The sequence below is a fragment of the Kitasatospora sp. NPDC001660 genome, assembly GCF_053596725.1.
Map to the genome: position 1 here is coordinate 1 of NZ_JBSFGU010000046.1, position 54,716 is coordinate 54,716.

The 54,716-nt window shown below is 74.8% G+C and carries 35 protein-coding genes and 2 pseudogenes; 18 read left to right on the forward strand and 19 right to left on the reverse strand.

What is annotated here, in order from left to right; genetic code table 11:
• Positions 1-254 precede the first annotated feature (254 nt).
• From ACWCXH_RS32280 to ACWCXH_RS32295, 4 genes are read left to right on the forward strand one after another with little or no spacing between them, the layout of a single operon-like run.
• A complete protein-coding gene (locus tag ACWCXH_RS32280; RefSeq protein ID WP_449805046.1) occupies positions 255-1,766 on the forward strand; it encodes an FAD-binding protein in 1,512 nt (503 codons plus the stop codon).
• Positions 1,767-1,789: 23 nt separating this feature from the next.
• Positions 1,790-2,278: an SRPBCC family protein gene (locus ACWCXH_RS32285; RefSeq protein WP_449805047.1), complete on the forward strand. Its 489-nt coding sequence runs from the start codon at positions 1,790-1,792 to the stop codon at positions 2,276-2,278.
• The gene (locus ACWCXH_RS32290; RefSeq protein ID WP_449805048.1) at positions 2,275-3,138 is read left to right on the forward strand and encodes an alpha/beta fold hydrolase; all 864 of its coding nucleotides are present in this window, start codon (positions 2,275-2,277) and stop codon (positions 3,136-3,138) included. The genes ACWCXH_RS32285 and ACWCXH_RS32290 overlap by 4 nt, the downstream gene beginning before the upstream one ends.
• Positions 3,139-3,168: 30 nt before the next feature.
• Complete coding sequence (locus ACWCXH_RS32295) at positions 3,169-3,618, forward strand: helix-turn-helix transcriptional regulator (RefSeq protein WP_449805049.1); 450 nt, start codon at positions 3,169-3,171, stop codon at positions 3,616-3,618.
• A gap of 75 nt (positions 3,619-3,693) precedes the next feature.
• Here ACWCXH_RS32295 and ACWCXH_RS32300 read toward each other — a convergent pair.
• The 4 genes and pseudogenes from ACWCXH_RS32300 to ACWCXH_RS32315 form a co-directional block, all read right to left on the reverse strand.
• Positions 3,694-4,038, reverse strand: a pseudogene (locus tag ACWCXH_RS32300) (sterol carrier protein domain-containing protein); the annotation flags it as partial.
• 100 nt (positions 4,039-4,138) lie between these two features.
• Positions 4,139-5,284, reverse strand: a complete 1,146-nt coding sequence (locus ACWCXH_RS32305) for an RNA polymerase sigma factor (protein WP_449805050.1) — start codon at positions 5,282-5,284, stop codon at positions 4,139-4,141.
• Positions 5,285-5,293: 9 nt separating this feature from the next.
• Positions 5,294-5,701 (reverse strand): YciI family protein, encoded by a 408-nt coding sequence (locus tag ACWCXH_RS32310; protein WP_449805051.1) that lies wholly within the window; start codon positions 5,699-5,701, stop codon positions 5,294-5,296.
• Between the two features lie 134 nt (positions 5,702-5,835).
• Positions 5,836-6,843, reverse strand: coding sequence for an AraC family transcriptional regulator (locus ACWCXH_RS32315; protein WP_449805052.1), 1,008 nt, complete (start codon positions 6,841-6,843; stop codon positions 5,836-5,838).
• 148 nt (positions 6,844-6,991) lie between these two features.
• Here ACWCXH_RS32315 and ACWCXH_RS32320 point away from each other — a divergent pair, with 148 nt between their 5' ends.
• Positions 6,992-7,486: an anthrone oxygenase family protein gene (locus tag ACWCXH_RS32320; protein ID WP_449805053.1), complete on the forward strand. Its 495-nt coding sequence runs from the start codon at positions 6,992-6,994 to the stop codon at positions 7,484-7,486.
• A gap of 174 nt (positions 7,487-7,660) precedes the next feature.
• Complete coding sequence (locus ACWCXH_RS32325; RefSeq protein WP_449805054.1) at positions 7,661-8,008, forward strand: VOC family protein; 348 nt, start codon at positions 7,661-7,663, stop codon at positions 8,006-8,008.
• Positions 8,009-8,039: 31 nt separating this feature from the next.
• On the opposite strand, the gene ACWCXH_RS32330 is transcribed toward ACWCXH_RS32325, so the two are convergent.
• The 6 genes and pseudogenes from ACWCXH_RS32330 to ACWCXH_RS32355 form a co-directional block, all read right to left on the reverse strand.
• Entirely contained in the window at positions 8,040-8,375 is a 336-nt protein-coding gene (locus tag ACWCXH_RS32330) for a putative quinol monooxygenase (RefSeq protein ID WP_449805055.1), read from the reverse strand.
• A 300-nt stretch (positions 8,376-8,675) separates the two neighbouring features.
• A complete protein-coding gene (locus ACWCXH_RS32335; protein ID WP_449805056.1) occupies positions 8,676-8,933 on the reverse strand; it encodes a DUF6213 family protein in 258 nt (85 codons plus the stop codon).
• Positions 8,930-10,780, reverse strand: coding sequence for a molecular chaperone DnaK (dnaK, locus tag ACWCXH_RS32340; protein WP_449805057.1), 1,851 nt, complete (start codon positions 10,778-10,780; stop codon positions 8,930-8,932). The genes ACWCXH_RS32335 and dnaK overlap by 4 nt, the downstream gene beginning before the upstream one ends.
• Positions 10,781-10,941: 161 nt before the next feature.
• A pseudogene (locus ACWCXH_RS32345) lies at positions 10,942-12,141 on the reverse strand (glycoside hydrolase family 27 protein); the annotation flags it as partial.
• Between the two features lie 171 nt (positions 12,142-12,312).
• Positions 12,313-13,458: an ARPP-2 domain-containing protein gene (locus ACWCXH_RS32350; protein ID WP_449805058.1), complete on the reverse strand. Its 1,146-nt coding sequence runs from the start codon at positions 13,456-13,458 to the stop codon at positions 12,313-12,315.
• Complete coding sequence (locus ACWCXH_RS32355) at positions 13,455-14,882, reverse strand: hypothetical protein (protein WP_449805059.1); 1,428 nt, start codon at positions 14,880-14,882, stop codon at positions 13,455-13,457. The genes ACWCXH_RS32350 and ACWCXH_RS32355 overlap by 4 nt, the downstream gene beginning before the upstream one ends.
• Before the next feature lie 265 nt (positions 14,883-15,147).
• Here ACWCXH_RS32355 and ACWCXH_RS32360 point away from each other — a divergent pair, with 265 nt between their 5' ends.
• Positions 15,148-16,059, forward strand: a complete 912-nt coding sequence (locus tag ACWCXH_RS32360) for a glutaminase (protein ID WP_449805080.1) — start codon at positions 15,148-15,150, stop codon at positions 16,057-16,059.
• A gap of 70 nt (positions 16,060-16,129) precedes the next feature.
• Positions 16,130-17,362, forward strand: a complete 1,233-nt coding sequence (locus ACWCXH_RS32365) for a threonine synthase (RefSeq protein ID WP_449805060.1) — start codon at positions 16,130-16,132, stop codon at positions 17,360-17,362.
• 3 nt (positions 17,363-17,365) lie between these two features.
• Here the strand turns inward: ACWCXH_RS32365 and ACWCXH_RS32370 are convergent, their stop codons facing one another.
• The gene (locus tag ACWCXH_RS32370; RefSeq protein ID WP_449805061.1) at positions 17,366-19,834 is read right to left on the reverse strand and encodes a helix-turn-helix domain-containing protein; all 2,469 of its coding nucleotides are present in this window, start codon (positions 19,832-19,834) and stop codon (positions 17,366-17,368) included.
• A 169-nt stretch (positions 19,835-20,003) separates the two neighbouring features.
• On the opposite strand from ACWCXH_RS32370, the gene ACWCXH_RS32375 reads away from it, so the two are divergent.
• On the forward strand, positions 20,004-20,231 hold the full coding sequence (locus ACWCXH_RS32375; protein WP_449805062.1) for a hypothetical protein: 228 nt from the start codon (positions 20,004-20,006) through the stop codon (positions 20,229-20,231).
• A 103-nt stretch (positions 20,232-20,334) separates the two neighbouring features.
• On the opposite strand, the gene ACWCXH_RS32380 is transcribed toward ACWCXH_RS32375, so the two are convergent.
• From ACWCXH_RS32380 to ACWCXH_RS32405, 6 genes are all read right to left on the reverse strand, one after another.
• Positions 20,335-20,937, reverse strand: coding sequence for an anthrone oxygenase family protein (locus ACWCXH_RS32380; protein WP_449805063.1), 603 nt, complete (start codon positions 20,935-20,937; stop codon positions 20,335-20,337).
• 113 nt (positions 20,938-21,050) lie between these two features.
• On the reverse strand, positions 21,051-21,935 hold the full coding sequence (locus ACWCXH_RS32385; protein ID WP_449805064.1) for an NmrA family NAD(P)-binding protein: 885 nt from the start codon (positions 21,933-21,935) through the stop codon (positions 21,051-21,053).
• A 242-nt stretch (positions 21,936-22,177) separates the two neighbouring features.
• Positions 22,178-22,873, reverse strand: coding sequence for a LuxR C-terminal-related transcriptional regulator (locus tag ACWCXH_RS32390; RefSeq protein ID WP_449805065.1), 696 nt, complete (start codon positions 22,871-22,873; stop codon positions 22,178-22,180).
• A gap of 356 nt (positions 22,874-23,229) precedes the next feature.
• A complete protein-coding gene (locus ACWCXH_RS32395; protein ID WP_449805066.1) occupies positions 23,230-26,106 on the reverse strand; it encodes a helix-turn-helix transcriptional regulator in 2,877 nt (958 codons plus the stop codon).
• Positions 26,107-26,109: 3 nt separating this feature from the next.
• Positions 26,110-29,139 (reverse strand): AAA family ATPase, encoded by a 3,030-nt coding sequence (locus ACWCXH_RS32400; protein WP_449805067.1) that lies wholly within the window; start codon positions 29,137-29,139, stop codon positions 26,110-26,112.
• A gap of 326 nt (positions 29,140-29,465) precedes the next feature.
• Positions 29,466-32,282, reverse strand: coding sequence for an AAA family ATPase (locus tag ACWCXH_RS32405; protein ID WP_449805068.1), 2,817 nt, complete (start codon positions 32,280-32,282; stop codon positions 29,466-29,468).
• A gap of 507 nt (positions 32,283-32,789) precedes the next feature.
• On the opposite strand from ACWCXH_RS32405, the gene ACWCXH_RS32410 reads away from it, so the two are divergent.
• The 9 genes from ACWCXH_RS32410 to ACWCXH_RS32450 all read left to right on the forward strand — a co-directional run bounded on the left by ACWCXH_RS32410 (position 32,790) and on the right by ACWCXH_RS32450 (position 46,800).
• Positions 32,790-34,175 (forward strand): glycosyltransferase, encoded by a 1,386-nt coding sequence (locus ACWCXH_RS32410; protein WP_449805069.1) that lies wholly within the window; start codon positions 32,790-32,792, stop codon positions 34,173-34,175.
• Between the two features lie 74 nt (positions 34,176-34,249).
• Positions 34,250-35,308 carry a DegT/DnrJ/EryC1/StrS family aminotransferase gene (locus ACWCXH_RS32415; RefSeq protein WP_449805070.1) on the forward strand — a complete coding sequence of 353 codons (1,059 nt, stop codon included), beginning with the start codon at positions 34,250-34,252 and terminating at the stop codon, positions 35,306-35,308.
• 28 nt (positions 35,309-35,336) lie between these two features.
• Positions 35,337-36,545, forward strand: coding sequence for a cytochrome P450 (locus tag ACWCXH_RS32420; RefSeq protein WP_449805071.1), 1,209 nt, complete (start codon positions 35,337-35,339; stop codon positions 36,543-36,545).
• A 76-nt stretch (positions 36,546-36,621) separates the two neighbouring features.
• Positions 36,622-36,816, forward strand: coding sequence for a ferredoxin (locus ACWCXH_RS32425; RefSeq protein WP_449805072.1), 195 nt, complete (start codon positions 36,622-36,624; stop codon positions 36,814-36,816).
• Between the two features lie 28 nt (positions 36,817-36,844).
• On the forward strand, positions 36,845-37,603 hold the full coding sequence (locus tag ACWCXH_RS32430; RefSeq protein ID WP_449805073.1) for a thioesterase II family protein: 759 nt from the start codon (positions 36,845-36,847) through the stop codon (positions 37,601-37,603).
• A 28-nt stretch (positions 37,604-37,631) separates the two neighbouring features.
• Positions 37,632-39,758 carry an aminodeoxychorismate synthase component I gene (gene pabB / locus ACWCXH_RS32435; protein ID WP_449805074.1) on the forward strand — a complete coding sequence of 709 codons (2,127 nt, stop codon included), beginning with the start codon at positions 37,632-37,634 and terminating at the stop codon, positions 39,756-39,758.
• Positions 39,759-39,801: 43 nt separating this feature from the next.
• The gene (locus tag ACWCXH_RS32440) at positions 39,802-44,877 is read left to right on the forward strand and encodes a type I polyketide synthase (protein WP_449805075.1); all 5,076 of its coding nucleotides are present in this window, start codon (positions 39,802-39,804) and stop codon (positions 44,875-44,877) included.
• Positions 44,878-44,947: 70 nt separating this feature from the next.
• Positions 44,948-45,955, forward strand: a complete 1,008-nt coding sequence (locus ACWCXH_RS32445) for an ATP-binding cassette domain-containing protein (protein ID WP_449805076.1) — start codon at positions 44,948-44,950, stop codon at positions 45,953-45,955.
• Positions 45,952-46,800, forward strand: coding sequence for an ABC transporter permease (locus tag ACWCXH_RS32450; protein ID WP_449805077.1), 849 nt, complete (start codon positions 45,952-45,954; stop codon positions 46,798-46,800). Before ACWCXH_RS32445 ends, ACWCXH_RS32450 begins: the two co-directional genes overlap by 4 nt.
• Positions 46,801-46,986: 186 nt before the next feature.
• Here ACWCXH_RS32450 and ACWCXH_RS32455 read toward each other — a convergent pair whose 3' ends face one another.
• Entirely contained in the window at positions 46,987-47,850 is an 864-nt protein-coding gene (locus ACWCXH_RS32455) for a N5-glutamine methyltransferase family protein (RefSeq protein ID WP_449805078.1), read from the reverse strand.
• A gap of 218 nt (positions 47,851-48,068) precedes the next feature.
• The coding region (locus ACWCXH_RS32460; protein ID WP_449805079.1) for an SDR family NAD(P)-dependent oxidoreductase at positions 48,069-54,716 on the reverse strand (6,648 nt) is incomplete at its 5' end.

Below are 54,716 nucleotides of genomic sequence, written 5' to 3' on the forward strand. Positions count from 1 at the left end.
CGGCAACAACCCCACCATCTGGCCCACCTACACCCGGAAATACCACAACCAAACCCACCACTTCGACCACACCAACTACCAAACCACCACACAGGTCTGACGAGAGCCCGGAAACCTCAGACAACCGAACAGCGCGCCCGCGAAGGCCGGCCCCACCCATCACCACGGCGGAACAGGGGGCCAGGCCCAAGCGGCATCCCCCGGCACACCACACCCGACCGACCCATCACCATCACCGGAATGAGACCACCGACATGCACACACCCGGCCTGTCCCGACGGACGCTGATCGCCGGCGCGGCCTCCGCCGTCATCGGCTGGAACACCGCCACCCGCGCCTGGGCCACCGACACCACCGCCGACGACGAGGGTCCCGGTGCCTACGGGCGCGACGTCGTCCCCGTGCCCGCCCTCGACGGCACCCTCACCACCGACGCCGCCACCCTCGCCGCCTTCTCCGACGACTTCGGGCGCCTCACGCACAACACCCCCCGCGCCGTCCTACGGCCCCGCTCCGCCCGCGACATCGCGGCCATCATCGACTACGCCAACAAGACCGGTCTCACCGTCGCCGTGAACGGGCAGGGCGGCACCGACGGCGAGTACGAGTCCCACTCCAACTACGGCCAGGCGGCCGTCCCCGGCGGGATCGCCATCGACGCCCGCTCGCTCGACACCATCCACGCCATCACCCCCACCCACGCCGTCGTCGACCCCGGCGTCACCTGGGCCCAGCTCACCAACACCGCCCTCGCGCGGGGCCTCACCCCGCCGTGCCTCACCGACTACCTCCACCTGTCCATCGGCGGCACGATCAGCGTCGGCGGCATCGGCAACGCCGTCCAGAAGCACGGCCTGCAGGCCGACACCGTCAGCGAGATCGAGATCGTCACCGGCACCGGCCGCCTCCTGACCGCCTCGCCCACCCGCAACCGCGGCCTGTTCGAGGCCGCCCTCGCGGGCGCCGGCCAGGTCGGCATCATCACCCGGGCCACCGTCGCCCTCACCAAGGCCCCGGAGAACGCGCGCGTCTTCCTGCTCTTCTACGACGACATCGCCGCCTACTGCGCCGACCAGGAGCGCATCATGGCCGACGGCCGCTTCGACGGCCAGGTCGGCGAGATCCTGCTGCCCCGCTCCCCCGCCAACCCCACGCCCCGCGCCCGTTACAAGATCGAGGCCGTCGCGCACTACAACGGCACCACACCCCCCAACGCCGCTCCCCTGCTCGCCGGCCTGTCACCCGTGCCCGGCGACACCCAGATCACCGATACCACTTACCGCGATTACACGTTCCGCGTCGACGCCTTCGCCACCAACCTCAAGACCCTCGGGTACTGGAACGTCCCCAAGCCCTGGCTCAGCCTGTTCCTCCCCGCCGACCGGGCCCAGGAGTTCGCCCAGTACGCCCTCAGCCGGGTCACCCCCACCGACCTCGGCGCGGGCCTCCTCCTCTTCTACCCGTTCCCCACGAACAAGGTCACCCGGCCCCTCGCCATGACCCCCGACCACCCCACCGCCTACCTCTTCGACTTCCTCACCTTCCCCGCGCCGGGCACCGACCCCGCCCCCGCGCTCCAGCGCAACCGCGACCTCTACGAAGCCGCCGTCCGCCTGGGCGCCAAGCGCTACCTCGTCGGTGCCATCCCCAACATGACCACCGCCGACTGGCAGCGCCACTACGGCGCCCGCTGGACCACCCTCACCACCGCCAAGCAGCACCACGACCCCCGCCACACCCTCACCCCCGGCCAGCACATCCTCTGACGAACCCCGAAAGGCCAACCCCCGTGCACACCATCGACGTCATCGACGAAACCATCCTCGACCACCCCACCCACCGCGTCTGGCACGCCCTCGTCACCGAACTCAACGGCGCCGCCAACTGGTGGACCCCCCACAACACCTTCCAGCCCGGAGCCACCGGTCCCCAGCACAAGGGCGGCACCTCCCAGATCACCGTCCACCCCAACGGCGTCGGCAAGCCCGGTCCGAAGCTCCGCTTCACCGCCACCACCACCCACCTCGACGAGGGCCGCCAGCTCACCACCACCCTCACCGGCCACTTCACCGGCCAACTCGCCTACACCCTCACCCCCTTGGACGACAACACCCGCACCCGCCTCACCCTCACCTTCACCAGCACCCCCCACGGCTGGCCCGCCCTCCTCGACAAGCTCGCCCACCTCGGCACCAAGCACTCCCAGCAGACCCAGCGCGCCCTCACCCAGCTCCACACCCACCTCGACACCATCAAGGGCAAGGAGACGAAGGCATGACGACGACCGACCGCACCATCACCACCGACGACGGCGCCCGGCTCGCCGTCACCCTCCACCACCCCGAGACCCCGGCCCCGGACGGCCCGCTCGTCGTGCTGGTCCACGGGTGGGCCGCCTCACGCACGATCTGGCACGCCGTCGCCCAGCAGCTCACCGCCGCCGGACACACCGTGGCCGCGTACGACCAGCGGGGGCACGCGGCGTCCACCACCGGGGAGCAGCCGCTCAGCATCGCCCGGCTCGGGCAGGACCTCGCGACGGTCGTCGACACGCTCTCCCCCGAGCGGCCCGTCGTCGTGGCCGGCCACTCCGGCGGCGGCTACGCGGCCCTCGCCTACGCGGCGCACCTCCACACCACCACGCCGGACGCCGCTCCGCAGCGGCTCGCCGCCCTGCTGCTCGCGTCGACGGCCGCGCACGACCAGGTGACGCCGGCCGGCGAGATTCGGATGATGGGCAGTCAGCTCTTCACGCGAGCGCTCCGAGTGCCGTGGCTCGGGCGCCAGTTGCTCAGCAAGACGCACGCGCCGACCGCGGCCCACGCCACGCGCGAGCAGAACCGGCAGCTGTTCGCGAACACCCCGCCCGCCATCCGGGCCGCCTACTTCGGTGCGACGCACGACATGGACCTGCGGCCGCAGCTCGCCCGCATCACCACGCCCACGGCGGTCCTCACCGGCACCCAGGACAAGATCGTCAACCCGAACCACAGCCACCACCTGACCCAGGCGCTGCCGGACACCCAGTTGCACACGATCCCGCGCAGCGGCCACAACCTGCCGCTGGAGAGCCCGGAGCGGATCACCCACCACATTACGGGGCTCATCGCCCGCACCGCCGGGTACCCTCGGTCGTAACGCAGTGGCCCGACCCGGGAGACGTCATCGATGAGCAGAGCCGCCGGTAACGCGTCCCGCGTACCGCTCGACGACCTCGTCCGGCTCCGCAAGGCCCGGGACATGATGGATCGCGACTACGCGCAGCCACTGGACGTCACGGCGCTGGCGCGCACCGCCCTCATGTCGCCGGGCCACTTCTCGCGCAGCTTCCGCACCGCGTACGGGGAGACGCCGTACAGCTACCTCATGACCCGGCGGATCGAGCGGGCCAAGGCGCTGCTGCGGCGGGGCGACCTCACGGTGACGGAGGTGTGCATGGAGGTGGGCTGTACGTCGCTGGGGTCGTTCAGCTCGCGCTTCACCGAGCTGGTCGGCGAGACCCCGAGCGCGTACCGGGCCCGCGAGCACGAGGACGGTGCCGCGCTGCCGGCCTGCATCGCCAAGATCCACACCCGGCCGGTCAAGAGCGGCGGGGCGAAGCCCGCCACCGGCAGGTAGGTCGGACGCCCCGGCTCCACCGGGACGTCCGACTCCGCGCGTGCGGCCACGGCGGACGCACCGGCCCGCCGGCCGTCAGAACCAGTGCAGGCAGTGCGGTGGGCGCTCGGCGCGGAAGAGGGCGTCGGCGAGGGTGGCCGCGCCCGGGTGGTGGGCCCGGATGTGCCCGGCGCGCACGAGCGTGCTCGGGGCGGTACCGCCGAGGTAGACAGAGCCCAGGTCGCGAACGTCCAGGGACAGGTCGGGGTACCGGTCCGTCGGGACGCAGTCGGCCTTGCCGTCCCGGACGGTCAGCAAGTGGCGGGTGTGCTCGCCGAGGAACGGGTCGTCGACGTCGAGGACGAGCTCGCCGTCCGTGAACCAGCCGCGCGCGGTGAGCGCGCGCGGGACGTCCAGCAGCCGCACCCACAGCCAGTCGGTGCCGCTGCCTCCCCTGGGTGCCGGCACCACGGCTCGTGGTGCCCCGCGCCACAGTGCAGCGTTGCCGCGCCGCCGGGTCAACCGGATTACGGGCGGCGCCTCACCCGCGCAGGCGGGCGTTGAGGCGGGCAGCCTGGCGCGTCAGGTGGTCGCGCTCGGCCAGGTTGGGCGCCTTGTGGGCCGCCTCGGCGTACAGCCGGGCCGCCGTCGCGAGGTCGCCGTCGCGCTCGTGGAGGTATGCGGCCGCGGCGGTGTGGCGGGGCAGCGAGGCGTCCAGCGTCGCGAGCGCCGCCAGCCCGGCGCGCGCGCCGTCGGCCTCGCCCACGGCGACCGCGCGGTTGAGGCGGACGACCGGGCTGTCCGTCAGGCGCGCCAGTTCGTCGTACCACTCGACGATCTGCACCCAGTCGGTCTCCTCGACGGTCCGCGCGTCCGCGTGGAGCGCCGCGACGGCGGCCTGCGCCTGGAACTCGCCCAGGCGGTCGCGGGCGAGGGCCGCCTGGAGGATCCCGACGCCCTCGGCGATCAGCCCGGTGTCCCACCGGGTGCGGTCCTGTTCGGCGAGCGGCACGAGGCCGCCGTCGGGTGCCGTGCGGGAGGCGCGGCGGGCGTGGTGGAGCAGCATGAGGGCGAGCAGCCCCGCGGCCTCGGGGTGGTCGATGGCGGCGGCGAGCTGCCTGGTGAGCCGGATGGCCTCGGCGGCGAGGTCGACGTCTCCGGAGTAGCCCTCGTTGAAGACCAGGTAGAGGACGCGCAGCACGGTGGCGACGTCGCCGGGCTGGTCGAACCGCACGCCGGCGACGGTGCGCTTGGCCCGGCTGATGCGCTGTGCCATGGTCGCCTCGGGCACCAGGTAGGCCTGGGCGATCTGGCGGGTGGTCAGCCCGCCGACGGCGCGCAGCGTGAGTGCGACGGCGGAGGCCGGCGTCAACGACGGATGGGCGCACAGGAAGTAGAGCTGGAGCGTGTCGTCGGCCGCGGGCGCGGGCCCGGGCGCCGGTTCGTCGTCGGCGCGGTCCTCGCGCCGGCGGCGGGCGGTGTCCGCCCGGGCCGCGTCGAGGAACTTGCGCCAGGCCGCGGTGACCAGCCAGCCCTTCGGGTCGCGCGGGGGGTCGGCCGGCCAGACGCGGAGGGCCTCGACCAGGGCGTCCTGGACGGCGTCCTCGGCCGCCGCGAAGTCGGCTCCGCGGCGGACGAGGGCGCCGAGCACGCCCGGGGTGAGGCTCCGGAGCAGTGCTTCATCCATCGGGGCGGGTCACTCCGTGACGGTGGGCGGCATGGCGAGGAACGGGCGGAGCTCCAGCCACTCGTGGATCGGCTCGCCGCCCGCGCCGGGTGCGGCCGAGAGCTCGCCGGCGAGCTCGACGGCGCGCTCGTAGCTGTCGACGTCGATCACCATCCAGCCGGCGATGAGGTCCTTGGTCTCGGGGAACGGGCCGTCGGTGACGGGCGGGCGGCCCTCGCCGTCGTACCGGACCCACGTGCCCTCGGGCGCGAGGGCCTGGCCGTCGACGAACTCGCCGGTCTTCTCCAGCCGGGCCGCGAAGTCCTGCATGTACCGGATGTGCGCCGAGACCTCCTCGGGCGTCCACTGGTCCATCGGCGCGCAGTTGATCGGAGCCGGGGCGCCGCGGTAGTGCTTGAGCAGCAGGTACTTGGCCATGGGTCTCTCTCCTCGGTGCTGTGCGACCCATTGTGGTCGCGTTCACCCCGGGGACGGAGCCGGGCTCGGGTTCTCGACATCGTCGGCGAGGAATTTTTCCGGCGTCCGGACGGCTACGGGGAGTGACCGTCCGATCAGCCGGCGAGGACGACCGTCTCGGCGGGGCCGGAGAAGCCCGGGGTCGGGTTCGGGGTGCCGGTGACGGCGAGCCGGCGGTGCTCCTGGGGGCTGATGCCGCGCACGCGCTTGAAGGCCGCCGAGAGGGCGAAGGCGTTGCTGTAGCCGACCTTGCGCGCCGCGAAGGCGACGGTGCACTCGGGCTCGCGGAGGAGGTCGGCGGCGACGGCGAGGCGCCAGCCGGCGAGGTAGGCCATCGGGGGCTCGCCGACGAGGGCGGTGAAGCGTCGGGCGAGGCCCGCGCGCGAGACGCCGACCTTCTGGGCGAGGTCGGCGACGGTCCACGGGGTGGCCGGGTCGTCGTGCATGAGGCGCAGCACGGGGCCGACGACGGGGTCGTGCTGGGCCCGGTACCAGGCGGGGGCGCCGGAGTCGGGGGCGGCGAGCCAGGCGCGGAGGACGGAGACGACCAGCAGGTCGAGGATGCGGTCCAGGACGAGCTCCTGGCCGGGCTCGTTGCGCCCTATCTCGGCGGCGAGGAGGTGGACGAGGGTGTCGTCCGCGGCGGTGCCGGCCGGGCGGACGAGGAGGGCGGGCAGGCACGCGAGGAGGCGCTGGCCGATCTCGTGCTCGGCCTGGTAGGTGCCGGACAGGACGACGGACGAGGCGCCGTCGCGCTCGTTGCCCTGGCCCCACGTGCGGACGCCGAGCGCCATGGCCTCGGACACGTCGACGCCGCCGCGTGAGCACTGCTGGCCGGGGCCGACGATCACGTCGACGGGCGTGTCGGGGTCGTCGGCGACGGTGTACGGCGCGGGCCCGCGCACGATGGCGACGTCGCCGGGGTGCAGGAGCAGCGGCGTGCCGCGCTCGGGGAGGATCCACGCGTCTCCGCGGACCATGGTGACCACCGACAGCGGCGCGCGGTCCTCGATGCGCAGCGACCACGGCGGGGTGAGGATCGAGCGCAGTAGGAACGCCCCGCGCGCCTTCGGGCCGTCGAGGAGTCCGGTCAGGGTGTCCATGGGCGTCAAGTGTAGACGTGGGAGCATGAGTTGACTGGTCGTCATTTGAGGGGGTCTTGAGCGGTCGGGGTGGCCTTGACACCCGTCCGTGCCGGATGATCGACGCGCACGGGGACGGACCTGGACACACAGTGAGGGGCCCTTCGAGATGGAACTGTCGCGCACACTCGTGCTCGTGGCGGCGACGATCACCTGCGGGCTGGCCGCGGGACTGTTCTACGCCTACTCGTGCTCCGTCATGCCCGCGCTGCGGCGGGTCGACGACCGCACGTTCATCGACGTGATGCAGAGGGTGAACGTCGCGATCCTCAACGGCTGGTTCGTGCTCGGCTACGTCGGCGCGCTGCTGTTCACCGCGGCCGCCGTCGCGCTGCACCTGCCCTCGGAGGGGCACGACGCGCTGCCCGCCACCATCGCGGCGCTGGTGCTGTACCTGGGGAACATCGGTGTCACGCGGTCGGTCAACATCCCCCTCAACGACCGGCTGGAGGCGGCCGGTTCGCCGGCGCGGATCGCGGATCCGGCGGCGGTGCGGCGCGCGTTCGAGGAGCGCTGGGTGCGGTTCAACGTCCTGCGGGCGGTGCTGTGCACGGCGGCGCTGGGCTGCCTGGCGTGGGCGCTCGTGCTCGATGGGAACGCGTAGCGCCACCGGCCCGCAAACCGGGGGCCGCGGCGGTACCGTCCGGCGTGACGTGACGAGTGGGCGGGCGCGGCGGGGGGAGCAACGGCGACCCCGGGGCGGCCGGGCGGCTGGAGCGGCCGACGTCCCAGGCGGTCTCCGGAGGCAGTGAGCCCCGCCACTGGTTACCGTGAGTACATGATCAATGGCGCCCACCTGATCGTTCACAGCCGCGACGCGGAAGCCGACCGCGCCTTCCTCCGCGACGTGCTCGGCTGGCCGCACGTCGACGCGGGCGGCGGCTGGCTGGTCTTCAGGCTGCCCCCGGCCGAGATCGCCGTCCACCCGGCCGGCTCGCCCTCCCACGAGCTGTTCCTGATGTGCGACGACGTCGACGCCACCGTCCGCGACCTCACCGACCGGGGCGTGGAGTTCACCGAGCCCGTCACCTCCGTCGGCTGGGGCCGCAAGACCGCCCTGCGCCTCCCGGGCGGCGGCGAGCTGGGCCTCTACCAGCCCCGGCATGCCACCGCCCACGGGCTCTGACCCGGTCGGGAGCACCCGGTTCGGACCCGGTTCAGGGCGAACCCGAAGCGGCCGCCCGCCGGCCGGCGTTGGTGGCGACCAGGTGGTAGCCGGTGAAGACCACCGGCCCCTCGGCCAGTTCGGGCGAGTAGACCGCCTCGAACCGGCGCACCGCCTCGGAGCTGCCGTGCGCCTGGTGGGCGGCCTCGTCGGCGAAGGTGAAGAGGTGGACGAAGCGGGTCGGGTCGTCCTTCTGCTGCCAAACGGTGTACATCCAGGTGTCGGGCTCGTGCGCGGCGACGTAGCCGACGAACTCCTCGATCGCCGCCAGGACTCGCTCGACGGCCTCGGCGTTCACTCGGTAGTGCGCGGTCTGGTAGATCGGCATGGTGCTCCGCCTGTCGCTCCTCGGGGACGGTCTTCCTGCTTCCACCTTGCGGTCGCCCGCCGGGGCCGCAACAGCGGTGACCACCGAACGAGTGCCCCGGGCTCCTTCGACCGTTGCGGGGGATGATGGGACCGATCGGACGGATCAGACGGAGCGGGAGCACCGACCACCGAGCGGAGCGGGCCATGGCGGACGGGCACTTCGAGGTACGGGCGATCCGCCGGTCTCGAAGCCGTCGACGGCACGCCGGTCCTGGCCCGGATGGACGAACGCTGGGACGTGGCCGGGGAGGCGACCGGGTCAGGGACGGGGGCCCGGGTCGGCCGCGGGGCCGGAGGCGAAGGCGATGCACTCGACGTCGATCTGGTCGGCGATCTTGGCGAGGGCGCCGGCCAGGGCGCGGACGGTGTCCGGGTCGTAGTCGGTCTCGCCGTCCTCGCCGTCGGCGAGACCGACCCAGGCGATCGCGACGCGGCGCAGCATGGTGGTGACCTCGACGGCGGGGATCAGTACGCCGCCGCTGTGCGGGAACAGCACGGGGACGTTCACCTGGATCACGACTGCCTCCCCTTCTCGCCCTTCTCGTCGTCGACGATCTCGGCGTCGACGACCTCGTCGTCGGACGGCGGAGGCGCGGTCGTGCTCCCGCCACCTGCCGGGGCCTGGCCGTAGAGGGCCTGGCCCAGCTTCTGGCTCACCTGCGCGAGGTGCTCGCTCGCGGTGCGGATCGCGACCTCGTCCTCGCCCTTGAGCTTCTCCTTCAGCTCGCCCAGGGCCGTCTCGACCTCGCTCCTCACGTCGCCCGGGATCTTGTCCTGGTTGTCCCGGAGGAACGTCTCCGTCGAGTAGGCGAGCTGCTCCGCGGAGTTGCGGGTCTCGGCGGCCTCCTTGCGGCGGCGGTCCTCCTCGGCGTGCTGTTCGGCCTCGCGGACCATCCGGTCGATGTCGTCCTTGGGCAGCGCCGAGCCGCCGGTGACGGTCATCTTCTGCTCGCGCCCGGTGCCGAGGTCCTTGGCGGCGACGTGCATGATGCCGTTGGCGTCGATGTCGAAGGTGACCTCGATCTGCGGGATCCCGCGCGGGGCGGGGGCGAGGCCGGTGAGCTCGAACATGCCGAGCTTCTTGTTGTACGCGGCGATCTCGCGCTCGCCCTGGAAGACCTGGATCTGCACGGACGGCTGGTTGTCCTCGGCGGTGGTGAAGATCTCCGAGCGCCTCGTGGGGATGGTGGTGTTGCGCTCGATCAGCTTGGTCATGATGCCGCCCTTGGTCTCGATGCCGAGGGACAGCGGGGTGACGTCGAGCAGCAGGACGTCCTTGACCTCGCCCTTCAGTACGCCGGCCTGGAGCGAGGCGCCGATGGCGACGACCTCGTCCGGGTTGACGCCCTTGTGCGGGTCCTTGCCGGTGAGTTCCTTCACGAGGTCGGTCACCGCGGGCATCCGGGTGGAGCCGCCGACCAGGATGACGTGGTCGATGTCGCCGATCTTGATCTTCGCGTCCTTCACCGCCTGCCGGAAGGGCTCCTTGCAGCGCTCCAGGAGGTCGGTGGTGAGCTGCTGGAACTGCGCGCGGGTGAGCTTCTGGTCGAGGTGCAGCGGGCCCTCGGCGGAGGCCGTGATGTAGGGCAGGTTGATCGTCGTCTCGGTCGCCGAGGACAGCTCCACCTTGGCCCGTTCGGCGGCCTCCCGCAGGCGCTGGACGGCCATCTTGTCCTTGGCGAGGTCGATGCCGTAGCCGTTCCTGAACTGCGTGACCAGGTGGTCGACGACCCGCTGGTCCCAGTCGTCGCCGCCGAGGTGGGTGTCGCCGTTGGTGGCCTTCACCTCGACGACGCCCTCGCCGATCTCCAGGAGGGACACGTCGAAGGTGCCGCCGCCCAGGTCGAAGACGAGCACGGTCTGCTCGTTCTCCTTGTCCAGGCCGTAGGCGAGGGCGGCGGCGGTCGGCTCGTTGATGATGCGCAGCACCTTGAGCCCGGCGATCTCGCCGGCCTCCTTGGTCGCGGTGCGCTGGGCGTCGTTGAAGTAGGCGGGGACGGTGATCACGGCGTCCGTGACGGTCTCGCCGAGGTAGGACTCCGCGTCGCGCTTGAGCTTCTGGAGCACCCGGGCGGATACCTCCTGCGCGGTGTAGCGCTTGCCGTCGACGTCGCCGGTCTCGGGGAAGTGCCAGGCGCTCTCGCCCATGTGCCGCTTCACGGACCGGGCGGTGCGGTCGACGTTGGTGACGGCCTGGCGCTTGGCCACCTCCCCGACCAGGACCTCCCCGCCCTTCGCGAAGGCCACCACGGAGGGTGTCGTCCGGGCACCCTCGGTGTTCGCGATGACGGCCGGCTCGCCGCCCTCCAGGACGGAGACCACCGAGTTGGTGGTACCCAGGTCGATCCCGACTGCGCGTGTCATCTCCGGCCTCCTGCATCCTCCCCCACAGGATCCTCCCCGGAGCGTTGTGCCCCACTCTTAAAGGCATAGATCCCGAACGGACCGGGGTCAAGCGGGGGCCGGGCCCGGCGGCGGGGGACGGCCGGCCGACCGGATCCGGGTGCGGACGATCAGGTCCCGGAACTCCCGCCGGCCGAAGCCCCGGTGGCGGTGTGGCCGATCGGGGTGACGCGGAACATCGCGGCGCCGTGCGGGGGCACCGCGGCGCCGATGGCGCCGGCGGACGTGGTGGTGGTGTGCTCCCACAGGTCACGCACCACGTAGCCGGGTGCGGCGCCCAGGCCGACGGCCGCGGCCGTGGTCGAGACACGGGTGCTCTGCCCGGTCTCGTTGAAGAGGGTCACGGCCACGCTGCCGTCGACGAGCGGCTTGGCCAGCACGTCGACACCACCGTCCATGCTCACCGCCCGGCCCTGGCGGCCCAGCGGGTCCTGGTCGACGGCGATGACCTCGGTGTTGCCCAGCAGCGCCAGCGTTCCCGGGCTCGCGGTGCGCAGGTCCGTGCCGGCGAGCAGCGGAGCGGCCATCGCCGCCCACAGTGAGAAGTGGGCCCGCTCCTCGTCCGCCGTCATGCCGTTGCCGACCTCCAGCATGTCGGGGTCGTTCCACGCGCCGGGCCGGGCGGCGTCCGCGAGGGTGACGTTGACGTGGAAGATCTCCAGCACGCTTTCGAACGTGGGGGCGATGTCGCTCGTGGTGCGCCACAGCTGGCCGACGGTGGCACCCCAGCTCGGTACGTCCTCCAGGCCCCAGTTGCACAGGCTGTAGACGATCGGGCGCCCGGTGCGGGCCAGCGCGTCGGCCATCGTCCGGTAGCGCTGCCGGGCGGGGACGCCTTCGCCGTGGCAGTTGTCGTACTTCAGGTAGTCCACGCCCCAGGCGGCGAAGGTGTCGGCGTCCTGCTGTTCGTGACCGAGGCTGCCGGGCAGGTCGGCGCAGGTCAGTGTGCCGGCGCTCTCGTAGATGCCGAGTCTGAGGCCGCGGGAGTGGACGTGGTCGGCCACGGCCTCGATGCCGTGCGGGAACTTCACCGGGTCGGGCACGAGCCGGCCCTCGGCGTCGCGCTGCGGGGCCATCCAGCAGTCGTCGATGTTGACGTACTGATAACCGGCCGCCCGCAGGCCGGTGGCGACGAGCGCGTCGGCGGTCTGCTCGACCAGTTGCTCGTCGACCTTGCAGCCGAAGGCGTTCCAGTCGTTCCAGCCCATCGGCGGTGTCAGGGCCAGGGCCTCGGCGACCGCGGCGGCGGGGGTGGCCGGGGAGCCGGTCAGGAATGCCGCGCTCAGCACGGTGGTGAGCAGCACCGCCCACGTCTTGCGCATTGTCGCTCCAGGGATCGGGAGAGGATCGGGCCGAGGCCGCCGTGCGGACCTGGTCTCCCATGACACCACGCCGTTCCCGCAGGCGAACTGACGGCGCGCCATGTGGTTTCGCGCCGGGGCCCGCCGAGTTGGGGCCTGTCGCTCCGGTTCGTGAACGTCCGCTGCGTCCCGCTAACGGGCTCGGGCCTGCTTGCGGTAGTGGTCGAGGATGTCCTTGCGGAGGATGTGGCCGAAGCCCGCGCCTTCGAGGCGGAGGCCGAACTGGGCTTCCGTGAGGCCGAGGGCGGCGGCGGCCTTCGGGAGGTGCCAGTCGTGGGCGGCGAGGCGGTCGAGGAGGTGCCCGCGGCGGACCTGGGCCTCGGAGAGGCGGAAGGTCTTGAGGTAGGCGAGGCGGCCGGTCTCGTCGGTGATGGCCTCGCCGATGTGGTTCTCCCGCTTGGGACGGAAGTCGGGGAGGAAGCGGGAGAGGGTGAAGCGGGCCATGCGGTGGACGGTGTGGGTCCGGTAGTCGGCGTCGAGGAGGCCGTCGGCCATGGTCGTGGAGTGGAAGCGGGACCAGGCGCGTTCCTGCTCGTCGACGGCGGCGCGCAGGTCGGCGAGGGAGCGTATGGAGGTCGAGCTCAGGTCGGCGCGGAAGTCGGGGACGGGTGCGGCGAAGGTCGCGTAATGGTGGATCAGCTCGCCGTACAGGTCCAGGAGGAGGCTGCGGTGCAGGACGCGGTAGTCGTCGGGGTGCGGCAGCACGAACGCGGCGGCGAGCGCGTCGGCGACGTACACGGCGACGCCGCACTGGCCGGGGTGGATCTCGAACACCCGCAGGGCGTCGGCGAGTCCGCGCACCTGGGCGCCGCTGTAGGCCTCCTCGGCGCGCGGTGACAGGCCGCGGCGCAGGGCCTGCTGGGACCACTCCTCCCACGCGATGGTCGGCCCGCCGAAGTGCAGGGCGAGGTAGCCCTCCATGGCGAGGTGCAGGGGCAGGAAGCGCAGGCGGGTGCGGCCGTCGCGCTTGGCCATCCGGCGGGGAGGCTGCAACCGGACGCGTTCGGGCGCGGTGCCGGTCAGCTGGGTGCCGTACGCGGCGGCGGGGGTGCCGTCGCGGGTCCAGTCGGCGACGAAGCCGTGCGGGACGTACGAGGTGTAGGAGTTGCGCCGGTCGACGCGGATCGAGGCGTACTCGCCGTCGTACAGCTCCTGGTGCAGGCGCAGGTCGGCGATCGGCTCGTCGCGCACGAGCGGGACGAGCCGCACGCCGCCCCACACCTGGGCGGGCCGGGTGTCGAGGCCGGCGAGGTCGAGGCGGAACGCGGTGGGGGTCATCGGGCCTCCCCGGCCGCGAGGAAGCGGGCGGTGCACGCGGCGAGGTGGGCGGTCAACTCGCCGAGGTCGGTGCGGCCTTCGGCGAAGCGGGCGAACTCGACGAGGGCGGGCAGGTCCTCGGCGTCGCGCAGTCCGGCGGTGGGCACGGTCGGGGCGAGGCGGCGGACGTCGAAGCCGTCGGCGTCGTAGACGGGGTTCAGGTGGACGATGCCGGTGTGCCGCTCGGGGTCGAGCCGGGTGCGCCAGACCCGCAGCACCTCGGCGGCCAGGCCGGGCGGGGCGTTGTCCCAGCCGTCGGAGACGATCACGAGGCGCCGCGGGGCGGTGTCGAGCGCGTCGAGGATGCGGCGGCCGAGCGGGGTGGGCCCGTGCGGGTGGGCGAGGAGGGCGTCGGTGCGGCCGGTGGTCCAGTGCGCGGTGTAGTCGGAGGCGAGGGCCTCCAGCAGGAAGTGGCAGGCGAGCGCGACGGCCAGCGGGCGACGGCGCTTGACGCCCGAGCCGTAGGCCGAGAACGAGTCGTCGAGCACCGCCGCGACCCGCCCCCACGTGCCCGCCTGCGCCCCGGCGGCGCGCCGGGCGGCGGCCCGCAGGGCGTCGGTCAGCTCGGTGCGGCGGGCGACGCGGTCGGCGGCCGGCAGGGCGAGGACGTAGGTGGCGAGCCGGGTGAGCGGCATGCGGGCGAGGTCGGTGGCGACGGTGGCGCCGTGACCGCGGGCGGACTCCTGGAGGCGCAGCCGTTCGAGGCTGGTCATGCGGGGTGCGATGCGGTCGAGGAACGCGCCGCGCGGAATGCCGTGGCGCCGGGCGAAGCCCTCGGCGACGGTGTAGGGCAGTTCGTAGAGGGCGCCCTGCTCGTAGTGGGCGCGGCGCCAGGCGTCGAGGAGCGGGGTGCGGTACGGCACGCGGGCGACGCGGGCGAAGAGGAACGCGCCGACCTCGTCGTGGCCGGGGCGCAGGTGGGCGTGGCGCAGGGCGCGCTTGAGGCCGGAGCGGTACTTGACGGCGTCGAGGGCCTGGTCGGGGCGGGCGGCGAGCCAGTCGCGCAGGACGGCGCGGGTGCGGCGGTTGTTGACCTTGCGCCGCCGCAGTTCGCCGATCAGCTTGTAGACGCGCTGCGGGGGCAGGAGGGCGAGGCGGCGGGCGATGAGCCGGCCCTCGGTGCGGCGCTGGTCGGGGGTGGCGTCGCGGGTGGTCTCCAGCAGGTGGCGGATGACGAGCGCGGCGTTGTGGTCGTTGATGTCGAGGGCGAGCGTGGCGGCGTAGGGCTCGCGGTAGTTGACGCGCACGTACTCGTGCAGGAAGTCGAGCGAGAGCTGCTGCTGCTCGGCGGTGGCGTGGAACTCGCGCTGGCCGGTGGCGGTGATCGCGGCGTTGACGAAGAGCAGCACGTCGTCGGCGGCGATCAGGTCGGCGTACGCGTCCATGGCCTTCCGGGCCTTTCAGCGGTCGGGGCGGGGGTGCCGGCCGGGGAATGGGGGCGCGAGCTGCGAATCATTGCGGTAAAGGCACGTTCCGGAAGTCGCACCGGAGTCCCGCGGCCGGCCCGACGACGGTAGCAGGGCGCGGTGCGGGCCCCGGGGCCGGGGAGCCGCCCCGAGCGCGGGGACGACCTCCGAGCAGGGATAATCGGGACCGAAAGCGTGCGCATGTGGAGGAACAGCGGTGAACGGTGTGCCCGTCGGGGAGAGCCTGGACTATCGGGGGCTGCTGGAGGCGGCGGAGATCGCCGCGCGGGCGACGACGGGTCAGGGGCAGGTCGCGGACTACATCCCGGCGCTGGCGGCGGCCGATCCGGAGGCGTTCGGGATGGCCGTCGCGACCGTGGACGGGGAGCTGTTCGGGGTAGGGGACTGGGAGCGGCCGTTCTCGATCCAGAGCGTCTCGAAGCTGTTCAGCCTGGTGCTGGCGCTGTCGTACGGCGGGGACGGGCTGTGGCGCGGGGTGGGGCGGGAGCCGTCCGGCAACCCGTTCAACTCGCTGGTGCAGCTGGAGACGGAGCACGGGATCCCGCGCAATCCGTTCATCAACGCGGGCGCGATCGTGGTCACCGACCGGCTGCAGAGCCTGACCGGCGACGCGGCCGGGGCGGTGCGCGAGTTCCTGCGCCGCGAGGCGGGCAACCCGCTGCTGGACACCGACCCGGTGGTGGCCGCGTCGGAGGCCGAGCACGGCCACCGCAACGCCGCACTGGCGCACTTCATCGCGAGCCACGGCAACCTGGAGAACCCGGTCGAGGCCGTCCTCGACCACTACTACGCGCACTGCGCGATCGCGGCCAGCTGCCGCGACCTCGTGCTGGCCGGTTCCGTCCTGGCCCGGTACGGCGTGCGCGCGGACGGCTCGCGGATGATGTCGCGCAGCGAGGCGAAGCGCGTCAACGCCGTGCTGCTGACGTGCGGGACGTACGACGCGGCGGGCGAGTTCGCGTTCCGGGTCGGGCTTCCGGGCAAGAGCGGCGTGGGCGGGGGCATCCTCGCGATACTGCCGGGGCGGGCCGCGGTGTGCGCGTGGGGGCCGCGGCTGGACCAGGCGGGCAACTCGGTGGCGGCGGTGGCCGCGCTGGACGCGATGACCACGCTGTCGGGCTGCTCGATCTTCTGAGCGTTCCCCTGACGGGTTTCTCTGACGGTTTCCTCTGACAGGTGGTCAGTGGCCGCCGTAGGGTCGGCCCATGGCTTCCGACGGTTCCCTCGCCACCGGTCAGCGCTCGCTGGGCGATGCGACGATCGACTATCCGCTCCTGCCGCCGCTGACGGCGGGCTGCCCGAGGACGAGCACGGAGGAGGTCTCCTACCCCGCCGAGGTCGACTACGCCTACGACAAGGTGGACGTCGAGGCCCTGTTCGGCCCGGCGTCCGGCTCGTCGAACGCCCCGGCGAACGGCCCCGCCGGGCTGGAACGCTGGGCGCCACTGCTGCCGCCCCTGCTCGCGCCGGGCCTCGGCGAGGGCGGCACGCCGCTGGTGGAGCTGGAGCCGGGGGTGTACGTCAAGGACGAGTCGCGCAACCCCACGTGGAGCCACAAGGACCGGCTGAACCGCTGCACGGTGAGCGCCGCCGTGGCCGCGGGGGCGCCCGGGATCGCCGTGGCCTCCTCCGGCAACCACGGCGCCTCCGCCGCCGCGTACGCCGCGCGGGCCGGGCTGCCGTGCGTGGTGTTCACGGGTCCGAGCCTGCCGCCCGCCGTCGACTCGTTCCTGGGCGCGTACGGCGCGGTGGTGCTGCCGGTGCCGTGGGAGGCGCGGTGGCCGCTGATGCGGCAGGTGGTCGAGCGGCTGGGCCTGCACCCGGTCAGCAACCTCACCACGACGCACACCGGCCACGCGTACGGGCCCGAGGGGTACAAGACCGTCGCGTACGAGATCCACCGGGACCTCGGCGTGCCGGGCGCGGTGTTCGTGCCGACCGGGTACGGCGAGCTGCTGTTCGGCGTCTGGAAGGGGTTCGTCGAGCTGCGCAGGCTCGGCGTGACCGACCGGGTGCCGCGGATCTTCTCGTGCGAGCCGGCCGCCGCCGCGCCGCTCGCCCGCGCCGTGCGGGCGGGCCTGCCGGCGGCGCACGCCGAACGCAGGCCCACCGACGCGTACTCGATCGTCAGCACGGTCAGCGGCTACCGCGGGGTGCTCGCGGTGCGCGGCAGCGGGGGGCGGGCGCTCGCCCTGGAGGACGCCCGGCTGGTCGCCGCCCAGCGGGAGCTGGCCCGGGCCGGGCTGTGGACGGAGCTGTCCGCCGCGGCCGGGCTGGCCGGGCTGCGCGCCACCGGTGAGGTCGAGGGCCCGGTGGTCTGCGTGTCGACGTCCAGCGGGTTCAAGGACCTCGGCGTCGGATCCCGGCCGACCGCGCTCGTCGCCCCCGGGTGGGACGAGGTGGAGCGCAGGCTGGCGGCGGCCGGGATCCGCGGCTGAGCGCTACGGCGCCGAGGGGACGCCGGCCGCCTCGGGGAAGGTGGCCTGCCGGTAGTGGGCGTGCTCCCGCCGGAACGTGTGGCCGAGGTGGTACTGCAGCCGAAGGTGGCGGAACTGGTAGACGGCCCCGGTCTGGCGCAGCACGCCGCGCCGGTAGGCGTCGTCCAGGAACGCCGCGACGTTCCACGGCAGGCGCCCGGTCAGCGGGAGCCAGACGCGGGTGAGGATGATCCACTGCCCCCAGGCGGTGAAGCCGAGCGCGTAGGCGAGGGTGCCGCCGATGCCGCCGATGGCGCCGATGTAGAGCCCGTCCGCGAGCGGCCAGTACAGGCCGCCGAGCGGGCCGCGGAGCACGACGACGATCACACGGCCGCCGAGGGCGATCGCGAGCGTGAACGCCGGGACGAGGACGAGCACTTGGCGGCTGACGGTGGTCCGGTTCGAGGTCAGCAGGGCGACCGGGGTGGCCGCCGAGGCGGTGTCCAGCGGCGCTTCGAGCATGCTGGTGAGCCCGAACACCACGCCGGCGGCGGAGCCGAAGATCAGCCCGTACACCAGCATGTTGATCAGCATGCCCTTGATCACCTCGCCGTCGGCCAGCGGGATGCCGAAGTACAGCGCTCGCTGGATCGTCTGGGCTGGCGCGACGCCGAGGCCGATCACGGTGCCGCCGAGCATGATGGCCGCGAACCGGCCGGTGAACACGCGGACCGAGCGCGGTCCGCCGCCGTGGTGGCGGGCGAACAGCCGGAGCCGGACGTAGGTGGGTTCCAGGGCGAGGCCGCCGAAGACCGTCATGACCGCGTAGACGGCGCCGACGGCGAGGCCGGCGATCGGCCCGACGATGACGCCCTCCAGGAGGTACCGCTCCCCCTTCACCTCCAGGTTGCTCGCGTAGACCACGTCCAGCACCACGCCGACCAGCCACTCCGCCATGGTGACGCACAGCGAGGCGGCCAGCACGGTGGCGAGGATCCGGGCCGGGCGGCGCACCGAGCCGCCGATCTGCCACCACGCGAGGTCGGGCCGGTCGTGCCGGACCAGGTGGTCGGCGAGGTAGCCGAGCCAGCGCTCGGCGCGCTGCGCGTCCCAGGTGCGCGGCCGGCGTCCGGCGACGGGCTCGCGTTCGGGGGCGCGGCGGCGGTAGAGGGCGGGGACGAAGCCGGCGAGGAGGTGCTCCTCCAGCGCGTGCTCGGTGGGGAACCGGTCGCCGTCGAGGAGTTCGGCGGGTCTGCGGTCGGGGGCGTCGCTGTACATCGTCCGCGCCAGGATGACCATCAGCGGGGTGCTCAGGACGCGGGCGAGGCGCTCGCCGGCGTCCGTGCGGCGGGTGCGCAGCTCTGAGAGGACGGTGTCCCACAGGGGCTCGGGCCCGCCGGGACCGGTGGTCACCGGGCGGGCCGTGCGGGGCAGGTAGTCGGCGAGGTCGGCGGGGGTGAGGTCGGTGAGCTCGATTCCGGCGGCCCACACGAGGGGCGTGCTCGCCGCCTCCACCGCCTCGGCGAACTCGGCGCGCCGGCTGGTCAGGACGAGCGGCTGGGAGGTGGCGTTGAGCGCGTCGAGGGCGTCCTGGCGCAGTCCCTCGGCGATCTCGTCGAAGCCGTCCAGGACCGGCAGGACGAGGTCGGCGTCGATCAGTGCGGCGGCGAGCGTGCCGCCGCCGGGGCCCCGGCCGACGAGGTGCGGGTGGTCGCGCAGGAGCAGGTCGATCTGCCAGTCGCGCAGGGAGGTGGTCGTCGGGTCCCAGGAGCCGAGGCTGAAGATCACCGGCACCCGGTCCGGGGTGGCCCTGGCCCGCAGGTGGTCCAGGACGAAACGGATCGTCAGGATCGACTTGCCCGAGCCGGCCCGGCCGAGCACCGCCAGGCGGCCGGACGGGATCTGCCCGTAGACCTCGGCCACCGAGCGGAGGTCGCCGTCGAGGTCCAGGCGGCCGGCCGGCTCGCCGGGCGCGAGGCGCTGGACGTTCTCCGGACGGTCCATCAGGCCCTCGGGCGCCCGCTGCCAGCGCACCGGGAGTGGGAACGGGTCGTGCACCCGGCGCTGCTCCTCCTCGCGGCGCCAGCGGCGGCGGACCTCGCGGGCGAGCTCGTCGGCGGCGTCGGCGAGGGCGGCCGGGATCGGGGGCGCGGCCGGTGCGGCGTGCGTGGCGGGCGCGGGTGGTGGTGGTGGTGGTGGTGGCGCGGCGGATTCCAGAGCTTCCGGCTTCGGAGCCCCGGGTCCGTGTTCCGGTTTCTCCGTCCAGTCGCGCCCGTCGGTGATGATCGCCGCCAGCCGCCGCCGGTCCTCGGGTGAGGCGCCGAGCGCGTCCGCGATCAGGAGCACCGTCCCGAGCCGGTGGTCGGTGGACCCGCCGCGCTCCAGCCGGCGGATCGTCCGCACGCTCACCTCGGCCTTCTCCGCGAGCTGTTCCTGCGTCAGCCCCGCTTCCTTCCGCAATCGCCGTAACAGCGCGCCGAGTTCGTCCGTCACTCCGGCAATCCCCCATGGTCTTGCATGCTCACGTCCACCAGTGAGCCTACCGTGACGGCCGGTCACAAATGGCCGGTGCCGTGTCCTGTCCCCCGGTCTGCGCGGACAGCACGCTCGAAGGGTCCGCGCAGGACGCCGACGACACTGGACGACACCCGGAGGAAACGACATGGCGTACCGCTACTGGTGCGGCGAGTGCGGCTACCGCACGCCCTGGCTCAGCGAGTCCCGGGCCGAGGAGCTGCAGATCGACCACTACACGAGACGACACCCGAACGTGCCGCCCGGTGGCACCGTGGAGGTCAACCGCAAGAACCCGGAGGGGGCCTCCGGCTGCCTGACCGTCCTCGGCATGCTGGTCCTGCTGCTCGTCCTGGCCGCCTCGTGCCGCCGCTGACCGGCGGCCGCCCGCCGAGGGACCCGCGGGCGTGAACGCGACGGTGCCCGCCCGGTGTGCGGCCCGGGCGGGCACGAGTAGGCGCAGTAGGTCGGCCGGTCCGTCAGCGGGAGCCGCGGCCGTGGAGGAACAGCGCACGGGTGAGGGCCGCCAGGCCCGCCGTGCAGAGCAGGGTGCGGAGCATGTTCGTGGCCACCCAGGTGCCCTCGAACTTCTCCCGCACCGCGTGGAAGTCGGTGATCGTGGACGGGTCGCCGGCCTGCGCGAGCTGGTTGTTCAACGGGATGTTGACACCCATCGTGACCATCAGCGCGGCCACGTACAGGACGGTCGCGGCCGCCGCCCAGAACGCCGCGCCGCGGCGCCCGGCCCGGTGCTGGAGGTAGGCGGCGACGCCCGTCGCCACGAAGGCCCCGACGAAGACCAGGCCGAACAGCCCGTTCTCGATCGCCTTGTTGATGTTCTGCATCGCGGTCACGTAGGTGCGGTCGTCACCCTTGGCCAGCCCCGGCATCACCGAGACGTCGAAGGCGAAGAACAGGCCCGCCATCAGGCCCATCGCGATGGTCGCGGTCACCAGCACGGGCCCGGCGACCCGGCCCTGGCCGGTGGACGGGGTGGACACGGCGCCTCCCGGCTGGTGGCCGCCGAAGGCGGACGGAACGCTGGCGTGGGTGGTGGGCGGTGCGGTCTGGTCGGAGCGCATCAGGGGATTCCTTCGGGTTCACCCGGTCCCCGCGGGCGCGGGGACTCTCACGGGCTGTGCTACGGAACGCAGTTCGAGGGGTGGCGGGCCGCCGGCCGGCTCCGGGCTCCCATTCAGACCTGCCAGACGCCGGAGGCCGCCGCCTCGCGGGCGAAGTCGGCGAAGTCCCTCGCCTCGCGGCCCAGCGCCCGCCGCACCCCGTCCGCGGTGTGGGCGTTGCGGCCGTCCAGGATCATCGAGAACAGCTCGGCGAAGTCCCCCGGCAGGCCCTCCTGCGCCAGGACCTCCCGGTACTCCTCGACCGACACCGGCACGAACCGCACCTCCCGGCCGGTCGCCCGCGACAGCTCCGCCGCGACGTCCGCGTACGACAGCAGCCGGGGGCCCGTCAGCTCGTACACCTCGCCGTCGTGCCCGTCCTCGGTGAGCGCCGCGACCACCACGTCCGCGATGTCGTCCGCGTCCACGAAGGGCTCGACCGCGTCGCCGACGGGCAGCGCCAGCTCACCGGCGCGCACGGGGTCGAGGAAGAAGCTCTCGCTGAAGTTCTGGTTGAACCACGCGCAGCGCACCACCGTCCAGCGCGCGCCCGCCTCCATCACGGCCTTCTCCCCCGCCTCGGCCGCCTCCTCGCCGCGGCCCGACAGCAGCACCAGCTTCGCCACGCCCCGCTGCGCCGCGAGCCGCGCGAAGGCGCCCACCGACTCGACCGCGCCGGGGAAGGCGAGGTCCGGGTAGTAGGTGAGGTACGCCGCGCCGACGCCCTCCAGCGCGGGCTCCCACGTCGCTTCGTCGTTCCAGTCGAACGGCACCTCGGCGCCGCGCGACCCGATCCGGACCGTCCGGCCGCGGGCGGTGAGCCGCTCCGCGACGCGCCGGCCGGTCTTGCCGGTGCCGCCGATGACCAGGACCGCCGGCCGGTCGTCCCGGACCGTCTGGATGCTGTGCCGGGTCCGGATGCTGTGCCGGGTCTGAATACTGTGCGAGTTCGTTGTCATGGCATCCAGTCAAATCCACTCCGGGACGGAGAACCATGGCCGTCAGGCTCAGGTGCATGTCCACGCGTCTAGGGCCCGCACTCGATCAGAGCACACTCCGTAGTCGCCCGACCACTGCCCTCGACCCTTCTTCGAGCGGGCCTTGAGCGGCGCGCACACAAGCGAACGGCGGGGCGCCACCGACTGACTCCCGGTCTGCGCCCCGCCGTTCGCGGGCGTCACGGCGTCACTGCGCCGCGCGGCTACTTCACGAAGCTCTCCACGACCTTCGGCGGCCAGACACCGACCTTGAGGGCGCCCATCGAGTAGGCGCGCGAGACCAGGGCCGCGCGGTTCGGGACCCGCAGCTTCCGCAGCAGACAGGTGACGTGGTACTCGACGCCCTGGCGGCTCAGGTAGAGCCGCGCGGCGAGCGGGACGGTGGAGACGCCGGCGGCGATGCCCTCCAGGATCCGGGCGTCGATCTCGCTGAGCAGCTTCTTGCGGCCGGCGACGACCTCGGACTCGGCCGCCTCGCCGTCGCGGTTGGGCATCATCACCATGATCGAGGACTCGTCGGGCAGGCCGCCGCGGACCATGACGGCGGTGAGCGCGACGGTGAAGGTCTCCTCGTCCGGGCCGATGGCTATGACGTCGGTGGCGAAGCGGTCGCGGCGGCCCTCGATGAGGCCGGAGAACTGGCGCAGCAGGGGCTGCTGGACGCTCGGGTGGACGAGCTCGCTGAACGTCCGGCCGCAGAGGTCGGACGAGGAGCGCCCGAACTGCCAGAAGAACGCCTCGTTGGCCTGCCGGATCGTGAGGGTGCGGTCGAGCTGGGCCATGTTCAGGCCGGCCTGGTCGGCGAGCGGACGGGTTTGCGGCGCCGCGTCGTGACCTGGCTCTCGATCGCACACGATGGTCGAACCGGTATCGGCCAGGGCGGAAGAGGAGATGACCACGGCAGTCGGATCCCTTCGGAGCGGGTGTGCGGTTCGGATATCCACGGGATATCCCGGCCATTTTTTCGAAACGGGCTGGCTCGAAACGGCCTGATTCACGGTGAACTCGTGAACTCTGCTTCGACTCTAGGGACCGCCGATCCCGCCGGTCAACGGCGGCCGGGCTGGTCCGGTCCAATTCTGTGGGCGTTCGGCGGGTGGTTCGGTGCGGGGTCCGGGGGTTCGGCAGGTCGTTCGGTACGGTCCACATCATTGCAGGTCAGAGCGGGTTCGGTGGGGTGCGGTTGGAGTTCGACGGTCAGGAGTTCGAGTGCCTGGCGAGGCCGCGCACGGGCTTTCCGGCGCGGCCGCCCGGATCAAACACGAACAACGGGTTCTGCCTCGCACAGTATCGTCACAAGTTCCCGTCGGCCGGAAATCCCGAGCTTGCGATAGGAATTCGTAAGATGTTTCTCGACGGCACGCGCGCTCACCCGCAATTCGGTCGCGATCTCCTGGTTCGTCAGACCGTTCCCGACGAGGTCGGCCACCCGGCGCTCGGACGGGGTCAGCACGACGTCCACCGGTAGCCCGGCCTCCCGGCCGGGCGCGGCTGCGGGCCGCTCCTCGGACCAGCCGGCGCCGCACGCGGCGGCGAGCCGGGCGGCCTCCCGGCGCACCGCCGCCGCCTCGGCCCCGCCGCCGAGGCGGCGGCCGAGATCGCGCAGCGCGCGGGCGCGTTCGAGCTCGTCGGCCGAGCGGCGCAGCACCTCGACCGACTCGCGCAGCAGGTCGACGGCCCGCCCGCCGCCCGCCAGCGCCGCCTGCAGCCGCAGGGCCCGGCCCAGCGCCACCGGGGCGCCCCACGCCTCGGCCCGGGCGAGTTCCTCGGTGATCAGCGCGCGGGCGGCGAAGGCGTCGCCCAGCCGGTGGGCCAGGCCGACCGCCCACGGGCGCCACGGGAAGAGCACCGGGTTGCGCCAGCCGGCGGACTCCAGCTCGCGGCCGCAGGCCAGGACGGTGTCCAGGGCCGCGGCCGGGTCGCCGCGGTGCGCCTGCTGGCGGGCGCGGAGCAGGCCGAGCATCGCCGCGGGGGCCGCGCCGGTCGGCCAGCGCAGGTCCGCGTCGGCCAGGACCCGGGTGCCGAGCGGCAGGTCGCGGGCGGCCAGCGCCACCGCGGCGAGGGCCGCCGTGGCGAGGCCGTCGCCCTCGGGCCCGCCGGCCTCGGCCCGCAGGCGGGCGCGTTCGGCCTGCTCCCGCGCGAGGGCGAGCCGGCCCCGGGCGAGGTGGACGAAGGCCTGTTCGGCGTGGCCCGGCGTCACGTCCTCGGCCGGGACGGCCGGGTGCCGGCCGCGTTCGCCCGCCGAGAGCCAGGACTCCAGCACGCCCGGGGCGTCGGCGCCGACCAGCGTGGTCACCAGCAGCGGCACGACGGAGTGCGGGCTGCGGACGGTGGCCGGCTCCCGTTCGAGGATCCGCTCGGCCAGCCCGGCCAGTTCGGCGGCCGGGCGGCCCGCGCCGAGGGTGGCCGCGTGCAGCAGGACGGCCAGCAGCTCGCGCTCGCCGCGCGAGCACACCGCCGGTTCCATGACGCCCAGCCGGCCGATGGAGTCGGCGAGCCGCGCGGGGTCGCGGCAGTCCGCGTGGCGCAGCCTTGCCTCCACGCGCAGCGCGGCCTCGCGGCCGGCGCCGTCGAGCGTGTCCGGGTCGCCGAGTTCGCGGGCGACCCGGCGCAGCAGGGCGGCGGCGGTCGGGCTCGCGGCGCGCAGGAAGTTGGCCGGCAGCTGGAGCGCGGCGGCGGCGCGCTCGCGGGCTGTGGCGAGCAGCGGGATCGCCTGGGCGATGTGCCGCTCGCACGCCACCCGGTCGAACGGCCGCTCGGCGACGGCGAGTTCGACGAGCAGGCGGGCACGTTCCGGGTCGCCGTCGGGGACGTCGAGCAGGGCTCGGCGCAGGAAGCGGGCGGCCAGGGCGGGTTCGCCGCGGCGCAGCGTGGTGTCAGCGGCGCCGCGCAGGACGGCGCCCGACCACGGGTGCCGGGAGGCCGCGACGGCCATCAGCTGGGCCGCCACCTCCTCGGCCGGGCGCCCGGCGTCGTACAGGACGGCGGCGGCTCCCTCGTGGCGGCGCTGGCGCTCGCCGGCACTCATCGAGGCCTCGACGGCGTCCCGGACGACGGGGTGGACGAAGGCGGCGCGGTGCGGGCCGGGCAGGAGGCCGAGGTGGTGCAGGGCGCTCAGGGCGGCGGCGCAGCCGACGGGGTCCAGGCCGGCGAGGCGGCCGGCGAGCGCGGCGTCGCCGGGCTCGCCGAGGGTGGCGATCGCGGCGGCGAGGTCGCGCACGGGCGTGCTCTGGGTGCGCAGGCACGTGACGATGCGGTCGCGCAGGCGTCCGGGTCGCAGCGTGCGGGCGGTCTCGGCGTGGGCGGCGGTCGGGCGGGCGGTGGAGGCGGCGAGGGCGTCGAGCAGGGCGACCAGGAAGAGCGGGTTGCCGGCGGCGGCCCGGTGGCAGGCGTCGGCGAACTCGGCGTCGATGCCGGTGGGTTCCGATCTGCTGGGGTCCGGGCCGTCGGCAGCCGTGCTGCCGGCCTCCGCCCGCCCCGCCGCGTCGAAGCGCTCGCGGATCAGTGCACGGGTGGCGGTGGGCGACAGCGCCGCGAGCCTCAGTTCGCGGGCGGTGTCCGCGACCTCGCGGACCGGCGGGTGCCACGAGCCCTGGTCGCCGTCGCGCAGGGTGCAGACCACGACGACGCGCAGGCCGTCGAGGCGCGCGGTGAGGTGGGCGAGCCAGCGCAGGGACGGGCCGTCGGCCCACTGGAGGTCGTCGACCAGCAGCAACAGCGGCGTGTCGGCGCTCAGTTCGGCGAGCAGGCGGCGCAGGTCCGCGAGGACGGCGCCGGTCGGCTCGGCGGTGTCGGGGGTGGCGTCGCCGAGGACGGGGCGGGCCGCGCCGGCCCGCGCGAGCCACCGTTCCCGGGCGGCGGCGGGCAGGACGGTGAGGAGGCTGTCGAACAGCTGGCGGACGACACCGAACGCGAAGTCCTGTTCCATCGGGGCGGCGTCGGCCCGCAGGACCTGCACGGGGACGCGGTCGGTGCGGCCGTCGTGCCCGGCGTGGCCGGGAAGGGCGCGCAGTAAGGCCGAGCGTCCGATGCCGAAGGGACCGGTGAGCAGCAGGTGCGCCGAGCGGCCCTCGGCGGCGGCACGCAGGGCCTGGCGTACCGCGGCGATTTCGGTGTCCCGGTCGTGGAGCATCGTTCAGTGTCCTTCCATGGCACGGACCAGCGCCCGCAGTTCGGGGCGGCCGTGGAGGCCGAGCTTGAGGTAGACCCGTTTGAGCCGGAGTTCGACGGCGCGGCTGGAGACGGCCAGCATCGCGGCGATGTCCCGGTTGCTGTGGCCCCGGCCGGCCAGTTCGGCGGTGTGCCGCTCGGTGGGCGTGAGGCTCTCCCACCGCGGATCCGCGGGGTGGACGACGCGGTGGTCCAGGGTGCCGGCCAGGTCGCGGGCGCGGGCGGCCATCGGGCTCGCCGGGTGACGGGCGGTCAGCACGCAGAGCTCGGCGAGGGAGCGCTCGGCGGTGTGCCGGTCGCCGCCCTCGGCGAGTTCGACGGCGGCGAGTTCGGCGAGCGCCCGCACGTAGCCGGGCCCGGCCGGGCCGCCGCGCAGCGCGTCCGCGGCGGCCGAGCGGATCCCGGCGAGCCGTCCGGGCCGGTCGGTGACCCGCTGGGTGCTGAGCTCGGCCCAGCCGATCGCGATCGGGGCGCCCCACCGGCGGGCGAGCCGCAGTTCCTGCTCGCTCAGGCGGACGGCCTCGTCCGGGTCGCCCAGGGCGTGGTAGGCCAGCGCCGCGACCGAACGCCACGGCAGGAGGGCGGGGTTGAGCCGGTGTCGGCTGAGCAGGCGGCGGCCGCTCTCCCGCAGGAGCTCGGCGGCCTCGGCCGGGCGGCCCGCGCCGAGGGCGACGGTGGCGCGGGCGAACAGCAGATGGGCCCAGTGCTCGCTCGCCTCGGCGCCCGCGGGCAGCGGGGCCACCGCCCGTTCGCGGGCGCGCTCGCGCCGTCCGCTCTCCAGGTCGACGAGGATGCCGACGGCACGCAGGTAGGGCGCGACGGCGTCGGGCCGGCCGAGCAGGCGCAGGGCCCGTTCGCCCTCGGCGACGTCGCGGTCGGCGGGCTCCAGGCGGCCGCGGCGCAGGTTGAGTTCGGCGCGCAGCGCGAGCACGTGCGGGGCGGCCAGCCGCAGGTGGTTGCCGGACAGGTGGCGCAGCAGGCGGTCCAGGCCCGCCTGTGCCTCGTCGTTGGCGTCCGCGAGGCAGAGCGTGCGGCAGGCGGCCAGCCACGGCTGGACGAGCGGGCCGTCCCAGGCGTCGTCCGCCGGGGACCCGGGCGCGGTGAGGGCGGCCCGGGCGAGCGCTCCGGCCTGCTCGAGCCGGCGGCCGCCGACGGCGAGCTGCCAGGCGCGGACCGCCGCCTGCGCGGGCGACGTCGGACACGGCGGCAGCTGCGGCAGTTCGGGCAGCGGCAGGGCGGACTCGCCGTCGTCGGCCGGGTCGGCGCACCAGAACAGGGCCAGCAACTCGTCGTGGTGCGGGTCCTCCGGCCGGGGCAGGGTCTCGGCGACGGCCCGGCGCACCACGGTGGTGGCGCCGCCGGTGAGGCCGAGGTCGGCGGCGCGCACGCGCAGAGCCGTGCCGGGGGCGGCGGGGCGCGGGCGCGGGGCGGCGTCGGCGGCGGGAGCGGCGTACGGACGCGGAACGGCGTCGGCGGCGAGAGCGGCGTACGGACGCGGGCCGACATCGGAAGCAGCAACGCCCCGGCGCAGATCGGCCTCGGTGGTGGCAGCGCGCACGCGCACGTCGGGGTCGGGGATGGCAGCGTCGGGGCGGCGGAGGATCGCGTCGAGGGCGTGGTCGCCGGCCTCGGGTTCGCCGATCAGGCGGGTGGCGGCGAGTTCGAGCGCGAGCCGGGCATGCTCGGCGGGCGCCGCGCCCTCCGCGAGCGCGCGGCCGAGCAGGGCGGCGGCGTGCCGCTGGTTCTGCCGCTGGGCGGCGGCCTCGGCAGCGGTTCGCAGGGCCCGGACGGCCCAGGGGCGGCCGGCGGGGGCCGCCCCGAGCAGCAGGGCGGCCACCGCGAGGTCGTCGGCGGCGGCCCGGTGGGCCAGTTCCGCCGCCCGGGTGTGCAGTTCGGTGCGCTCGGCGGCGCTCGCGGCGGCCAGGACGCGGGAGCGCAGCGCCGGGACGAGCAGCGGCTCGGCGCCGGGACCGGCGACGACACCGGGCAGATCGGCGAGGACGGCGCGCAGCCGCGCCTCGTTCAGGGTGTCGAGGCCGGCCAGGAGGCAGGTCAGCGGGAAGTCGAGCAGGTCGCCGCAGACGGCCAGCGCCCGCACCACCGCCACCACCTCGTCGGTCTGCCCGCGCAGAGCCCGCATCAGGTGGTCGCCGGTCACGGTGGCAGCGAGGGCCGCGAGTTCGGGCACGCGGGCGGCGGAGGGGCGGTGACCGTCCCCGGCGAACCGCCGCAGGATGTCGTCCAGGACCTTGGGGTGCCCGCCGGACATCCGGCCCGCCGCCGTGACGAACCCCTCCTCCCCCGGCGCGCCGCAGGCCCGCACCACGGCGGCCGCGACGTCGGTCTCGTCCAGCGGCCCGAGGGCGAGACGGTGGACGGCGGCCACGCCGGCCGCCCCGGCCAACACGTCGTACCAGTCGGGCGCGGGCACGCCGAGGCGGCTGCCGCCGCACAGCAGCACGATCGGAACGCCGGCCCAGCGACGGGACAGCGCGCCCAGCCAGTGCAGGGAGCGCGCGTCGAGCCACTGGGCGTCCTCCAGCGCGAGGACGGTCGGCCTGGTCCGGGCGGCGCGCAGCAGATCGGCGAGGCCTGACAGGGGGGTGGTGTCCGGACCGTCGACGGGCCCGTCAAGGGAACGGTCGAGCGGCCCGTCGAGGGAGGCGAGCCACTGGGCGACGGCCCCGAGGGCCAGCCCGGACTCGGCGTGGGCTGCCCGGGCCCGCAGGACCCGCAGCCCGGCCCGCTCCGCGCGGGTCGCGCCCCACCGGACCAGCGCGTTCTGCCCGTAGCCGGGCGCGCCGGTGGCGGCCACGACGACCGGACGGGCGCCGGTGGCGACGGCGCGGTCGAGAACAGCGGCGAGGGCGGCACGCTCGCGCTGCCGCGCGCGCGGCGGGGTCGCGGCGACGGGGAGGTCGGGTGCGGGCTGCCCGCCGGGCACCGGGAGCCCGGCCCCAGGTCGTGTCGACGCGGCGTCAGGTCGGGAGTCCACGGCGGCATCGGGCGCCGGTCCCGGGCCGTGCGTCGTGTCGCCGTCCGCCGGGGGCGTGCCGGCGGCGGGCCTCTCCCCCGGGCGGTCCGTGGTGCCCGGGGCGCGGTGGGCCGACGGCTCGGCCTCGGACGGGGCCGAGGCGGGCGGCAGCCCGGGCCCGGCCGGTGCCCCGGGCGCGGTCTGTCGGCCGTTTGACGGGGTCGCCGTGGGGTGGGGGGCTTCGCCCCACGGGCTCACAGGAACGTCGTTCATCCAGCTCACCCGGGTCTCGGGCTCCCTTGCCGTGTGAGGTGCGCCGAAGCGGCGCGGTGTGGTGGTGGTGGTCGTCAGGTGGTCGGCCCGCCCGCCGGGGGCGGTTCTTCGGCGGCCGGGAGGGCGCCGTGGCGGGTGCCGTCCAGGGCGAGTGCGAGTCCGTCCCGGCGGGTGACGCCGAGTTTGCGGTAGACGCTGGTCAGGTGGGACTCGACGGTGCGCACGGTGACGAAGAGCGTGCGCGCGATCTGCCGGTTGCTCGCGCCGTCGACGGCGAGGCCGGCGACCCTGAGTTCGGCGCCGGTGAGCAGGCCGGCGGCGGAGGTGGCGACCTCGGGCATCCGGCCGCCGGCCGTGATCAGCAGGCGGCGCGCGGCCCTGGCGAGGGCGAGGGCGCCGCAGCCGCCGGCCAGGGCGGTGGCGGCGCGCAGGTGTTCGCGGGCACCGGCCGGGTCGCCGGCGAGGAGGAGGGCGCGGCCGAGGCCGTATTCGGCGCGGGCGTGTTCGGCCCGGGCGGGTGAGGCGGCGAGCAGGTGGACGGCCTCGGCGAGGCGGTCGAGGCCGGCCCGGCCGGGGGTGAGCGCGCCGTCGGCGAGGGCGGCGAGGCCGAGGGCGCGGGCGGTGCCCCAGCGGGCGGCGAGTTCGGCGCCGTGTTCGGCGAGGGCGCGGCCCTCGGTGGGGCGGCGGACGGCGGCGAGGACGAGACAGGAGTCGGCCCACCAGGGGGCGAAGACGGGATTGGTGACGCCCGCGTCGTGCTGGACGCGGCCGCAGGTGCGCAGCAGGTGGAGGGCGGCGTCGGCGTCGCCGTGGGCCCAGCGGGCGCGGCCGCGGGCGAGCAGGTGGAGCTGTTCCTCCAGCCCGGTGCCGACCGCTTCGGCGCGGTCGCCGTCGGCGAGCAGCGTCTCTGCCCGGTGGGCTTCGCCCCGGTCGACGAGGACGGCGGCGAGGACCGCCCGGGGGGCCGTCAGGCAGGCGTCGGAGCCGGCGGCGCCGAAGTCGTCGATCGCGGCGCGGACGGTCGCCTCGGCTTCGGCGATGGCGCCGACGCGGTGCAGGACGAGGGCACGGCCGGTGCGGGCGAGGGTGCGGGACCACGGGCCCGCGCCGCGCACGGCGCGGTCGAGGGCGGCGGTCGCGGCGTCCGTCTCGTCGGCGAGGGCGAGGGCGGCCGCGGCGGTGATCAGCGGCCAGCCGGGGCAGGAGGGGCCGGCGGCGCCGACGGCTCGGCGGGCGGCCGCGACGGCCAGTTCGCGCGAGTGCCCGGCGAGGGCGGAGCGCAGGGCGGCGAGCGCCTGTTCCTGGACGCCCGCGACGTCGTCGCGGGCCACGGTGAACGCGGTGGCGCGGGGCACGGGGACGGTGGCGACGGCCGATGCCCGGGCGCGGCCGGTGACGAGCAGGGCGGTGCGGACCTGCCAGCGCAGGCGGGGGCCCCAGTCGCCGTCCGGTCCGTCCAGGGCGCGTTCGAGGGCCTCGGCGAGTTCGGCACGGTGGGCCGGTGCGAGCGGCACGGCCAGGCAGGCCATGGCGCACTCGACGGCGATCCGGGCCCGGTCGGCGGGGTCGGCGGCGAGGGCGAGGGCGGAGCGGAACATCGGGACGGCGGCGAGCGGGTCGGTCTGGGCGAGGGCGACGGCCAGGCGCAGGCGCAGGCGGTCGTCCTCGGGGGTGGTGTCGAGGGCGCGGTGGAGGTAGCCGGCGGCGAGGGCGAAGGCGCCGCGCTGCTCGGCGGCGGTGGCGGCGTCGCACAGGACGGCGGCCATCCACGGCTGCGGGATGCCGGGGACCTCCATCAGGTGCCGGGCGACCTGTTCGGCCGGGCGGCCCGCGTCGCTCAGTAACAGGGCCGCCCTGGCGTGCAGTTCAGCGACCCGGCGGCCGTCGCCGGGGATGAGGAGGGTGGTGCGCACGGCCGGGTGGACGTCGCCGTCGGCGCTCAGCGCGCCGCACTCCCGCAGCAGTGCGGCGGTCTCGTCGGCGCGGGGGCCGGGCACGCCGGCGAGGGCGGCGACGAGGTCGGTGCGGGCGGTGCCGAGCACCGCAATGGCGGCAGCGGCGGCCCGGACGGTCGCGGGTGCGGCGTCGAGCAGGACGCGCACCACGCAGGCGAGCATGCGGCCGCCGAGTTCGGCGACCCGGTCGGCGCCGTCGCCGTCCGGTCCGTGGCCCTGCGCGCGCAGTTCGTCGAGGACCTGGAGCGTGGTGCGCGGGTTGCCGCCGCACACCTCGACGAGGCGGTCGACGAAGGCGGGTTCGGCCGGGGCGGGCGACCAGTGCCGGACGAGTCCGGCGACGGCGGTGCGGTCCAGCGGGGCGAGCCGCAGCGGGCTGACGGACGGGTCCGCGGTGAGGTCCAGCCAGGCGGCGGGGGCGGCCGGGCGGGTGCCGTCGCGGCGGGCGAGAGCGACGAGCAGCGGGAGTCCGGCCGAGCGCCGGAGCAGGAAGTCCAGCCAGCGCAGAGTGTGTTCGTCGCAGGCCTCGGCGTCGTCGAGGGCGAGGACGAGCGGACGGTCCGTCATCAGGCGGACCGCGGCGCGGTAGAGGGCGTGGAAGGCCGGGAAGGCGTCCACGGGGTTGAAGGAGCGTGCGTCCTGCGGCCCGGGCAGGAGCGCGGCCAGTGCCGCGGCATGCGGGGCGAAGAGGGCGCGCAGGCCCGAGTAGCCCGTGCCGTCCGGCCGTTGGCCGTGCAGGACCAGGGCGCCGTGTCGCGCGGATTCGGCCCGGAGCTCCGTGAGCAGACGTGTTTTCCCGATTCCGGCCGGGCCGGTCAGGACGACGCATCCGGCGTTCCCGCGGCGGCCGGCCCCGGCGTGTCCAAAAAGCGATGCCAGTTCACCTGCGCGACCGAAAATCGCCCCCGGGCCGGGAATTCCCCCTATGGGCAGCACGAAACCTTCACCCCCCAAGCGCGGATGATTCCGCTATTCCGACACCACGCCTGGACCGCACGGCAATTGCGGTGGACAGGCGCCACAGTACCCGAGTGCATCCGATCAAGAATGTATGGGACGCGTCAAGAACAGAGCGGGTACCCGAACGGGTTCCAGCCGCTCCGGGACCGTCCGCCGTCCCGGCCGGTGGCCACCCGCCCCGCCGCGGGCCGCGACCGGAACACCCAAGGAATGTTGAACCTCCCGTTGGATTCTCTTTACCGCCCGGCCGCGTTCCAAACCCTCGCACACCCGGACGAGCGGGCCGGGACCGCGGCCGGGCGGGCGCAGGACTAAGGAATTCCCGGCGCCGGGCGTGAGACCAAGGTGGGGTACACCCCCAGCCACCCCGCCCCGAGGGAGTCCGATGAGCGAGCGCAGCGAGCGATCAATGAAGAGGTGCGCGTTGCGCGAAGCGACCGCCGAGCGCAGCGAGGTGGGCGCATGAGCGAGCGAGGTGGGCGCATGAGCGTCCCGCAGCGTCCGATCCTGTTCGTCAGCCTTCCGGAGAGCGGGCTGCTCAACCCCCTGCTGGTGCTGGCCGGCGAGCTGGCCCGCCGCGGCGTGCCGGACCTCTGGTTCGCCACCGACGAACCCCGGCGCGCCGACGTGCTGGCCCTGGCCGACGAGTCGGCGGTGGAGTTCGCCTCGCTCGGCGAGGTCTTCTCCGAGCTGTCCGCGGTCAGCTGGACCGACGAGGTCTACCGCGAGGTGACCCAGCCGGACCGCTTCCGGGCGCACCGGGCGGTCATCCACCAGTCGTACCGGCCCGATCTGCAGGCCGAGAAATACCGCCGGCTCGCGGCGGTGGTGGACAAGTGCAATCCGGCCCTGATGGTCATCGACTGCGTCAGCTCCTTCGCCGTCGACCTCGCCCTGACCCGGGGCATACCGTTCGTGCTCAGCGTGCCCTTCCTGCCGAGCAATGTGCTCACCTCGCACAGCCCATTCGGCAGCTCGTACACGCCCAAGGATTTCCCCGTGCCGCATTCCGGTCTGCCGTACCCGATGCGTCTCGGCCAGCGTCTGGCCAACCGGCTGTTCAAGCTGCGCACGCTCGCGCTCTTCTTCAACCCGGCCATGGGGAAGGTGCTTTCCGAGGACGCCCGGCTGCGCAAGGAACTCGGCCTGCCCAAGCCCAGCCCGATGACCCGGATCGACCGGGCCGAAATGGTGCTGTGCAATTCCGTGCGGGAGCTCGACTACCCGTTCGACATCCCCGCGAAGGTCAAGCTCGTCGGGGCGATGGTGCCGCCGCTGCCGGAGTCCTCGCGGGCCGCGGACGACACCGGCGTCATGGACTGGCTGGACGCGCAGTCCTCGGTGGTCTACATGGGCTTCGGCACGATCACCCGGCTGACCCGGCCCCAGGTGGCCGCCCTCGTCGAGGTGGCCCGGCGACTGGACGGGCGCCACCAGGTGCTGTGGCGGCTGCCCGCCGAGCAGCAGCACCTCCTGCCGGCGAAGGACCAACTGCCGGACAACCTGCGGATCGAGAGCTGGCTGCCCTCCCAGCTGGACGTGCTGGCCCACCCCAAGGTCGGGGTGTTCTTCACCCACGGCGGCGGCAACGGCTTCCACGAGGGCGTGTACTTCGGCAAGCCGCTGGTGGTCCGCCCGCTGTGGGTGGACTGCTACGACCAGGCCGTACGCGGACGGGACTTCGGGATCAGCCTGACCCTGGACCGGCCGCAGGACATCGACCCGGCCGACGTCGTCGACAAGCTCACCCGCGTGCTCGGCGACAGTTCCTTCCGCGAGCGCGCCGAGCGCATCGGCGCCCTGCAGCGCGCCGCCGGCGGCCGCACCGCCGCGGCCGACCTCCTGCTCGGCCTGCCAGCCATCGCCTGACCCTCCCCGGGCCGCGCCGGCCCGGCGCACCGCCCACCAGCGCACCCCGACCGACCACCGAGCGAGGACCCCTCATGCCCTTCACCATCCCCGTGTCCCGGCCCAGTCTGGACGGGCGCGAGCTGGAGTACGTCACGAGCACGATCGGCGACGGCTGGATCTCCTCCCAGGGCCCGTACGTGCGGCGCTTCGAGCGGGCCTTCGCCGACTACAACGGCTCCGCCCACGGCGTGGCCTGCTCCTCCGGGACGGCGGCGCTCACGCTGGCGCTGCGCGCCCTCGGCGTGGGCCCCGGTGACGAGGTGATCGTGCCCGAGTTCACCATGATCGCCACCGCCTGGGCGGTCACGTACACCGGTGCGACCCCGGTGTTCGTCGACTGCGCGGACGACCTGAACATCGACGTCGCGCGGATCGAGGAGAAGATCACCCCGCGGACGAAGGTGATCATGCCGGTGCACGTCTACGGCCGGCGCTGCGACATGGCCGCCATCACGGACATCGCACACCAGTACAACCTGCGCGTCGTCGAGGACTCCGCCGAGGCGCACGGCATCCGCCCGACCGGCGACATCGCGTGCTTCTCGCTGTTCGCCAACAAGATCATCACGGCCGGCGAGGGCGGCATCTGCCTCACCGACGACCCCCGCCTGGCCGCCCAGCTGGAGCACCTGCGCGCCATGGCCTTCACCACCGACCACAGCTTCGTTCACAAGAAGCTCGCCTACAACTTCCGCATGACGGCCATGCAGGCCGCCGTCGCCCTCGCCCAGACCGAGCGCCTCGACACCATCCTCGCCACCCGGCGGGAGATCGAGCAGCGCTACGACCAGGGCCTCAAGGACGTCCCCGGGATCACCCTCATGCCGCCCCGGGACGTGCTGTGGATGTACGACGTGCGGGCCGAACGCCGCGCCGAGCTGCGCGAGTTCCTCGCCGCCGAGGGGATCGAGACCCGGCTGTTCTTCCAGCCGATGAGCCGTCAGCCCGGCTACCTCGACCCGGCCTGGCCCGGCCTCAACGCGGCCCGCTTCGCCGCCGACGGCCTCTACCTGCCCACCTACACCGACCTGACCCCCGCCGACCAGGACCGCGTCCTCGACGCGGTCCGCGCGTTCTACGGCGCGTCCTGAACCGGCCCGCCGGAGGAGACCCTTCACCATGACGCCCGACACCGTGCCGCCCGAGAACCAGACGAGCGCCGAACCGCGGGTGGTCGACTTCCCGCTGCGCGTGCCCGGCGAGTCCTTCCCGCCGCCGCGCTACCAGGACTACCGGGAGCAGCGGGGCCTGGTGCTGTCCTACCTGCCGAACGGCCGCAAGGTCTGGCTGGTGACCCGGCACGAGGACGTGCGCTCCGTCCTCACCAACCGGAAGATCAGCTCCAACCCGGACCACCCGGGCTTCCCGAACGTCAGTGAGACCATGGGCGTGCCGCGCCAGGAGCAGATCCCCGGCTGGTTCGTCGGCCTCGACTCGCCCGAGCACGACCGCTTCCGCAAGGCGCTCATCCCGGAGTTCACCGTCCGGCGGGTGCGGGAGCTGCGGCCCGCGGTCGAGCAGACCGTCGACCGGTGCATCGACGCGATGCTCGCGGCGGGCGACGAGGCCGACCTGGTGGCCGACTTCGCGCTGCCCGTCCCGTCCCTCGTCATCTCCTCGCTGCTCGGTGTGCCGCCGGTGGACCGGGACTTCTTCGAGTCCCGCACCCGCACGCTGGTCGCGATCCAGGCCTCCACCGACCAGCAGCGCGACACCGCCTCGCGCGAACTGCTGCGCTACATCAACCGGTTGGTGGCGATCAAGCAGAAGTGGCCCGGCGACGACCTGATCAGCCGGCTGCTGGCGACCGGCGCGATCGAGCCCCACGAGATGTCCGGGGTGCTGATGCTGCTGCTCATCGCCGGGCACGAGACGACGGCCAACAACATCGCGCTCGGCGTGGTGACCCTGCTCCAGCACCCCGAGTGGATCGGCGACGACCGGGTGGTGGAGGAGACGCTGCGTTTCCACTCGGTGGCCGACCTGGTCTCGCTGCGGGTCGCGGTGGAGGACGTCGAGATCTCCGGGCAGCTGGTGCGCGCGGGCGAGGGCATCGTGCCGCTGGTGGCCGCCGCCAACCACGACGAGCAGGCCTTCTCCTGCCCGTACGCGTTCGACCCGGCCCGCACCGAGCGCCACCACGTGGCCTTCGGCTACGGCGTGCACCAGTGCCTGGGCCAGAACCTGGTCCGGATCGAGATGGAGATCGCCTACCGCAGGCTCTTCGAGCGCATCCCGGGCCTGCGCCTCGCGGTGCCCGCCGAGGAGCTGCCGCTCAAGTACGACGGCGTGCTGTGCGGCCTGCACGCGCTGCCGGTCCGCTGGTAGCCGGTCCGCGGGCCACCGGTCCACCGGCAGTGCCCGCCCACGACACCGCCCCGCACGCCCCACAGGAGAACCGTTCATGCGCATCACCGTCGACACCGACCGCTGCGTCGGCGCGGGCCAGTGCGTGCTCAACGCGCCCGCCGTCTTCGACCAGGACGCCGACGGCGTGGTCGAACTCCACGACCCCGACGTGGCCGTCGAGGACCGCGACGCGGTCGACACCGCCGCCACGCTCTGCCCGTCCGGTGCCATCACCGTCCACCGGGACTGATTCCCGCCCCCGAGAGAGGACCGACTTCATGACCAGTCCCGGCACGTCGAGCACGCTGTGGCTGCGCCGCTTCCACCCCGGCGAGGGCCGCGCCGTACGCCTGGTGTGCTTCCCGCACGCCGGCGGGTCCGCGAGCTTCTTCCACCCCGTCTCCACGGCCCTCGCCGCCGAGGCCGAGGTGATCGCCCTGCAGTACCCCGGCCGGCAGGACCGCCGCCTGGAGCCCTGCATCGAGGACATCGCGACCCTCGCCGACCGGATCACCGAGGAACTGCTCACACTGGACGACCGCCCCACCGTCTACTTCGGCCACAGCATGGGCGCCGTCCTCGCGTTCGAGACCGCGTGGCGGCTGGAGCAGAAGGGCACCCACGCGCCCGGGGCGGTCATCGCCTCCGGCCGCCGCGCGCCCTCCACCACCCGCGCCGAGACCGTGCACCGGCGGGACGACGACGGCGTCATCGCCGAGCTCAAGCTGCTCAACGGCACCAACGCCCAACTCCTCGGCGACGAGGAGATCCTGCGCATGGCGATGCCCGCGATCCGCGCCGACTACCGCGCCATCGAACGCTACACCTGCGGGCCCGAGCGCGTCCTCGGCTGCCCGATCACCGCGCTCACCGGCGACGCCGACCCGCGCACCACCATCGCCGAGGCCCGCGCCTGGCAGGCCCACACCGCCGGCGACTTCCGGCTCCAGGTCCTGCCCGGCGGCCACTTCTTCCTCGCCGACCAGCAGGCGGCGGTGCTCCGGGACATCTCCACCGAACTCGCCGCGCTCCGCTGACGACCGCAGGCCCGGACAAGGACCCCTGATGCGCACACTCCTGGTCGACAACTACGACTCCTTCACCTACAACCTCTTCCACTACCTCGCCGAGGCCAACGGCCGCGAGCCGGAGGTCATCAGCAACGACGACCCGTCCTTCCGGCCCGAGCTGCTCGACGCGTTCGACAACGTCGTGCTCTCCCCCGGCCCCGGCACCCCGCACAACCCCGCCGACTTCGGCCACTGCGCCGGAATAGCCCGCGAGGGCCGGCTGCCCGTCCTCGGCGTGTGCCTGGGCCACCAGGGCCTCGCCCTCGCCCACGGCGCCACCGTGGGCCGCGCGCCCGCCCCCCGGCACGGGCGCACCTCGGCCGTGCGGCACACCGGCACCGGGCTCTTCCACCACCTGCCGAACCCGCTGGAGGTCGTCCGCTACCACTCGCTGGCGGTCACGTCCCTGGCCCCCGCCCTCGAACCGATCGCGTGGGCCACCGACGACGGTGTGGTGATGGCCCTGCGCCACCGCGAACTCCCCATGTGGGGCGTGCAGTTCCACCCCGAGTCGATCGGCACCGAGGCGGGCAAGCGGCTGCTGTCCAACTTCCGGGACCTCACCGAACAGCACGGGCGCCGGCGCCGCACCACCCCGCCACGCCCCGGCACCGCCCCCGAGGCGGCGCCGCGGGCCGCCACGCGTCAACTCGCGGTGCTGACCCGGCAGGTCGAGACCGGGTGGGACGCCGAGACCGTCTTCGACCGCGTCTTCCGCGGTGGCAGCCACCCGTTCTGGCTCGACAGCAGCCTGCCGGGCGGCCGGCTCGGGCACGTCTCCGCGATGGGCAACGCCGCCGGGCCGCTCGCCCGCGTCGCCACCGCCGACGTGCAGCGCGGCACCGTGACGGTGACCACCGGCGACACCACGCAGGTGCTGGAGCGCGAGTTCCTCGGCTGGCTCGACGACGACCTCCGCTCGCTGGACGTCGACGTGCCCGAGCTGCCGTTCGACTTCGCGCTCGGCTGGGTCGGCTGCCTCGGCTACGAGCTCAAGGCCGAGTGCGGGGGCGACCGCGCCCACCGCTCGCCCGACCCGGACGCCGTCATGGTCTTCGCCGACCGCGCCGTCGTCGTCGACCACCACACCGGCGCCGCCCACCTCCTCGCCCTCGCCGAGGACGGCCGGGACGCCTCCGCCCTGGCCTGGCTGGACGACACCGCCGCCCTGCTCACCGGGCCCGCCCCGCACACCGACCCGCCCTCCCACACCCCGCCCGGCGAGGACGCCCGGCTGCGGCTGCGCCACCCCCGAAAGGCCTACCTCAAGCTCATCGACGCCTGCCAGGACGAGATAGCGGCCGGCGAGACCTACGAGGTCTGCCTCACCAACATGATCGACGCCCCGACCGACCTCGACCCCTGGCAGGCCTACCGCGCCCTGCGCCGGATCAGCCCGGCCCCGTTCGCCGCCTTCCTCGCCTTCGGCGACCTCGCCGTGCTCAGCTCCTCCCCCGAGCGCTTCCTGCGGATCGGCCCGGACGGCCTCATGGAGTCCAAGCCCATCAAGGGCACCCGGCCGCGCGGCGCCACCCGCGAGGAGGACGCCCTGCTCGTCGCCGACCTCGCCACCAGCGAGAAGGACCGCGCCGAGAACCTCATGGTCGTCGACCTCGTCCGGCACGACCTCGGGCGCTGCGCCCGGACCGGGTCCGTCGTCGCCGACCCGCTGTTCAACGTCGAGACGTACGCCACCGTGCACCAGCTCGTCAGCACCGTGCGGGCGCGGCTGCGCCCCGAGTGCAGCGCGGTCGACGGCGTGCGGTCGGCGTTCCCCGGCGGCTCGATGACGGGCACGCCCAAGCTGCGCACGATGCAGATCATCGACCGGCTGGAGAACGGGCCGCGCGGCATCTACTCGGGCGCGATCGGCTACTTCTCGCTCAGCGGCGCCGCCGACCTGAGCATCGTGATCCGCACCGCCGTGCTCAGCGGCGGGCGGCTGCGCTACGGGGTCGGCGGGGCGATCATCGCGCTGTCCGACGCCGAGGGCGAGTTCGACGAGACGGTGGTCAAGGCCCGCCCGCTGCTCGCCCTGCTCGACACCGCGCTCCCCCCGCAGAACCCGCCGGCCACCCGCCGACGCCGCACGTCCAGGGCTTTCCCCGCCGTCTCCGGCTGAGGCCGGCCGCCGCAGCCGCCCAGCAACCCCCTCGGGAGTGAAGGTGTCCGTCCACAGCGATGACTACGCGATCGATCCGGCCTCCGGCTCCCCCGGTGCGCTGGGCGGCCACACCCTGCCCGGGGTGTTCGCGGCGGCGGTGCGCCGGGCGCCGCAGGCCGTCGCCCTGGTCGACGGCGAGCGGGAGCTGACCTGGCGCCAGTGGGCGGACGAGGCGGCCGCGCTGGCCCGGGCGCTCCAGGAGCTGGGCGTCGCGCCGGGCGACGTCGTCGCCGTCCAGCTGCCCAACTGCCCGGAGTACCAGACCGCGCACATCGCCGTCGCCACCGTCGGCGCCGTCCTGCTGCCGGTCCACGCCGGGCACGGCGCCGCCGACGTGCGGGCGCTGCTGGCCCGGGTGGACCCGGTGGCGGTGCTCCTCCCGTCCGAGGCGGCGGCCACCGCGCCCGAGCTCCTGGCGGCCGTGCCGTCGCTGCGCGCGGTGCTGGTCTCCGGGGATTCGGACGGGCTGCCGGCCGCGCCTCGCGTCCACGCGCTGGACCGGCTGGTGGCCGAGTGGGCGGGCCGCGCACCGCACCCCGTCGAGGTGCGGCCCGAGGACCCGCTGGTCCTCATCCCGTCCTCCGGCACCACCTCGGCCCGGCCCAAGATCTGCCTGCACAGCCACGACGGGCTGCTCTCCAACACGGCGTCCGTCGCCGAGGAGGGCGGCCCGGCCTTCGCCGACGCGATCCTGACGGCCTGCCCGCTCACCCACCTCTTCGGGCTGCAGTCGCTGCACACCGCGCTGTTCCGGGCCTGCCGGCAGGTGCTGCTGCGCGGCTGGGACCCGGAGCGCTTCCTCGCCCTCGCCCGGGCGGCCGCGCCGAGCGCCGTCTTCGCCGTCCCGGCGCAACTGCACGACGTCGTCGCCACGTTGGCCCGCAGCGGGCAGCCGGCCGGCTTCCGGCCGCACGAGGTGCGCACCGCCGGTGCGGCGATCCCCGCCGCACTGGCGGCGGACGTCCGGAGGGCGCTGGGCGGCGAGCTCGTGGTCGTCTGGGGCATGTCCGAACTGGGCACCGGCACCCGGACCTCCGTCTCCGACCCGGTCGGCGCCGCCGTGCGCAGCGTCGGCCGGCCGACCAGCGGGGCGCGCGTGCGGATCGTCGGCGAGGACGGGCGCGAGCTGCCCCCGGGCGAGCCGGGCGACCTCCAGTACCGCAGCCCGAGCATGTTCCGCGGCTACTACCGGGAGCCCGAGCTGACCCGCGCGGCGATCACACCGGACGGCTGGCTGCGCACGGGCGACCGGGCGAGCCGCGGGGAGGACGGGCTGCTGCGCTTCCACGGGCGCTCGGCGGAGCTGATCAACGTGGGCGGGCGGAAGTTCGACGCGACCGAGGTCCAGGAGCTGCTGGCGGCGATGCCGGGCATCGGCCCGCTCGCGGTGGTCGGGCGGGCGGACGAGCGCCTCGGCGAGATCCCGTGCCTGGTGCTCACCCGCGCGGCGGACCCGGCGATCGGCCTGCGGGCCGTGACCGACTTCCTGCGGGAGCGCGAGGCCGCCGACTACAAGATGCCGCTGGAGCTGGTGACCGTCGACGCCCTCCCCCGCACCCCGGCCGGGAAGCTGCACCGGCGGTCCCTGGAGGAGCTGGTGGCGCAGGAGTCCGCCGTCGCTTGTCAGGGCTCCGCTCTGCTCGACTACGGCGACGTGCTGGACCTCGTGCGCTCGTGCGCGGCCGAGGTCATGGGCCGTGGCCCGGACGACGAGCCGATCGGCGCCGACACCGCGTTCCGCGCGTACGGACTGGACTCGGTGCGCACCATCCGGCTGCGCAACCTGGTGGCGGAGGCCACCGGCCGGCCGCTGCCGGTGAGCCTCGGCTTCGACCACCCCACCCCGGCCGCCGTCGCGTCGCTGCTGTCGGGCGCCGCCGAGGACCGGCCGGACGAGGGCCCGTACGAGGCCTCCGACGAGCCGGTCGCGATCGTCGGCATGGCCTGCCGGCTGCCCGGCGGCGTCTCCTCCCCCGACGACCTGTGGGCGCTCGTCGCCGACGGCACCCACACCGACTCCGCGTTCCCCGCCGACCGCGGCTGGGACCTCGACGGCCTGTTCCACGACGACCCCGAGCACCCCGGCACCACCTACGTCCGCCGGGGCGGGTTCCTCCACGGCGCCGCACGGTTCGACGCCGCCTTCTTCGGCTTCTCCCCGCGCGAGGCTCTGGCCGCCGACCCGCAGCAGCGGCTGCTGCTGGAGACGGCCTGGGAGGCGCTGGAGCACGCCGGCATCGACCCGACCCGGCTGCGCGGCAGCCGCACCGGCGTCTTCACCGGCGCGATGTACCACGACTACGGCACCACCGCCCCGGCCGAGCTGGAGGGACTGCTCGGAATCGGCACGGCCGGCAGCGCGCTGGCCGGGCGGATCTCGTACTGCTTCGGCCTGGAGGGCCCGGCGCTCACCGTCGACACCGCGTGCTCCTCGTCGCTCGTCGCCCTCCACCTCGCCTGCCGCTCGCTGCGCTCCGGCGAGTCCTCGCTCGCCCTGGCCGGCGGCGTCGCGGTGATGGCCACCCCGGGGTCGTTCGTCGAGTTCTCCCGGCTGCGCGGCCTCGCCCCCGACGGCCGCTGCAAGGCCTTCTCGGACGACGCCGACGGCGCCGCCTGGGCGGAGGGCGCGGGCCTGCTCGTCCTGGAGCGGCTGAGCGACGCGCGGCGCAACGGGCACCCGGTGCTCGCCCTCGTGCGCGGCTCGGCGGTCAACCAGGACGGCGCCTCGAACGGCATCACCGCGCCCAACGGCCCCGCGCAGCAGCGGGTGATCCGGCGCGCGCTCGCCGACGCGGGGCTCGCCCCCGGCGACGTCGACGCCGTCGAGGCGCACGGCACCGGGACCTCGCTCGGCGACCCGATCGAGGCGCAGGCGCTGCTCGCCGTCCACGGCGGCGCGCGTCCGGCGGACCGGCCACTGTGGCTGGGGTCCGTCAAGTCGAACCTCGGGCACGCCCAGGCGGCGGCCGGGGTGGCCGGGGTGATCAAGACGGTGCAGGCGCTGCGGCACGGCCTCCTGCCGAGGACCCTGCACGTCACCGAGCCGACCACCCGGGTGGACTGGTCCTCCGGCGCGGTCCGGCTGCTGACCGAGGCACAGCCGTGGCCCCGGGAGGACGGGCGGGCGCGGCGGGCCGGCGTGTCGTCGTTCGGGATCAGCGGCACCAACGCGCACGTCGTGCTGGAGGAGGCGCCCCCGTCGGCTTCCGTCGACAGCTCCGAGAGCGGGCTGGTGCCGCTGGTGCTCTCCGCCCGCAGCGAGCCCGCTCTGCGGGCCCAGGCCGGGCGGCTGGCCGAGCACGTCGCCACCCGGTCTTCCTACGCCCTGCCCGATCTCGCCCACGCGCTGGCCACCACCCGGGCCGTCCACGGCCACCGGGCGCTGCTGGTCGGCGCCGAGCGGGCCGAACTCATCGACGCGCTACGGCAGTTCGCCACCGGGGAGCCCTCGCCGGTCGTTCCGGCGGCGGGCCTGCGCGACAGCGGCGGGCGGCTCGCCTTCGTGTTCGCCGGGCAGGGCAGCCAGCGGCCCGGGATGGGGCGCGAACTCGCCACCGCGTTCCCTGAGTTCGCGGCGGCCTTGGATGAGGTGTGTTCCGTTCTGGACCCGCTGCTGGAACGGCCGCTGCGCTCCATCCTGTGGGACGACGATCCCGAACCGCTCCTCGACCGGACGGAGTTCGCGCAGCCTGCGTTGTTCGCCCACGAGGTGGCCCTCCACCGCCTGTTGGAGTCCTGGGGCGTGCGGCCCGACCTGCTGGCCGGGCACTCGGTCGGCGAGATCGCCGCCGCGCACGTGGCCGGGGTGCTGTCGCTGACGGACGCGTGCACGCTGGTCACCGCCCGGGGACGGCTCATGCAGTCCCTCCCGGCCGGGGGCGCGATGCTCGCCGTCCGGGCAGCGGAGGACGAAGTCCGGCCTTTGCTGGGCGAGTTCGTCTCGCTCGCGGCGGTGAACGGGCCTTCGTCCGTCGTCGTTTCGGGCACCGAGGACGCGGTCGCGGCGATCGAGGCGCACTTCGCGGACCGGCCGACGACGCGGCTGCGCGTGTCGCACGCGTTCCACTCGCCGCTGCTGGAGCCGATGCTGGAGGAGTTCCGCGGCGTCCTCGAAGGCCTGTCGTACGCCGCGCCCGCCGTACCGCTGGTCTCCGGCGTCACCGGCCGCCCGCTGACCGCCGGCGAGGCCCGCGACCCCGGCCACTGGGTGCGCCAGGCCCGGGAACCGGTCCGGTTCCGGGACGCCGTCGAGCGGCTGCGCGGGGAGCGCGTCGACGCCTACCTCGAACTCGGGCCCGCCGCCGCGCTCGCACCCATGCTCGGCGAGTGCCTGGCCGCCGGGGAGGCCGGACCGCCGCCCGCCGTCATCGCGACCGGCTCGGCGGACCAGGCGGACGAGACGCCGGCGCTGCTCGCCGCCGCCGGGCGCCTCCACCTGCACGGCGTACCGGTGGACTGGGACGCCGTCCTGCCCGGCGCCCGGCCCGTGCCGCTCCCGACGTACCCGTTCCAACGACAGATGTACTGGCTCGCGCCGGCCGCTTCGACGCCCGTGGTCGTGCCGGTCCTCGACGGACCGTCGGCCCGCAGCGCCGAGCGGTTCGCCGCGGCCAGCCCCGAGGAGCGCGACGCCCTCCTCCTCGGGCTCGTCCTCGCCGAGACCGCCGCCGTACTCGGGCGCGGCGCCGACGACCTCGACGCCGCCCACGCGTTCTCCGACCTCGGCGTCAACTCCGTCAACGCGATCGAACTGCGCGAACGCATCGCCGCCGCCACCGGCACTGCCCTCCCCGCGACCCTCGTCTTCGACCACCCGTCCCCGGCCGCCGTCGTCCGCGCCCTCGGCACCCACCTCGACCGGGCGACCGGGCCGGAGCCCACCGCCGCCGACCTGGTCGACCGGCTCGCCGCACTGCTCGCCACCGGCACCGCCCTCGACCCGGCCACCGCCACCCGGCTGCGCGACCTCGCCCGGCGCTGCGCCGCACCCGCCGGCCCGGCCCGCCCGGGCCCCGGGCCCGACCTCGACACGGCCACCGACGAGGAGCTGTTCCGCCTGATGGACGCCGTCGACTGACCCCGGCCGCCCCCTTCGACGCTCGCCGAACCCCGCGACGCTCGCCGAATCCCCGTACGGAGACCCGACCATGCCCGCCCGCACCGCCCCGCCCCCGCCCGCCGCGGCCGACGACCTCGTGATCGAGGCGGTCGACGTCGGCATGACCTTCGGCACCGTCCGCGCGCTCGACTCGGTCAGCCTCGCCGTCCCCCGGGGCAGCGTGCTCGCCCTGCTCGGCCACAACGGCGCCGGCAAGACCACCCTCGTCGGCGTCCTCACCACCGCCCTCGCGCCCACCGACGGCCGGGCCAGCGTCGCCGGCTTCGACGTCCGGCGCCGCCCCGCCGAGGTCCGCCGCCGGATCGGCCTCACCGGCCAGTACGCCACCGTCGACGGGCGGCTCAGCGGGAGCGACAACCTCCTCCTGCTCGCCGGGCTGCTCGGCGCCGGCCGCCGCGCCGCCCGGACCCGCGCCGACGAGCTCCTCGACCTGTTCGACCTCGGACACGTGGCCGACCGGCCCGCCAGGACCTACTCCGGCGGCCTGCGCCGCCGCCTCGACCTCGCCGCGAGCCTGGTCGGCCGGCCCGAGGTCGTGTTCCTCGACGAACCCACCACCGGCCTCGACCCGGTCAGCCGGCTCGGGCTCTGGCAGATCGTCGAAGGCCTCGTCGCCGAGGGCACCACCGTCCTGCTCACCACCCAGTACCTCGACGAGGCCGACCGGCTCGCCGACGCCATCACGGTGCTCTCCGGCGGCGCCGTCGTCGCCCACGGCACCCCCGCCGAGCTCAAGGCCCGGGTCGGCCGGCGCACCGTCACCGTCGTCCTCGACGGCGCCGACGACCCCGCCCGGGACGAATCCGCGCGCGCCGCCGACGCGCTGCGCCGCGCCGGGCTCGCCCCCGTCACCGGCCGCGAGGGCGCCGCCCTCGTCGTCCCCATCGAGGCCACCCGCGACATCGCCGCCGTCGTCCGGGCGCTCGACGGGGTCGGGATCGAGGCCGCGGAGCTCACCTTCGGCGAGCCCGGCCTGGACGACGTCTACCTCGCCCTGGCCCACCGCCCCGACCGCCCGGAAGGACCCGCTCGGTGACCACCACGCTCGACACCGGCCGACCGCCCCGCACGCCGACGCCCACCGCGCCCGCCTGGCGAGGCAGTTCACGGCTCACCCAGGTCCGCATCCTCACCGGGCGGTCGCTGCGCGCGCTCGTGACCGACCCCGCGGTGCTGCTCTTCGGCCTGCTCCAGCCCGTCATCACGCTCGTGGTGCTGTCCCAGGTGTTCAGCCGGATGGGGCTCCCGCCGCACTTCCCGCCGGACGTCACGTACCTGGACTTCGTCCTGCCCGCCGTCCTCGTCGACAACGCCGTGCAGTCCGCCGTCCAGTCCGGGGTCGGCCTCGTCGAGGACCTGCAGAACGGCATCGTCGCGCGCCTGCGCTGCCTGCCCGTCGCGCCGAGCTCGCTGCTCGTCGCCCGCAGCCTGACCACACTGGTGCGCGCGGCCGTCCAGGCCGTGATCATCCTGCTGCTCGGCACCCTCGCGCTCGGTTACCACCCCAGGGGCGGGGCCGGCGCCGTCGTGGCCTCCATCGGGCTGACGCTGTTCATGAGCTGGGCGCTCGGCTGGCTGTTCATCGCGGCGGCGGCCTGGCTGCGCCGGGCCGAGCCGATCCAGAACCTCGCGATCATCGCCGTGCTCCCGCTGATGTTCGCCTCCAGCGCCTACGTCCCGACCGCCGACCTGCCCGACTGGCTCGCCGCCGTCGCCCGCGTCAACCCGCTCACGTACGCGATCGACTCCACCCGCGCCCTCGCCCTCGGCCTGCCCGGAACGGGCACCGCCGTGCCCGCACTACTGCTCGGCGCGGCGGTGGCCGGCGTCGGCGCATGGCTCGCGGTGACCGGCTTCCGGCGGCCACTGGCGCCGCGCTGAGCCGCGCCGACGAGACACCGTCCAACACAGCCGTGCGCAGGAAGTCGGCCGATCCGACGTCCTGCGCACCACGCGCTCCGGCCTCCGTCCTCAGCCCTTACCGCCCGCGCACCCGAAGGCAGGGCCGCTCCGTCATGATCGTGACGGGACGGCAGGTCGGCGCGTGCCGGACGACGGACCGGACGCTCACCTCGCCACCGCCGAGGAGTAGAGCGGCCAGCCGTCGTGGTCCGGGCGGCAGGACACGTCCGTGAACCGGCCGGACTCCCGTAGCAGTGCCGGCACCGTCGCGCCGTGCAGGTGGCCGTGCTCGACCACCAGCGTGCCGCCCGGCCTCAGCAGCCCGGCCGCCGCCTCCACCACCTGCCGCACGACCCGCAGGCCGTCGGCGCCGCCGAACACGGCTTGGCGGGGCTGGTAGCGGCCGAACTCGTCCGGCACGTCGGCCGCGTCCGGCATGAACGGCGGGTTCGCGAGCACCAGGTCGGTCCCGGCCGCCAGCCCGGTGAGTGCGCCCGCCCGGTCCGCCGCGCCCTCGTGGACGGTCACCCCGGTGTCCCCGAGGGCGGCGCGGCGGGCCGCGTTGCGGCGGGCGAAGTCCGCGGCGACGGGGTCGAACTCGACCGCGTGCACCCGGGCGTCAGGCCGCACGTGCGCGAGGGCCAGCCCGATCGCGCCCGAGCCGGCGCAGAGGTCGACCACGGTCGGCGTCTCCGTCTCCGCGACGGCCGCCAGGCCGGCCGCCAGCACGAGCTCGCTGTGCACCCGCGGCACGAACACGCCCGGCCCGACGAGGAGGTCGAGGCCGCCGAACACGGCCCGCCCGGTGAGGTGCCCGAGCGGTACGCCGTCGGCTCTTCTGCCCACCAGGTCCCGCAGCCGACGTACCGCTCTGGCGTCGAGCGCCCGTTGCGGGTCCAGCCCGGCCACGTCCACACCGAGCACACGCGCGGCCAGCTCCTCCGCCTCCTGCCGTGCAGCCGATTGCGCCGTGCCCTGGAGTATCAGCACCGCCTCGTCGAGCAGGTCCCCGAGCATCGTCGTTCCCATCCGTCGCCTCCCGGCCCGCGGTGCGGCGCCCTCGGCCGCACGCTGCCGCCAACTGTGCGGCCGGGACGACTAGGTGCGCGTCCAAAACTGGTGTCCGGAAGGATGGTTCAACGCTCCGGTGCCCGTGGTCGGCAAGGCGGCGCAGGAGCGGGCGAGCGCCGTCAGCGCCCGGCGGGGACGAAAACCCGCCCGCAGCGTCACCACGAACATCATCACTGTCAGTCGGTCAGGCCCAGTTCGTTGTCCAGGAGGTCGAACATCTCGTCGTCCGAGGCCGACTCGAAGTCGAAGGCCCCGGAGCCCGAGGGGCCGTCGGCGCCAGCGGCGCTCCGGGCGGCGAGCCACTTCGAGCGCAGCACCTCCAGGCGGGCGGCCACCTGCTCGAACAGTTCCTCGTCCGAACCGTCCACCTCGCTCGTCCCGAACGCCTGCTCCAGCCGGTCGAGTTCGGCCAGCAGCGCGGCCGGGCCCGCGGTGGGCTCGGGCTCCAGGCCGAGCCGCTCGAACAGGTGGTCCGCCAGGTCCGCCACCGTCGGGTGGTCGAAGACCAGCGTGGCCGGCAGTCGCAGGCCCACCAGCGCGCCCAGGCGGTTGCGCAGTTCGACCGCCGTCAGCGAGTCCAGCCCGAGGTCCTGGAAGGCCCGCTGCGGGTCGACCCCGGACGCCTCGGTGTGGCCGAGGACCGCGGCCACCTGCCGGCGGACCGCCTCCAGCAGCGCCTCGCGCCGCTCGGTCCCCGGCAGCTCGGACAGCCGCCGCACGAACTCGGCGCCGCCACCCGCCCCGCCGTCCGCGCCGGCGGCCGAACCGCGCCGCACCGGCACGCGCACCAGGCCGCGCAGGAGCGGCGGGATCTCCCCGCGCTGCCGCAGGGCCACCGGGTCCAGTCGCAGCGGCAGGACGGCAGGCTCGGCGCCGGCCGTGGTCGCGTCGAACAGCGCGAGCCCCAGCTCCGGCGTGAGCGGCGGCATCCCGGCGCGGGCCAGGCGCTCGGCCTCGGCTTCGGTGAGGGTGCCGGTCATGCCGCCGGTGCCGGTCCACGGGCCCCACGCCAGCGAGACGGCGGGCAGGCCGAGGGAGCGGCGGTGGCGGGCGAGCGCGTCCAGGAAGGCGTTGGCGGCCGCGTAGTTCGCCTGGCCCGGGTTGCCGAGCGTGCCGGCCGCCGAGGAGAACAGGACGAAGGCGGTGAGGTCGAGGCCCTCGGCGGCCCGGTGGAGGTTCCACGCCGCGTCCGCCTTCGGGCGCAGGACGGCGCCGACCCGCTCGGGCGTGAGCGAGCCGATCGTCCCGTCGTCCAGGACGCCCGCGGTGTGCACCACCGCGCGGACGTCGTGGCGGGCGAACAGCCCGGTGACGGCGGCCCCGTCAGCCACGTCGCAGGCCTCGACGGCCGTCTCGGCGCCGAGCCCGGCCAGTTCGGCGACCAACTCGGCCACGCCGTCGGCGGCGGCGCCGCTGCGGCTGACCAGGACAAGGCTGCGCACGCCGTGCTCGGCCACGAGGTGCCGGGCCACCAGGCGGCCCAGGCCGCCGGTGCCGCCGGTGATCAGCACCGCGCCCTCGGCGGGCCAGCTCGGCGCCTCGGTCGCGGGCTCCTCCCGTACGAGGCGGGCAGCGAACAACTCTCCGTCGCGGATGAGCAGTTGCGGCTCGTCGACAGTGAGGGCCCCGGGCCGGAGCTCCGTCTCGGCGGTGGCGAGGTCGAGCAGGCCGAACCGGCCCGGCTCCTCCGAGGCCGCCGAGCGCACCAGGCCCCAGGCCGCGGCGCCGCCGAGGTCGGCGCCGGACACCGCACCCCGCGTGACGAACACCAGGCGCGAGGCGGCGAACCCGTCGTGCGCGAGCCACGTCCGGACCACGTCCAGGACGGCTGCCAGCCGGGTGTGCACCGACTCGGCGCCGCCGGACGGGAGTTCGGTGAGCACCACCGACGGGACACCGGGTCGCCCGGCCAGCTCGGCCAGCGCCTGCGCGTTCGGCGCGACGGCGACGAACGCCGCCTCCACGTCGGCCGGCACCTGCACCGGCACCCAGTCGAGGCGGAACAGCGCGTCGTGGCCGGCCGGACGGGCGGCGGCGCCGAGCTGTTCGGCGGCGATCGGCCGGACGGTGAGCGAGCCCACCGACGCCACCGGCCGGCCTTCGGCGTCGGCCGCGGCCAGCGCCAGCCCGCCGGACGCCGACGGCGCCAGCCGGACCCGCAGCGCGGAGGCCCCCGAGGCGTGCAACGCGACGTCCTCCCACGCGAACGGCACCCCGGCACCGCCTTCCCCGAGCCCGCCGCCCACGGCGAGCGTGTGGAGGCAGGCGTCGAACAGGGCCGGGTGCAGGCCGTAGGCGCCGCCCTCGACGCCCTCGGGCAGGGAGACGTCCGCGAAGAGTTCCTCCCCGCGGCGCCAGACCGCGCGGAGGCCCTGGAACGCCGGGCCGTATCCGAACCCGGCCTCCGCCAGGCCGTCGTAGAGACCGGTCAGGTCCACCTGCTCGGCGTCGACCGGCGGCCACACGGGGGCGTCGAACGCCGCCGGCGCCGCGCCCGTGCCCAGCGTGCCGCTCGCGTGCAGGGTCCACGGGTGCAGCCCCCCGGCCGCGGGCCGGGAGTGCACGGTCACGGGCCGGCGGCCCGCGTCGTCCGGCGCCCCGACGGCGACCTGGAGCTGCACGGCGCCCGCCCCCGGGAGGACCAGCGGCGCCGCGAGCGTCAGCTCCTCGACGACGTCGCAGCCGACCTCGTCGCCCGCGCGCACCGCCAGCTCGACCAGCGCCGTGCCCGGCACCAGCACCGAGCCCATGACCACGTGGTCCGCCGCCCACGGGTGGGACCGCGCCGACAGGCGGCCGGTGAACAGGAGGCCGTCGCTGTCGGCCAGCTCCAGCGAGCCGGTGAGCAGCGGGTGTTCGGCGTTCCTGAGCCCGGCGGACTCGGCGCCCCGGCCGGCGGGCAGGCCGGTCGGCCAGTAGTCCCGGTGCTCGAACGGGTAGGTCGGGAGCTCGGGCAGGTGCCGGCCCGCCCCGGCGAGCAGGGCCCGCCAGTCGACCTTCGCGCCGTGGACGTGCAGGCTCGCGAGGGCCCGCAGGAGCGTCGTCTCCTCGGGACGGTCCTTGCGGAGCGCCGGCGCGGCCACGGTGCCGTCCTCGGGCAGCGCGCTCGCGGTGAGGGCGGTGAGGACGGCGTCGGGGCCGAGTTCGAGGAAGCGGGTGACGCCGGCCTCGTGGAGGGTGCGGACGCCGTCGGCGAAGCGGACGGCCTCGCGCACGTGGCGCACCCAGTACTCGGGCGCCTGGAGGCCTTCGGCCAGTCCGCCGGTCAGGTTGGAGATCACCGGAATCGAAGGCGCGTGGTACTTCAGCCCGTTGAGGACCGCGCGGAAGTCCTCCAGCATCGGGTCCATCAGCGGCGAGTGGAACGCGTGGGACACGCGCAGGCGGGCGGCCCGGCGGTCGGCGAAGTGCTGGTGAATCGCTTCGACGGCCGCTTCGGTGCCGGAGACGACGACGGAAGACGGGCCGTTGACGGCGGCGATCGACACGAAGTCACCCAGCAGCGGGAGGACTTCGTCCTCCGTCGCCTGCACCGCGAGCATCGCACCGCCTGACGGGAGCGCCTGCATCAGGCGGCCACGGGCGGCGACCAGCGCGCAGGCGTCGGACAGGCTGAACACCCCGGCGACGTGCGCGGCCGCGACCTCGCCGATCGAGTGGCCGGCCACGAACTCCGGCCGCACGCTGAGGGATTCGACGAGACGGTAGAGCGCCACCTCGACGGCGAACAGGCCCGCCTGGGCGCACTCCGTCCGGTTCAGCAGCTCCTCGTCCGAGCCCCACACCACCTCGCGCACAGGCATGTCCAGCGCCGCGCACACCGCGTCGAACGCCTCCGCGAACACCGGGAAGCGTGCGTACAACTCCCGTCCCATACCAAGCCGTTGCGAGCCCTGGCCGGAGAAGAGGAACGCGGTCCTTCCCTCCGCCGCAACCCCTCGGGCCACCTCCACCCCGTCCACGAGCACCGTACGGTGCGGCAGGCCCGACCGTCCGGCCAGGGTGAACGCCACGTCGGCGGAGGGGAGTTCGTCGGCGTCCGTGAGCCGCGCGAGCTGCGCGTCCAGCGCCGCCTCGGACTTCGCGGACACCACCCACGGCACCAGGCCGGGCGCGGCCCCGGTCTCCGTCTCCGTCTCCGCCTCCGCCGACTCGGGCAGCTCCAGGATCACGTGCGCGTTGGTGCCGCTGATCCCGAAGGACGACACGCCCGCCCGGCGCGGATGGTCCGTGGCCGGCCACTCGGTGCGCTCGGTGAGCAGCTCCACAGCTCCGGCCGTCCAGTCGACGTGGGAGGAGGGCTGGTCGATGTGCAGGGACTGCGGGAGCATCCCGTGCTGCATCGCGAGCACCATCTTGATCACGCCGGCCACCCCGGCCGCCGCCTGGGCGTGCCCGATGTTCGACTTGATCGACCCGAGGAGCAGAGGCAGTTCGCGGTCCTGACCGTACGTCGCGAGCAGCGCCTGCGCCTCGATCGGGTCACCCAGCGTGGTACCCGTACCATGCGCCTCGACGGCGTCCACGTCGGCCGTCGAAAGCCCGGCACTCGCCAGGGCCTGCCGGATCACCCGCTGCTGCGACGGACCGTTCGGCGCCGTCAGACCGTTCGACGCACCGTCCTGGTTGACGGCGCTACCGCGCAGGACCGCGAGGACGCGGTGCCCGTTGCGCCGAGCGTCCGACAGCCGCTCCAGCACGACCATGCCGACGCCCTCGCCCCAGCCGACGCCGTCCGCCGCCTCGGCGAAGGCCTTGCTGCGGCCGTCCGCGGCGAGACCGCGCTGCCGGGAGAACTCGACGAACGTCGCCGGGGTGGACATCACCGTCACACCGCCCGCCAGGGCCAGCGTGCACTCGCCGCTGCGCAGGGCCTGGGCGGCGAGGTGCATCGCGACGAGGGAGGAGGAGCAGGCCGTGTCGACCGTCACCGCCGGGCCCTCCAGACCGAGGGTGTAGGACACCCGGCCGGAGGCCACGCTCCCGGCGCTGCCGCTGCCCTGGTGGCCCTCGAACTCACCGCCGCCGAGCAGGTTCGCGTAGTCCGCGTACATCACGCCCGCGAACACGCCGGTCCGGCTGCCCCGGAGGGACACCGGGTCGATGCCGGCCCGCTCGAACGCCTCCCACGACGTCTCCAGCAGCAGGCGCTGTTGCGCGTCCGTCGCGAGCGCCTCGCGCGGGCTCATCCCGAAGAACGCCGCGTCGAACGCCGCCGCCTCCCGCAGGAACCCGCCCGTCCGGGTGTAGGACGTGCCGCTGTGGTCCGGGTCCGGGTGGTACAGCGTCTCGACGTCCCAGCCGCGATCGGCCGGGAACTCCGACACCGCGTCCACGCCGTCGGCCACCAGGCGCCACAGGTCCTCCGGCGATGCCACGCCGCCGGGGTAGCGACAGGCCATCCCGACGAGCACGATCGGGTCGTCGGACGGTACGGGCAGGGCCGCCGGGAGTTCCGCCGTCTCCGAGGCGCCGAACAGACCCTCCAGCAGGAAGCCGGTGAGCGCGTCGGCGGTCGGGTAGTCGAACACGACGGTGGCCGGAAGCTGGAGGCCGGTCACGGTCCGCAGCCGGTTGCGCAGTTCGACCGCCGTCAGTGAGTCGAAGCCGAGGTCCTGGAAGGCCCGCGACGGGTCCACCGTCGACCGGCCCTCGTGGCCCAGCACGAGGGCGATCCGGTCGCGCACCAGGTCCAGGACGGCCGCACGCCGCTCGTCCGCGCCCAGGCCGGACAGCCGCCTGGTCAGGTCGACCGCGGCGGGGTCCGTGGCCGACCGGCGCACCGGGGTCCGGACGAGGCCGCGCAGCAGGGCGGGGACGTCGCCCCGGTCCCGGAGGGCGGGCAGGTCGAGCCGGACGGGCAGGACGACCGGCTCGACGCCGGTGGCGACCGCGTCGAACAGCGCCAGCCCGTGCTGCGGATCGAGCGGCGGCACGCCCGCGCGGGTCATCCGCTCGCGTTCGGCGTCGGTGAGGGTGCCGGTCATGCCGGCCACGTCCGACCACGGGCCCCAGGCCAGCGAGACGGCGGGCAGGCCGAGCGAGCGGCGGTGGAGCGCCAGCGCGTCCAGGTAGGCATTGCCCGCCGCGTAGGCGGCCTGACCCGCGGCGCCGAACGTGCCGGCGACGGAGGAGAACAGGACGAAGGCGTCCAGGTCGAGGCCCTCGGTGGCCTCGTGGAGGTTCCTGGCCGCGTCCGCCTTCGGACGAAGGACGGCGCTGACACGTTCGGGGGTCAGCGAGCCGATCACGCCGTCGTCGAGCACGCCCGCCGTGTGGACGACCGCGCGAATCTCGTGGCGCCTGAACAGTTCGGCGACGGCGGCCTCCTCGGCCACGTCACAGGCCTCGACAACGGCCTCCGCGCCGAGTCCCGCCAGCTCGGCGAGCAACGCGTCCACGCCCTCGGCATCCGCCCCACGACGGCTGACCAGCAGCAGGCTGCGCACACCGTGCTCCGCCGCGAGGTGCCGGGCGACCAGACGACCGAGACCGCCCGTGCCCCCGGTGATCAGGACCATGCCCTCGCTCGGCCACGCCACCGTGTCGGCCGCCACCTCCGCCCGGGCAAGCCGGGCCGCGAGGATCTCCCCGTCCCGCACCAACAGCTGCGGCTCGTCCAGACCCAGGACGGCGGACGGCAACTCCTCCTCCCCCGCCAGGTCCACCAGGCCGAACCGACCCGGCTCCTCCGACATCGCCGACCGCACCAGACCCCACACCGCCGCGCCCGACAGGTCCTCGCCCGCCACCACGCCGCGCGTCACGAACACCAGACGCGACGCGGCGAAACGCTCCTCCGCCAGCCAGCCCCGGACCAGCTC

Coding starts and splice junctions, on each gene's coding strand:
- ACWCXH_RS32430 (WP_449805073.1), top strand. CDS start 36,845: ATGACCAGTCCCGGCACGTCGAGCACGCTGTGGCTGCGCCGCTTCCAC.
- ACWCXH_RS32325 (WP_449805054.1), top strand. CDS start 7,661: ATGATCAATGGCGCCCACCTGATCGTTCACAGCCGCGACGCGGAAGCC.
- ACWCXH_RS32380 (WP_449805063.1), bottom strand. CDS start 20,937: ATGCGCTCCGACCAGACCGCACCGCCCACCACCCACGCCAGCGTTCCG.
- ACWCXH_RS32280 (WP_449805046.1), top strand. CDS start 255: ATGCACACACCCGGCCTGTCCCGACGGACGCTGATCGCCGGCGCGGCC.
- ACWCXH_RS32415 (WP_449805070.1), top strand. CDS start 34,250: ATGCCCTTCACCATCCCCGTGTCCCGGCCCAGTCTGGACGGGCGCGAG.
- ACWCXH_RS32355 (WP_449805059.1), bottom strand. CDS start 14,882: ATGGACGCGTACGCCGACCTGATCGCCGCCGACGACGTGCTGCTCTTC.
- ACWCXH_RS32295 (WP_449805049.1), top strand. CDS start 3,169: ATGAGCAGAGCCGCCGGTAACGCGTCCCGCGTACCGCTCGACGACCTC.
- ACWCXH_RS32385 (WP_449805064.1), bottom strand. CDS start 21,935: ATGACAACGAACTCGCACAGTATTCAGACCCGGCACAGCATCCGGACC.
- ACWCXH_RS32310 (WP_449805051.1), bottom strand. CDS start 5,701: ATGGCCAAGTACCTGCTGCTCAAGCACTACCGCGGCGCCCCGGCTCCG.
- ACWCXH_RS32455 (WP_449805078.1), bottom strand. CDS start 47,850: ATGGGAACGACGATGCTCGGGGACCTGCTCGACGAGGCGGTGCTGATA.
- ACWCXH_RS32420 (WP_449805071.1), top strand. CDS start 35,337: ATGACGCCCGACACCGTGCCGCCCGAGAACCAGACGAGCGCCGAACCG.
- dnaK (WP_449805057.1), bottom strand. CDS start 10,780: ATGACACGCGCAGTCGGGATCGACCTGGGTACCACCAACTCGGTGGTC.
- pabB (WP_449805074.1), top strand. CDS start 37,632: ATGCGCACACTCCTGGTCGACAACTACGACTCCTTCACCTACAACCTC.
- ACWCXH_RS32375 (WP_449805062.1), top strand. CDS start 20,004: ATGGCGTACCGCTACTGGTGCGGCGAGTGCGGCTACCGCACGCCCTGG.
- ACWCXH_RS32320 (WP_449805053.1), top strand. CDS start 6,992: ATGGAACTGTCGCGCACACTCGTGCTCGTGGCGGCGACGATCACCTGC.
- ACWCXH_RS32365 (WP_449805060.1), top strand. CDS start 16,130: ATGGCTTCCGACGGTTCCCTCGCCACCGGTCAGCGCTCGCTGGGCGAT.
- ACWCXH_RS32330 (WP_449805055.1), bottom strand. CDS start 8,375: ATGCCGATCTACCAGACCGCGCACTACCGAGTGAACGCCGAGGCCGTC.
- ACWCXH_RS32305 (WP_449805050.1), bottom strand. CDS start 5,284: ATGGATGAAGCACTGCTCCGGAGCCTCACCCCGGGCGTGCTCGGCGCC.
- ACWCXH_RS32350 (WP_449805058.1), bottom strand. CDS start 13,458: ATGACCCCCACCGCGTTCCGCCTCGACCTCGCCGGCCTCGACACCCGG.
- ACWCXH_RS32410 (WP_449805069.1), top strand. CDS start 32,790: ATGAGCGTCCCGCAGCGTCCGATCCTGTTCGTCAGCCTTCCGGAGAGC.
- ACWCXH_RS32445 (WP_449805076.1), top strand. CDS start 44,948: ATGCCCGCCCGCACCGCCCCGCCCCCGCCCGCCGCGGCCGACGACCTC.
- ACWCXH_RS32395 (WP_449805066.1), bottom strand. CDS start 26,106: ATGCTCCACGACCGGGACACCGAAATCGCCGCGGTACGCCAGGCCCTG.
- ACWCXH_RS32425 (WP_449805072.1), top strand. CDS start 36,622: ATGCGCATCACCGTCGACACCGACCGCTGCGTCGGCGCGGGCCAGTGC.
- ACWCXH_RS32290 (WP_449805048.1), top strand. CDS start 2,275: ATGACGACGACCGACCGCACCATCACCACCGACGACGGCGCCCGGCTC.
- ACWCXH_RS32315 (WP_449805052.1), bottom strand. CDS start 6,843: ATGGACACCCTGACCGGACTCCTCGACGGCCCGAAGGCGCGCGGGGCG.